59 protein-coding genes, 8 tRNA genes and 1 pseudogene (2 of these 68 cut by a window edge) are annotated in these 57,671 nt (G+C 37.3%); 10 read left to right on the plus strand and 58 right to left on the minus strand.

What is annotated here, in order from left to right:
• From recB to ubiD, 12 genes are all read right to left on the minus strand, one after another.
• Positions 1-1,090, minus strand: the 5' portion of a protein-coding gene (gene recB / locus EV693_RS05130; protein ID WP_132501305.1) for an exodeoxyribonuclease V subunit beta. The gene continues 2,579 nt to the left of window position 1, outside the view; the window shows 1,090 of its 3,669 coding nt (coding positions 1-1,090); it begins with the start codon at positions 1,088-1,090; its stop codon lies off the left edge, out of view.
• Positions 1,091-1,180: 90 nt separating this feature from the next.
• Complete coding sequence (locus EV693_RS05135) at positions 1,181-1,630, minus strand: outer membrane beta-barrel protein (RefSeq protein WP_424991508.1); 450 nt, start codon at positions 1,628-1,630, stop codon at positions 1,181-1,183.
• A 147-nt stretch (positions 1,631-1,777) separates the two neighbouring features.
• Positions 1,778-2,734 (minus strand): cytochrome c nitrite reductase subunit NrfD, encoded by a 957-nt coding sequence (gene nrfD, locus EV693_RS05140; protein ID WP_132501306.1) that lies wholly within the window; start codon positions 2,732-2,734, stop codon positions 1,778-1,780.
• The gene (gene nrfC, locus EV693_RS05145; protein ID WP_132501307.1) at positions 2,735-3,415 is read right to left on the minus strand and encodes a cytochrome c nitrite reductase Fe-S protein; all 681 of its coding nucleotides are present in this window, start codon (positions 3,413-3,415) and stop codon (positions 2,735-2,737) included.
• Positions 3,412-4,095 (minus strand): cytochrome c nitrite reductase pentaheme subunit, encoded by a 684-nt coding sequence (nrfB, locus tag EV693_RS05150; protein ID WP_132501308.1) that lies wholly within the window; start codon positions 4,093-4,095, stop codon positions 3,412-3,414. Before nrfB ends, nrfC begins: the two co-directional genes overlap by 4 nt.
• Positions 4,096-4,115: 20 nt before the next feature.
• On the minus strand, positions 4,116-5,510 hold the full coding sequence (nrfA, locus tag EV693_RS05155; protein ID WP_243694583.1) for an ammonia-forming nitrite reductase cytochrome c552 subunit: 1,395 nt from the start codon (positions 5,508-5,510) through the stop codon (positions 4,116-4,118).
• Positions 5,511-5,886: 376 nt separating this feature from the next.
• Positions 5,887-5,973 (minus strand) — tRNA-Leu (locus tag EV693_RS05160).
• Between the two features lie 5 nt (positions 5,974-5,978).
• Positions 5,979-6,054 (minus strand) — tRNA-Gly (locus EV693_RS05165).
• Between the two features lie 131 nt (positions 6,055-6,185).
• Positions 6,186-6,503: a DUF2322 family protein gene (locus EV693_RS05170; RefSeq protein WP_132501309.1), complete on the minus strand. Its 318-nt coding sequence runs from the start codon at positions 6,501-6,503 to the stop codon at positions 6,186-6,188.
• 21 nt (positions 6,504-6,524) lie between these two features.
• The gene (ftsN, locus tag EV693_RS05175; protein WP_132501310.1) at positions 6,525-7,307 is read right to left on the minus strand and encodes a cell division protein FtsN; all 783 of its coding nucleotides are present in this window, start codon (positions 7,305-7,307) and stop codon (positions 6,525-6,527) included.
• A 178-nt stretch (positions 7,308-7,485) separates the two neighbouring features.
• Positions 7,486-8,055, minus strand: a complete 570-nt coding sequence (locus EV693_RS05180; RefSeq protein WP_132501311.1) for an acetate uptake transporter — start codon at positions 8,053-8,055, stop codon at positions 7,486-7,488.
• A gap of 186 nt (positions 8,056-8,241) precedes the next feature.
• Complete coding sequence (gene ubiD / locus EV693_RS05185) at positions 8,242-9,708, minus strand: 4-hydroxy-3-polyprenylbenzoate decarboxylase (protein ID WP_132501312.1); 1,467 nt, start codon at positions 9,706-9,708, stop codon at positions 8,242-8,244.
• Between the two features lie 308 nt (positions 9,709-10,016).
• Between ubiD and lpxK the strand changes: the two genes are divergently transcribed.
• Genes lpxK through kdsB form a run of 3 tightly spaced genes read left to right on the plus strand, consistent with a single transcriptional unit; the run spans position 10,017 to position 11,927 of the window.
• Positions 10,017-11,000 (plus strand): tetraacyldisaccharide 4'-kinase, encoded by a 984-nt coding sequence (lpxK, locus tag EV693_RS05190; RefSeq protein ID WP_132501313.1) that lies wholly within the window; start codon positions 10,017-10,019, stop codon positions 10,998-11,000.
• Positions 10,993-11,166 (plus strand): Trm112 family protein, encoded by a 174-nt coding sequence (locus EV693_RS05195; RefSeq protein ID WP_132501314.1) that lies wholly within the window; start codon positions 10,993-10,995, stop codon positions 11,164-11,166. Before lpxK ends, EV693_RS05195 begins: the two co-directional genes overlap by 8 nt.
• Complete coding sequence (gene kdsB, locus EV693_RS05200) at positions 11,166-11,927, plus strand: 3-deoxy-manno-octulosonate cytidylyltransferase (protein ID WP_132501315.1); 762 nt, start codon at positions 11,166-11,168, stop codon at positions 11,925-11,927. Before EV693_RS05195 ends, kdsB begins: the two co-directional genes overlap by 1 nt.
• Before the next feature lie 409 nt (positions 11,928-12,336).
• Here kdsB and EV693_RS05205 read toward each other — a convergent pair whose 3' ends face one another.
• The 8 genes and pseudogenes from EV693_RS05205 to plsY form a co-directional block, all read right to left on the minus strand.
• Entirely contained in the window at positions 12,337-12,534 is a 198-nt protein-coding gene (locus tag EV693_RS05205) for a DnaB-like helicase N-terminal domain-containing protein (protein ID WP_243694580.1), read from the minus strand.
• 12 nt (positions 12,535-12,546) lie between these two features.
• A pseudogene (locus tag EV693_RS09645) lies at positions 12,547-13,283 on the minus strand (ParA family protein).
• Positions 13,283-13,368, minus strand: a tRNA-Leu gene (locus EV693_RS05215). Before EV693_RS05215 ends, EV693_RS09645 begins: the two are co-directional and overlap by 1 nt.
• Positions 13,369-13,465: 97 nt before the next feature.
• Positions 13,466-13,541 (minus strand) — tRNA-Gly (locus EV693_RS05220).
• Positions 13,542-13,697: 156 nt separating this feature from the next.
• Complete coding sequence (tatC, locus tag EV693_RS05225) at positions 13,698-14,441, minus strand: twin-arginine translocase subunit TatC (RefSeq protein ID WP_132501316.1); 744 nt, start codon at positions 14,439-14,441, stop codon at positions 13,698-13,700.
• Entirely contained in the window at positions 14,431-14,994 is a 564-nt protein-coding gene (gene tatB / locus EV693_RS05230; protein ID WP_132501317.1) for a Sec-independent protein translocase protein TatB, read from the minus strand. Before tatB ends, tatC begins: the two co-directional genes overlap by 11 nt.
• A 3-nt stretch (positions 14,995-14,997) precedes the next feature.
• Positions 14,998-15,225 (minus strand): Sec-independent protein translocase subunit TatA, encoded by a 228-nt coding sequence (gene tatA / locus EV693_RS05235; protein WP_132501318.1) that lies wholly within the window; start codon positions 15,223-15,225, stop codon positions 14,998-15,000.
• 145 nt (positions 15,226-15,370) lie between these two features.
• Positions 15,371-15,964 carry a glycerol-3-phosphate 1-O-acyltransferase PlsY gene (plsY, locus tag EV693_RS05240; protein ID WP_132501319.1) on the minus strand — a complete coding sequence of 198 codons (594 nt, stop codon included), beginning with the start codon at positions 15,962-15,964 and terminating at the stop codon, positions 15,371-15,373.
• 76 nt (positions 15,965-16,040) lie between these two features.
• Here plsY and folB point away from each other — a divergent pair, with 76 nt between their 5' ends.
• Positions 16,041-16,400: a dihydroneopterin aldolase gene (gene folB / locus EV693_RS05245; RefSeq protein ID WP_132501320.1), complete on the plus strand. Its 360-nt coding sequence runs from the start codon at positions 16,041-16,043 to the stop codon at positions 16,398-16,400.
• 50 nt (positions 16,401-16,450) lie between these two features.
• On the opposite strand, the gene pgi is transcribed toward folB, so the two are convergent.
• From pgi to EV693_RS05315, 14 genes are all read right to left on the minus strand, one after another.
• Positions 16,451-18,091 carry a glucose-6-phosphate isomerase gene (gene pgi / locus EV693_RS05250; protein WP_132501321.1) on the minus strand — a complete coding sequence of 547 codons (1,641 nt, stop codon included), beginning with the start codon at positions 18,089-18,091 and terminating at the stop codon, positions 16,451-16,453.
• Between the two features lie 29 nt (positions 18,092-18,120).
• The gene (gene ubiK, locus EV693_RS05255; protein ID WP_132501322.1) at positions 18,121-18,384 is read right to left on the minus strand and encodes a ubiquinone biosynthesis accessory factor UbiK; all 264 of its coding nucleotides are present in this window, start codon (positions 18,382-18,384) and stop codon (positions 18,121-18,123) included.
• 156 nt (positions 18,385-18,540) lie between these two features.
• Positions 18,541-18,615: transfer RNA gene (locus EV693_RS05260), tRNA-Gln, on the minus strand.
• A gap of 56 nt (positions 18,616-18,671) precedes the next feature.
• Positions 18,672-18,746, minus strand: a tRNA-Gln gene (locus EV693_RS05265).
• Positions 18,747-18,774: 28 nt separating this feature from the next.
• A tRNA-Leu gene (locus tag EV693_RS05270) sits at positions 18,775-18,859 on the minus strand.
• Between the two features lie 3 nt (positions 18,860-18,862).
• A tRNA-Met gene (locus EV693_RS05275) sits at positions 18,863-18,939 on the minus strand.
• A gap of 176 nt (positions 18,940-19,115) precedes the next feature.
• On the minus strand, positions 19,116-19,952 hold the full coding sequence (gene aroE, locus EV693_RS05280; RefSeq protein WP_132501323.1) for a shikimate dehydrogenase: 837 nt from the start codon (positions 19,950-19,952) through the stop codon (positions 19,116-19,118).
• A 9-nt stretch (positions 19,953-19,961) separates the two neighbouring features.
• Positions 19,962-20,516 (minus strand): L-threonylcarbamoyladenylate synthase type 1 TsaC, encoded by a 555-nt coding sequence (tsaC, locus tag EV693_RS05285; RefSeq protein ID WP_132501324.1) that lies wholly within the window; start codon positions 20,514-20,516, stop codon positions 19,962-19,964.
• Positions 20,517-20,640: 124 nt separating this feature from the next.
• A complete protein-coding gene (locus tag EV693_RS05290) occupies positions 20,641-21,090 on the minus strand; it encodes a DNA topoisomerase family protein (protein WP_132501325.1) in 450 nt (149 codons plus the stop codon).
• The gene (yqfB, locus tag EV693_RS05295; RefSeq protein ID WP_132501326.1) at positions 21,077-21,397 is read right to left on the minus strand and encodes a N(4)-acetylcytidine aminohydrolase; all 321 of its coding nucleotides are present in this window, start codon (positions 21,395-21,397) and stop codon (positions 21,077-21,079) included. The genes EV693_RS05290 and yqfB overlap by 14 nt, the downstream gene beginning before the upstream one ends.
• Positions 21,387-21,833: a recombination regulator RecX gene (recX, locus tag EV693_RS05300; protein ID WP_132501362.1), complete on the minus strand. Its 447-nt coding sequence runs from the start codon at positions 21,831-21,833 to the stop codon at positions 21,387-21,389. The genes yqfB and recX overlap by 11 nt, the downstream gene beginning before the upstream one ends.
• A 53-nt stretch (positions 21,834-21,886) precedes the next feature.
• Complete coding sequence (gene recA, locus EV693_RS05305; protein WP_132501327.1) at positions 21,887-22,999, minus strand: recombinase RecA; 1,113 nt, start codon at positions 22,997-22,999, stop codon at positions 21,887-21,889.
• A 162-nt stretch (positions 23,000-23,161) separates the two neighbouring features.
• Complete coding sequence (locus EV693_RS05310) at positions 23,162-23,779, minus strand: aminotransferase class IV family protein (RefSeq protein WP_132501328.1); 618 nt, start codon at positions 23,777-23,779, stop codon at positions 23,162-23,164.
• Positions 23,757-24,725, minus strand: a complete 969-nt coding sequence (locus EV693_RS05315; RefSeq protein WP_132501363.1) for an aminodeoxychorismate synthase component I — start codon at positions 24,723-24,725, stop codon at positions 23,757-23,759. Before EV693_RS05315 ends, EV693_RS05310 begins: the two co-directional genes overlap by 23 nt.
• A 205-nt stretch (positions 24,726-24,930) precedes the next feature.
• Here EV693_RS05315 and fabB point away from each other — a divergent pair, with 205 nt between their 5' ends.
• The 3 genes from fabB (at position 24,931) to EV693_RS05330 (ending at position 28,229) form a co-directional block, all read left to right on the plus strand.
• A complete protein-coding gene (gene fabB, locus EV693_RS05320) occupies positions 24,931-26,148 on the plus strand; it encodes a beta-ketoacyl-ACP synthase I (RefSeq protein ID WP_132501329.1) in 1,218 nt (405 codons plus the stop codon).
• Positions 26,149-26,367: 219 nt separating this feature from the next.
• Entirely contained in the window at positions 26,368-27,393 is a 1,026-nt protein-coding gene (gene murB / locus EV693_RS05325; RefSeq protein ID WP_132501330.1) for a UDP-N-acetylmuramate dehydrogenase, read from the plus strand.
• Positions 27,390-28,229 (plus strand): biotin--[acetyl-CoA-carboxylase] ligase, encoded by an 840-nt coding sequence (locus EV693_RS05330; RefSeq protein WP_132501331.1) that lies wholly within the window; start codon positions 27,390-27,392, stop codon positions 28,227-28,229. The genes murB and EV693_RS05330 overlap by 4 nt, the downstream gene beginning before the upstream one ends.
• 76 nt (positions 28,230-28,305) lie before the next feature.
• Here EV693_RS05330 and EV693_RS05335 read toward each other — a convergent pair whose 3' ends face one another.
• Positions 28,306-29,118 carry a Cof-type HAD-IIB family hydrolase gene (locus EV693_RS05335; protein WP_132501332.1) on the minus strand — a complete coding sequence of 271 codons (813 nt, stop codon included), beginning with the start codon at positions 29,116-29,118 and terminating at the stop codon, positions 28,306-28,308.
• A gap of 556 nt (positions 29,119-29,674) precedes the next feature.
• Here EV693_RS05335 and leuA point away from each other — a divergent pair.
• Positions 29,675-31,219 carry a 2-isopropylmalate synthase gene (gene leuA, locus EV693_RS05340; protein WP_132501333.1) on the plus strand — a complete coding sequence of 515 codons (1,545 nt, stop codon included), beginning with the start codon at positions 29,675-29,677 and terminating at the stop codon, positions 31,217-31,219.
• 80 nt (positions 31,220-31,299) lie between these two features.
• On the opposite strand, the gene EV693_RS05345 is transcribed toward leuA, so the two are convergent.
• From EV693_RS05345 to EV693_RS05380, 8 genes are all read right to left on the minus strand, one after another.
• Positions 31,300-31,902, minus strand: a complete 603-nt coding sequence (locus tag EV693_RS05345; protein ID WP_132501334.1) for a NapC/NirT family cytochrome c — start codon at positions 31,900-31,902, stop codon at positions 31,300-31,302.
• Between the two features lie 10 nt (positions 31,903-31,912).
• Complete coding sequence (locus EV693_RS05350; protein WP_424991509.1) at positions 31,913-32,308, minus strand: nitrate reductase cytochrome c-type subunit; 396 nt, start codon at positions 32,306-32,308, stop codon at positions 31,913-31,915.
• Between the two features lie 59 nt (positions 32,309-32,367).
• Positions 32,368-33,249, minus strand: coding sequence for a quinol dehydrogenase ferredoxin subunit NapH (gene napH, locus EV693_RS05355; protein ID WP_132501336.1), 882 nt, complete (start codon positions 33,247-33,249; stop codon positions 32,368-32,370).
• The gene (gene napG / locus EV693_RS05360) at positions 33,249-33,995 is read right to left on the minus strand and encodes a ferredoxin-type protein NapG (protein WP_132501337.1); all 747 of its coding nucleotides are present in this window, start codon (positions 33,993-33,995) and stop codon (positions 33,249-33,251) included. The genes napH and napG overlap by 1 nt, the downstream gene beginning before the upstream one ends.
• Before the next feature lie 98 nt (positions 33,996-34,093).
• On the minus strand, positions 34,094-36,577 hold the full coding sequence (gene napA, locus EV693_RS05365) for a nitrate reductase catalytic subunit NapA (RefSeq protein ID WP_132501364.1): 2,484 nt from the start codon (positions 36,575-36,577) through the stop codon (positions 34,094-34,096).
• A gap of 29 nt (positions 36,578-36,606) precedes the next feature.
• Complete coding sequence (locus EV693_RS05370) at positions 36,607-36,900, minus strand: chaperone NapD (protein WP_132501338.1); 294 nt, start codon at positions 36,898-36,900, stop codon at positions 36,607-36,609.
• A 275-nt stretch (positions 36,901-37,175) separates the two neighbouring features.
• Entirely contained in the window at positions 37,176-37,301 is a 126-nt protein-coding gene (gene ykgO, locus EV693_RS05375) for a type B 50S ribosomal protein L36 (protein ID WP_132501339.1), read from the minus strand.
• 3 nt (positions 37,302-37,304) lie between these two features.
• The gene (locus EV693_RS05380; protein WP_132501340.1) at positions 37,305-37,577 is read right to left on the minus strand and encodes a type B 50S ribosomal protein L31; all 273 of its coding nucleotides are present in this window, start codon (positions 37,575-37,577) and stop codon (positions 37,305-37,307) included.
• A 170-nt stretch (positions 37,578-37,747) separates the two neighbouring features.
• Here EV693_RS05380 and rpe point away from each other — a divergent pair, with 170 nt between their 5' ends.
• A complete protein-coding gene (gene rpe, locus EV693_RS05385) occupies positions 37,748-38,425 on the plus strand; it encodes a ribulose-phosphate 3-epimerase (RefSeq protein WP_132501341.1) in 678 nt (225 codons plus the stop codon).
• Between the two features lie 132 nt (positions 38,426-38,557).
• On the opposite strand, the gene mutL is transcribed toward rpe, so the two are convergent.
• The 9 genes from mutL to EV693_RS05430 form a co-directional block, all read right to left on the minus strand.
• Positions 38,558-40,369 (minus strand): DNA mismatch repair endonuclease MutL, encoded by a 1,812-nt coding sequence (gene mutL / locus EV693_RS05390; protein WP_132501342.1) that lies wholly within the window; start codon positions 40,367-40,369, stop codon positions 38,558-38,560.
• 139 nt (positions 40,370-40,508) lie between these two features.
• A complete protein-coding gene (ptrA, locus tag EV693_RS05395; protein WP_132501343.1) occupies positions 40,509-43,454 on the minus strand; it encodes a pitrilysin in 2,946 nt (981 codons plus the stop codon).
• A complete protein-coding gene (recC, locus tag EV693_RS05400) occupies positions 43,451-46,708 on the minus strand; it encodes an exodeoxyribonuclease V subunit gamma (RefSeq protein ID WP_132501344.1) in 3,258 nt (1,085 codons plus the stop codon). The genes ptrA and recC overlap by 4 nt, the downstream gene beginning before the upstream one ends.
• 12 nt (positions 46,709-46,720) lie before the next feature.
• Positions 46,721-47,056 (minus strand): DUF5374 domain-containing protein, encoded by a 336-nt coding sequence (locus EV693_RS05405; protein ID WP_132501345.1) that lies wholly within the window; start codon positions 47,054-47,056, stop codon positions 46,721-46,723.
• Positions 47,046-47,705 (minus strand): DUF2572 family protein, encoded by a 660-nt coding sequence (locus EV693_RS05410; RefSeq protein WP_132501346.1) that lies wholly within the window; start codon positions 47,703-47,705, stop codon positions 47,046-47,048. Before EV693_RS05410 ends, EV693_RS05405 begins: the two co-directional genes overlap by 11 nt.
• A gap of 9 nt (positions 47,706-47,714) precedes the next feature.
• On the minus strand, positions 47,715-48,401 hold the full coding sequence (locus EV693_RS05415; protein ID WP_132501347.1) for a hypothetical protein: 687 nt from the start codon (positions 48,399-48,401) through the stop codon (positions 47,715-47,717).
• Positions 48,364-48,882, minus strand: coding sequence for a pilus assembly FimT family protein (locus tag EV693_RS05420; protein WP_243694581.1), 519 nt, complete (start codon positions 48,880-48,882; stop codon positions 48,364-48,366). The genes EV693_RS05415 and EV693_RS05420 overlap by 38 nt, the downstream gene beginning before the upstream one ends.
• A gap of 93 nt (positions 48,883-48,975) precedes the next feature.
• On the minus strand, positions 48,976-49,506 hold the full coding sequence (gene fabA, locus EV693_RS05425) for a bifunctional 3-hydroxydecanoyl-ACP dehydratase/trans-2-decenoyl-ACP isomerase (protein WP_132501348.1): 531 nt from the start codon (positions 49,504-49,506) through the stop codon (positions 48,976-48,978).
• Between the two features lie 110 nt (positions 49,507-49,616).
• On the minus strand, positions 49,617-51,263 hold the full coding sequence (locus EV693_RS05430; RefSeq protein WP_132501349.1) for an AAA family ATPase: 1,647 nt from the start codon (positions 51,261-51,263) through the stop codon (positions 49,617-49,619).
• Between the two features lie 76 nt (positions 51,264-51,339).
• Here EV693_RS05430 and matP point away from each other — a divergent pair, with 76 nt between their 5' ends.
• Complete coding sequence (matP, locus tag EV693_RS05435; protein ID WP_132501350.1) at positions 51,340-51,789, plus strand: macrodomain Ter protein MatP; 450 nt, start codon at positions 51,340-51,342, stop codon at positions 51,787-51,789.
• A gap of 148 nt (positions 51,790-51,937) precedes the next feature.
• Here the strand turns inward: matP and lpxC are convergent, their stop codons facing one another.
• The 6 genes in view from lpxC to argF are tightly spaced (at most 45 nt apart) and all read right to left on the minus strand, a layout consistent with a single transcriptional unit that may run on beyond the window.
• Complete coding sequence (gene lpxC, locus EV693_RS05440; RefSeq protein WP_132501351.1) at positions 51,938-52,858, minus strand: UDP-3-O-acyl-N-acetylglucosamine deacetylase; 921 nt, start codon at positions 52,856-52,858, stop codon at positions 51,938-51,940.
• A gap of 12 nt (positions 52,859-52,870) precedes the next feature.
• Complete coding sequence (ftsZ, locus tag EV693_RS05445; protein WP_132501352.1) at positions 52,871-54,175, minus strand: cell division protein FtsZ; 1,305 nt, start codon at positions 54,173-54,175, stop codon at positions 52,871-52,873.
• 37 nt (positions 54,176-54,212) lie between these two features.
• The gene (gene ftsA / locus EV693_RS05450) at positions 54,213-55,487 is read right to left on the minus strand and encodes a cell division protein FtsA (RefSeq protein WP_132501353.1); all 1,275 of its coding nucleotides are present in this window, start codon (positions 55,485-55,487) and stop codon (positions 54,213-54,215) included.
• A 15-nt stretch (positions 55,488-55,502) separates the two neighbouring features.
• A complete protein-coding gene (locus EV693_RS05455; RefSeq protein ID WP_132501354.1) occupies positions 55,503-56,282 on the minus strand; it encodes a cell division protein FtsQ/DivIB in 780 nt (259 codons plus the stop codon).
• Positions 56,283-57,191, minus strand: coding sequence for a D-alanine--D-alanine ligase (locus tag EV693_RS05460; RefSeq protein WP_132501355.1), 909 nt, complete (start codon positions 57,189-57,191; stop codon positions 56,283-56,285).
• 45 nt (positions 57,192-57,236) lie between these two features.
• Positions 57,237-57,671, minus strand: partial view of an ornithine carbamoyltransferase gene (argF, locus tag EV693_RS05465; RefSeq protein WP_207906482.1) — the final stretch only. The gene runs 570 nt beyond the window's last position; the window shows 435 of its 1,005 coding nt (coding positions 571-1,005); its start codon lies off the right edge, out of view — the gene reads right to left on this strand; the stop codon is at positions 57,237-57,239.

Genomic DNA, 57,671 nt, shown 5'->3' on the forward strand with positions numbered 1-57,671 from the left:
TTTCTTTATGAGTGGCTTTGTAAGTCGATAATGCTTGGCGTAAATGTTGTAAAAATTGATAACGTAATAACGCACTCAATTTTCCCTCAAATTGCTGTTGATAAGCGGTCAGTTGAGCCTCAATTTCTGCAAAATGCAAATGCTCAAGCGGTATCGCTCCCTCTTCCGCTTTTTCATTTAATGTTTGCTGACTAAAGCGAGATAAACTCTCTACAGGAAAATTATCTTGCTTGCCTGTTGCCCACAAATCAATTTCAGCTAACCAGTTAGCTAACCAACGCTGCTGATAAGAGCGGCGACTAAGCGATTTTTTTTCGCCTTTTTTATAGGTTTTAGCCAATTCTTGGTGGATCAGTGTAGAAATTTCGGCACAATGTGTCAGCCAATAAGTACGGCTGGTTTGCTGAAAATGTTGGTATTGGCGAATATAGTCTGAAAAATCTTGCGTAATCCACAACTGTTCAGATGTCAGCGGTGGCAAAATGCCGTAGAGATAGGGCTTTACCAACTTGAGAGCAAATTCAGGATTTTTAAGCTCTTCTGCCACGATTTTTGTGGCATCAAAATCCAGTGGATAATAATACTTTCGCCACGTCTGCTCACTCAACATTCTGAGTAATTCATCTTCATTGGTGTGCAATTCAATATCAAAACGTATGCCAGAATCAAACGCAAATTGAAACAGCATTTTCTGACAAAAGCTGTCAATAGTAAAAATACTGGCTAAATCAATATCACGAGCGGCTAGTTTGAGACGTAATAACGCTTCGGGTAATCGCTGTTCAACTGCATAGTAGAGATCCAGCAAAAATGCATCATTTTCAAGTGCTTGATGGTTGCCCTGCTGGTATGCTGAAAACAAACGAGCAACGACAATGACTTTTTCTCGAATTCTATCTCGTAGCTCTTGGGTTGCCGATTTGGTGAAAGTAACCACTAAAATTTGCTCTACCATTAGGGGATCACAACTTACACCGAGTAATAACCGTAAATATAAATTTACTATCGTATACGTTTTACCTGTGCCAGCAGAGGCCTCAATGAGACAAGGTTGATTAAGCGGTAGCGTAAGCGGATCGAGCGTTTTCATAATGAAATCAGTGTTTAAGAGAATAAATCTAAGCGAAGATAAATGTGAAAAAATAGTTGAATGGTACATACACATTCGGCTAAAAAGCAATTAGAAACGATAGGAGGCATTTGCCCCAAACGCATTACCTGCCACTTTGCTTTTCCCATATTTTAAGTTACTTCTGGTATATTCTGTTCCAAGCTCAATATCGTTAGATACTGCATATTTCACGCCCACACCGTAACCGATACCTTTAACGCTCCCAATGTTGCTAACTTTGCTGATGTGATAATCCAGTTTGGCATCATTAAAAATTTTACTGCTGCCTAATTTGATTTTTCCTTCAATAAGACCGACAAAATCGTGACCATAATCAATCCCATAATTCACAATTAAGTGAAGTCCAGTGGACTGTTTGCCTTGTAAATGGCTGTTTTTATATTTGATAGTGGTTAAATCAAGCCCTGTTCCAATACTTGAGAAGGTTTGTCCCACAGGTGCAGCAAAGAGAGAACTTGACATAAACCCCATAAAAAGTGCGATAGTTAATCTTTTCACAGAAAATTCCTTTGAATAAACAAAGACGATCCACTTTAACATTTCTAGCTATTGAATAAAAGCAAGCAGTCAGATCTTGCAAAAATTTTGCAAAATCACACCGCTTGTTTGGTCTTTTTTAACCTTTGTTTTCTAATCAAGCTAAAGTCAGGCTATTGTGAGTTGTCCTGCATATAAAATAAAGTAACGTAAACAGACCACGCCAATCAATGACGCAACCGCCATCACCACGATAAAGGCTTTATGGTGGTGATAGCGTGATCCGACAACAAGACTAGCAATTTGTGGTGAGCATAGTCCCACACCGACAACACCAACCCAAAAGATCATTCCCCAAAAGCCCGATAGAGCGTTATTGGCTGCAACCTCACTTTGTCCTCCAGCCATATACAACACCGCAAAGAAAATCACTAGCAAGATTATTTCTGCAGCTACCGTTGGACGTTCTATTTTATGCAAAAAATGTGCCTCATCGCTATGAGGGGTCAATCTTCCAACTGTTAAAATAGTAATCAATAACGTTGCAATACCTGACGATGTGCCTGAAGCGAGAAACAACCACGGCAATACCCGATTATTCAGCATTGGATAGCTGATTAAATCGGACAGTAAAAACCCTGTGTAAACGCCAAGTACGACACCAAGAAATAGCAAAAACCACTCAATTGGCTGAATGAACTTTGTAACGAATTGAATCCAACGGTTAATAAAACTGAGCCTTGGTAAAAAACGGTTCAGTCGGTTGGCGATCAGATCTCGGAAAATAATCACAATCCACAAAAACATCACTGTCATATAGACCTGAAACATCAGCACGCCCATCGACATCACGGAATTAAATTGATAATTAAACATCAAAAACCAAAATGTCCAAGGACGAGTCAGGTGGAAAATCAATAACGTTAAACCAATAATCACTGCACTGGGGGCAATGATTGCTGTGCTGCGAATAATCCAATTTTCACTCGGATTAATTAGTTTTCGGCTTCGCTTGTAAAGCAACGCCAATATCGTTGTTCCTGAAGCCACGCCGAGTAAAAATAGGTAAATAGCAATAGTTGAATCCCACACAAGGTTAGGCGTTTGAAATGGTACTTGATTCATCTAAGCCTCCTTCAATTTGAATGGGATATGATACAAGTTAGGCTCTGTACCTAGCGGCACTTTAGTGCGGTAAGTTTCGTTTTCTCGAATCTTTACCGACAGCGCACTGTTTGGATCATTTAAATCACCAAAGGTAAGTGCTTTCGTTGGACAAATCTCCACGCAGGCAGGCTGTTTACCCTCTGCTAAATTTGTATCACGACAGAAATTACATTTATCCGCAGTTTTTCTCTCTGGGTGGATAAAACGTATTCGATAAGGGCAAACCGCAATACAATATTGACAGCCTACGCATAGATCAGGATTGACATCAACGATACCTGTTGCTTTATCAATAAATGACGCTCCTGTTGGGCAAACACTCACGCAAGGTGCATTTGTACAATGTTGGCACGATTGGCGGAAAAATTCATATTGCACATTAGGAAACTCACCGTAAGGCTGACTACGGATAATTTCAAGGCGAGAAACCCCTTCAGGGACGTGGTTCGTTTCACGGCAAGCGTCCATACAAGCAGTACAGCCAATACACGCTTGTTCGTCGTGCAACATGGCGTAACGAATTGGTTTTTTTTCATTCTCAGGATCTAAGGCTATTGAGTGGGTAGCAAGCCCTGTGGTACCTGCTAGGGCAATAAATGCACTCGCTCCAGAGACGAAATCTCGGCGGGAGCAACTCATTGTTTATCCTTATTTATCTGAATAGTTGAAGATTTTTTTTGATGAATTTTACTATGGCATTCCACACAAAGTTTCACTCTCTGTTTAGAATCCAAGGCTTTCATCGGTTCTTGTTCTGGGTGAAGTTGATGACAATTCACACAAGACATTTTATTTGCATGAGTATCGTGAGCCCAAAAGACTTCACGCAGTTTTTCAGGGTTATGGCAAGCAAAACAGACTTGATTTTGCTCTTGTGCTGTCCGCTCTAATGCTGGATTATGTGCTTTACCAAATGCATTAAAACGCATCACATCTTTCACGCCTTTACGGTGATCTTCTGAAATATTGCCGTGGCAACTTACACAATTGAGTGGTTGCCCATTATTCGGACTGGCTGTCTCTTTCTGAAAATGTTTACCGAAGTGGGTAAAAGGTTTGCCTGTATGAGCAATGTGGGTTGCAGACGAATGGCAATCTACACAATATTTGTTTGGATCACGTCTTGCATCTTTAACAACCGTTGCATCATCAACTTGTTTATTTGATTCCGCCCAAAGCGATTTTGGTTGAGCAGGCATTTGTGCATTAGCAGTGCTGATCGTACCCACTGCACTGATCACACTAATTGCAAAAAAAACAGCAAAAGCCACCGCTTGTAAGGCGAATATTCGCCCTAATTTCACAATGATATGTTTCATAGTTACCTCAACTTAGCGGCTTATTTCGCATCTATGGGTAATAAGCCTTTTTCTCTAGCTTGTTTTTCCCATTGTGGTACTACGGTGCGTAAGAACTCATCTTTAGCTGCTTGCTCTTTAGCAATGTCTAAGCCAATAGCTTTCTGTGCTTTCTCTTTGGTTGAAATATCAGGAATTTGTACAGGCGTTTGAACACCGTGTTTTGTTAAGATAACAGCCAGTTTGGTACGGGCATCAGCTGCACGATCTAAACCTGTGCCAATGACGTGGAGAATCACATCAGGTGCGTGCATATGACCACCGTGTCCAGCCGCAGAATAATCCCAGCGCCATTGAGCGTGGCGGATTGCAGTCAAAGCCTCTTTCATTTCAGCTTCTGTAGCCCCTGCTTCCCAAGCTGCTTTTGCCTCAAAATGTGCTTTCACAATTTGATCTTCTAAGCGAATCATTACGTCTTTAATCTGTTTTTTATGCTCTTTTACACGAGTTTGCAATGTTTCCTTGCTCTGCTCGTGGCAGGTTTTACAAGTATGCTCAAAGTTGTCAAACGGATTGCCAATTTTGTGATCAGTGTAAACTTTACCGTCTTTACTTTGCACTTTTGGCATATGGCAATCTATACAGGTTACCCCATTTTTACCGTGAACACCTAAAGACCAAGTTTCAAAATCTGGGTGTTGTGCTTTTAGCATCGGAGCTTTGGAAAGTGCGTGTGTCCAGTCAGTAAACTTATGCTCATCATAATATTTTTCCATACTATCAACATCAATACCTTTATCCCACGGAAAAGTAACTGCTTTTTCTTTACCCGAAAAATAGTATTCAACGTGGCAATTTGCACATATTGCAGCACGCCTACCGTGTTTTTCTAGAGTATCAAATTTCCAACCAACCACTTCTAAAGCACGCAAAACGTGAGGACGAGCGACACGCAAAGCGGCTTTTCCATCTTTAAAGTCTTGTGAAGTGGTATCGTGACAGTCCGCACAACCAATAGAATTGACTTGCTCTGCACCATACTTCGCCCATTTTGCGTCAAAGTAACCCACTTCACCCAATTCTGCAATTTGGCGAGGCACATCAGGACCTTTACACGTCCAACAAGCCATTGGCTGTGGACCTGAATTTTCGTCTACAGGTGCCCCTGTTCGTAAAATACTACGCACATCGGTAACGGCATAAAAATGCCCACGAGGCTTGTTATAATCTTTAGAGAAAGCATAGCCACTCCATAGGATCACTAAGCGAGGATCTTCTTCTAATGCAGAGATGACTTCTACTGAATCTGACGTTGCCACCCAAGATTGATATTGTAATGGATATTTTTCCGCAAATTTATGGTTTGCAGATTCAATTTTTAAATCAGGTTTTGGACCTTCAAACTCTTTTGGCTCACCAGCTAGAGCGGATTGCATACCTGCAATCCCCATCAATGCTATACCAATAAATAATTGAGCTAGGTTATTTTTTATAATTTCGCTGACTCGTTTCACGAGAGCCTCCCACATAATCAATGATAAAAACGACACTTTTTCTTGTTAAAAAAGAAATAAGATAAACTTAAATTCATTATGAGGGTATTTTAAAATAAGGCAGTACGCCACAGCGATTAACCTATTATTTGAACTAGGTCAAATTTATATAAAAAATATAAAAATAAACATTCAAAATCAGGAATGAACCTCTGTAATAATCAAAAAACAGTAATAAGAGGCATTATTTTAGGTATGAATTCAGAGTAATGATAGATAATAAAAAACTGTATAAGGTACTATCTATATAATAACTAAGTGGTGCCCGAGGCCAGACTTGAACTGGCACGCCTCGAAAGGCGAGGGATTTTAAATCCCTTGCGTCTACCGATTCCGCCACTCGGGCAAATATGGAGCGGGAAACGAGGCTCGAACTCGCGACCCCGACCTTGGCAAGGTCGTGCTCTACCAACTGAGCTATTCCCGCATTAAAAAACGTTACAAGTAGTAACGTTTCTATGTCCGCTATTCTAGTGATTTTTAAATTGATGTCAAATAGAAATTTAAATATTTAATTCACTCGCCTAAAAATCATTCTTTTTGTATTAAAAATTACCACTACTTTACAATTGGCTTTAATGCTAACGTTAAATCTTGCTCAACAACACGCAGTAATAAATCAATATTTGGGTGTTTTCCAACAGTTCTTTTCGCATCTGTAACGTGTTCGGCAAACCATTCCAAACCCTGTTTTGCAGATTGAGTATTCAAGGTTGCACAAAATTTTTCTGCTAAGCTATTATACACTCGTAAAGAACCCAATTTCCCCTCAATCGCAGGAATATGTTGAACGAGATTGCCAGCAGAATCAAGCACATCTAAACCCAACAAGTGATCAACATTTGGTAGGGTTAAAAGATAGTCTTGGAATTGCATTGTTTGCTCCTTATTTAATAATTACATACTCACAATAACGCATTCAGCGACACTTTTCGCATTTGATTGTGCTTTTATCGCTGCAGCTCTGTCGCCAATTGGACCAATAAAAACACGATTCCAATCCGCATTGGTTGCAATCTGAGCATTATAGCCCGCCATTGTCAGCCTTGCCTGCATATTTTCAGCTTGTGCTTTATTTTTAAATGCACCGCACTGTAATCCAAATTTTCCTGATGGTTTTTGCACTTGTGATGAAGATTGAGAAACAACCTTAGTACTTTTTGTCTGCTCAACGTTTTTACTTTCAGCGTCCCGTTTTTTAGCCTCTGTTTCCTGCTTTCTAATTTCAGCTGCTTGTTTCTGTCGTTCAGCCTGTTTATACCTCTCCGTTGGGTCTTGCTCGGAAAGTGCTTGCTCTGATTGTGTTTTTTCTTCTTGCTTATCAAGCTGTTCTTGCTGTAGCAATCGGCGACGCTCTTCTTCTTTTTCCTTCTGCTTAAGCATTTTCTGCTCCTGTTCTTGCGTCAATTGCGAGAATTGGCTACCACTATCAATCGGCACTTCACGAGTTTCAAGATCACGGATATAGCTATACACTTCTTCTGGAGGACTTGGTAGCGTACTTTTTTGCTGCGTTCTTGGACGAGCTTGTTGAGGGATTGGATTACTTGGCGAAGCACTTTCTTTTAAAAACCAAAGCCCTACACCACTGGCGATTAACAATACAACGATGAGAGCAAGAATGAGTGATTTATTTAGCCCACTTTTCTTACTTTTGCGAGCATAATCTCGATTTGACACAGCAACCTCTTATGAAAAAGTGAGGAATATAATTCTTCAATTGAATGGATAATTCCAACAGTTAAAATTAGCAGACAAAGAAACAGGTAAGTAAAAATAAACGTATATACGAAAAAACAAGCGGCGAGTTTACGAAAAAGAGCTATAATTTCGTTCTCAACCGCTTGTTTTACTGTAATTATGCTTTCGGTGTACCAATTGGTAACACCACACGCCCATAGCTTTCATTAATCATTTCCGCCGCGGCAAGGTAAAACGCCAATAATGCGGTCAATAAACCGAAATATCCACCAATATGGGTGATGGAATGATTCCCTGTGAAATCACCTGCTGCAAGTAGGTAAAATGTAATTGTTAATGCGAAGAAAATAGCCTGTAAAGCATGTGCTTTCGCTAATGATGCAAAGAACATCATTAGAGTAAAGGTTCCCCAAACTACTAAATACCAGCCGACGAATTCCGCTGAAACTGCCTGTGGGAAAAACACCTTAAATAGAGCAAATGACCACCAAAATGCCCCATAACTGATAAATGCAGTAAAACCAAAAGTATTGCCTTTATAGAATTCACAAATGCCAGCAATTATTTGTGCTGTACCACCAAAGGCGAACGCCATAGCCAGCACTAGGCCAACATTATCTCCGCTAAATGTACCATTATTGATTAAACTTAATAACCACGTTGTTAAAGCAAATCCGCACAGACCCAGTGGACCTGGATTTGCCGTTGTACTGTGTTGAACAGACATAAAAAAACCTCAAATTAAAAATAGAAAAAATATCCCCTTCGGATAAAGGCGTGAAGTATAACGATTTTAGCCTAAAATTGCTATCTACTTGCCTAGTAAGCGGTTAATTTTATAAAAATTTTTGCAAATTTTAGCTGAAAACTCACCGCTTCTTAATACATTGTTTATTTTACACATCGTTTATTTTCACAGAATACCTAAGCTATCCCAAATATTATCAACTCTTTTTACAATATCAGGATCTTTTTTTATTGGCACTCCCCATTCCCGCTGAGTTTCACCTTGCCACTTGTTGGTTGCATCAATCCCCATTTTTGAACCTAGCCCAGCAATAGGTGAGGCAAAGTCAAGATAATCTATCGGCGTATGTTCAATCATCGTGGTATCACGAACAGGATCACAACGAGTTGTGATAGCCCAGATGACATCTTTCCAGTCTCGAGCATTGATATCATCATCACACACAATCACAAACTTAGTGTACATAAATTGACGTAAAAAAGACCATATGCCCATCATCACTCGCTTAGCGTGTCCTGCATACTGTTTCTTTATTGTTACCACCGCCAACCGATAAGAACAGCCTTCGGGTGGCAAATAAAAATCCACAATTTCTGGAAATTGTTTTTGTAAAATCGGAATAAATACTTCATTTAATGCCTCCCCAAGTACTGCAGGTTCATCAGGCGGACGACCTGTATAGGTGGAGTGATAAATTGGATTTTTCCGCATCGTAACGTGCGTAACCGTCAATACAGGAAAAAATTCCTGCTCATTGTAGTAGCCTGTATGATCGCCATAAGGTCCTTCTAAAGCGGTCTCCTTCAGATCGATATAACCCTCAAGCACAATTTCAGCACTGGCAGGCACTTCAAGATCATTACTTATTGATTTCACAACTTCCGTTTTATTCCCTCGTAACAATCCCGCAAACGCATATTCAGACAGCGTATCTGGAATAGGTGTTACTGCAGCTAAAATTGTCGCAGGATCTGCCCCTAATGCAACTGAAACAGGGAATGGTTTATCTGGATTTTCTGCCTGCCATTCTTGGAAATCCAACGCACCTCCTCGATGTGAAAGCCAACGCATAATCAACTTATTTTTCGCAATCAACTGCTGACGATAAATCCCCAAATTGAGTCGCTTTTTGTACGGACCTTGGGTAATCGTTAATCCCCAAGTGATAAGTGGAGCTGCATCTCCTGACCAACAATGCATAATTGGCAACTGATAAAGATCAACCTCTTCCCCAGACCACACAATTTGCTGACATTCTGCTTTGCCTAGCACCTTACTCGGCATATTTAACACTTGCTTCCATTGCGGTAATTGTCCAATTAACTCTTTCACCCCCTTAGGTGGCTCAGGTTCTTTTAAAAAAGCAAGCAGTTTACCCAACTCACGCAAAGCTGTTACGCTTTCTTGTCCCATACCCATCGCCACTCGTTTTGGCGTACCAAACAAATTACACAGCACAGGCATTGTATATCCCTTAGGGTTCTCAAACAGCAAAGCAGGTCCTCCCATTCGCAAAGTTCGATCTGCAATTTCAGTCATCTCCAAATGGGGATCAACCTCCACACTAATGCGCCTTAGCTCTCCCTGCTGCTCCAATAAATCAATAAATTCCCGTAAATTTTTATACTGCATTTTGTGTCCTGTAGAATGTATGTAGCCCTAGAAGCTAAAGATGTCCCCTAGAAAAGTTTTAACTCTTAAGTTTAAATAATTCTAAATTATACGCAAAGAACCGACAGTCAGGCATTTTATGTAATATTATCCGTGCATAATTTATTTTTTATTACCTCTATTAAACTTCTATCAGTGAAATGTAAAAGTTTTTATCTAATTATATTTCATATAAAATAAACTACGGAGAATTAAATGTGTAAGATCTTGTAGCTAAAAGCATTCTCCAGAGCAGCAAGTATAAATCACCGCACTTTATGGTATATAGTATGAAAATTTGGCAATCCATATCTCTCATCACTTGGCTACTCGCCCCTTTTTCACTGTTATTTTGGCTAGTGAGCAAAGTGCGTGTTTGGCTCTACCGCAAAAATTTACTGAAATCCTACCGCTCACCTGTGCCAGTAGTGATTGTTGGAAATATTTCCGTTGGGGGAAATGGTAAAACACCTGTAGTGGTTTGGTTAGTCGAACAGCTACAACAACGGGGGGTTAAGGTTGGCGTAATTTCTCGTGGCTATGGGGCAAAAGCATCGAATTTCCCTCAACTTGTCAGCCTAGACAGCTTTGCAGAACAGATAGGCGATGAACCTTTACTTATTCACCAACGCACCTCCGCCCCTGTGGCGATTTCACCGAATCGCCAGCAAAGCATTGAGTTACTTTTGAATCAATACCCACTTGATATCATCATTGCGGATGACGGTTTACAACATTATGCCTTGCAACGAGATATAGAGTGGGTGGTAGTGGACGGAAAACGGCGTTTTGGTAACGGTTTTGTGTTGCCTGCAGGCGGATTGCGTGAGTTACCAAGTCGGTTAGAACAAGTGCAAGCGGTGATTTGCAATGGTGGTATTGCAAAATCAGGAGAGCATTTAATGACGCTCTCGCCTGATATGGCTGTGAACCTCAAAACAGGCGAACGCAAGTCGCTGTCAACTTTTCCGCAAGCCGTAGCAATGGCAGGAATTGGCTATCCCCCCCGTTTTTTCACTATGCTTACAAATTTAGGCATAAATTTGACCGCTTGTTATAGCTTTGCTGATCATCAGCCTTATTCATTCGCACAACTTGCCCCCTTAGCAACGGATTTGCCTTTGTTGATGACCGAAAAAGATGCAGTGAAATGTCGTGCCTTTGCTCAGGAGAACTGGTGGTTTGCGCCTGTTTCTGCACATTTTTCCGAAAAAAGTACCGCTTGTTTACTTGCCCCCATTTTAGCTTTAGTTGAGAAAAAACAGTATGAATGAAAAAATCATTGAACACCTCGCCTGCCCGATTTCTAACGAAAGATTAGAGTTTGATCGAATAAACAATCGCTTAATTAGCCCTAAAACAAAACTGGCTTTCCCTATTCAAAACGGCATTCCTGTATTGTTACCAGAGGCTGGTGTCCCTATTGAGGAGAATAATTAATGCAATTCACTGTTATTATTCCCGCACGCTACGCCTCCAGCCGTTTACCCCGTAAACCTTTGCTGGATATCGCAGGCAAACCAATGATTCAGCACGTTTGGCAACAAGCTCAACTTGCTGGAGCAACTCGAGTGATTATTGCAACTGATCACCCAGAAATTGAAGCTGTATCAAGATCATTCGGTGCCGAAGTATGTATGACATCGGATCAGCATAATTCAGGAACAGAACGCCTTGCGGAAGTGATTGTTCAAATGGCAATTCCTGACGAGGAAATTATTGTGAATGTGCAAGGAGATGAGCCGTTAATTCCACCAATTATTGTTTCTCAGGTTGCAAAAAACTTAGCTCAACAACGAGTAAATATGGCAACTCTCGGTGTGAAATTAATGACGAGTGAAGAGTTATTTAATCCTAATGTTGTCAAAGTCGTTACTGATCATCAAGGTATGGCACTCTATTTTTCACGAGCATCTATTCCATTTGCTCGTGATAGATTTCCTGATTGCCAAGACAGCTTTGTTGCAAACCATCACTATCTACGCCATATTGGTATCTATGCCTATCGTGCTGCTTTTGTTAAACGTTATGTGATGTGGCAGCCAAGCCAGTTAGAACAATTGGAATCATTAGAACAGCTTAGAGCCTTATGGTATGGCGAAAAGATCCATATTGCACCTGCTATTGAATCACCAGAAGTAGGAGTGGATACAATTGAAGATTTAGAGCGAGTGAGAAAAGTCTTAGTTCATAGTTTCTGAGTGTAATTTGGCAACCGACGATTTATCGAGACAATACATCTGTTAGGATTTTCTATCCGAGTCTAGGACTATTTTTTATCTCATACATTCTTTCCAGTTTGTAAAGCCTGAAAATTATTTTTTGTGCTTGCTTTTTCTGAAAAATTATTTAGAACAACTAGAGGAATCAGTTTTCTTGTTTAACGGTATTTTATGAGATTTTCATTAATGGTTCTCCTTAATACAAATTGACAGAAGAGCTGTTTGGTAGACTAACATACAGACAGATAGCTCTTTTTTATCCAATGAAAAGGCTGTATGTATCTCATATATGTGATGAGTTTGGTTATCTAGAAAGAGTAAATGGAGGGATATTCCAATGAATGAGTCTACCAGCACTATTTTCTTCAATCATCATTGCCCAAGCGGTCTAAGAAGGTTTTCCAGCCTCAATTAAATCAGTAATCCCTTTGAATAAAACTTGATGAATGCCAAAATGAAAATCTGCCGAATTAATTTTTCTAATGACTTGATCAAATAGGCTGTTATCTAATAGTAATCCTCCTATAACAGCAGATTCAGCTTTAACAGAATAGAGATGAGGAGAGAGTTTATTTTGGTTAGACATAAATAACTCCAACTAGGCAGAAAAATGTGATTGTGTAAATTGTGGCATCAATAATGAACAAAGCTGGCGGACAGTTTCATATTCAGTTTGGCTCTGACGATACACTGGTTTAGAAAAAGTCGCTGCTTCAGGGTATGCCACACGATCAGGGACTGAAAATTCCAGTAATGTTTTACTTTCATCAAACTCATTTTGGAAAAGCGTATGCAGATATTCGGAGACTAATTTGACATCATTGGTTGATCAACACAGTTAATCATAGCTTTTAGAGGTGGAAGAGTAAAACCAAATGCAGTAAAGGTTTCTAAATCTTGATACATTCCAATCGTACTCAGAGTGTCAATAATGATGACGTCGTATCCTTCAATTTTTTACAGCAATAAACTAAAACGCAATGTGCCGTCAGGTGAATCTTTCAGCATTGGACTGATTTTGTTAGATGGGTCATTGGACTGAATCAAATTGAGATAAGGGATCGTTGTTTTCGAAATGATGCGAGAGGGGTCAAGCTCTTTAAAATGAAGAACTTCATAAGTTCCACCGAGAGTTTGGTGTTCCAGCTCATAGTAGGAGCTTAATGGCGGTTGCTTATCGGTATTGATGAGAAGCATTTTTAGATCGTGTTTTGCACAGAATGCACCAATATTAGCCGCATTAGCACTCTTGGCAGAACCACCTTTGGTTGAAGTAATAGTAATGGTAAAGGGATTATTTGAAAGGTGGGATGTGTTACAAGGTACTATTGAAATGGTGCCTGAGGTCGGACTCGAACCGACACGGTTATTCACCAACGGATTTTGAATCCGTCATGTCTACCAATTTCATCACTCAGGCTAAGAGTACTTTTTATTCAATTGCTTGTAAGCCTTATCAGTTTACGCAAAATATTTAAAATTCCTTGCGTCTGCTGATTCCGCCACTCGTGTAAATATGGAGCGGGAAACGAGGCTCGAACTCGCGACCCCGACCTTGGCAAGGTCGTGCTCTACCAACTGAGCTATTCCCGCATTAAAAAACGTTACAGAGAAGTAACGTTTGGATGTGCGTATTTTAGTGATTTATATTGAGTCTTGTCAAATAAAAATAGTGAGATATGTTTTATTAGCCTAATTTATCAGCTTTTTCAGATTTTTTAAGCAACAATAATGTCTTTTACAACAGATCTATGTAGTGGGCTCCCCTATATTCTCTTTGGGAGTATAAAAACGTGCAATAATAACGCCTATTTCAAATAATAAACACATTGGTATCGCAAGAAGTGTTTGGGAGAAGATATCAGGTGGAGTTAAGAGCATTCCGATAATAAATGCGGCAACAATAATATAAGGACGCTTCTGCTTTAAGTCTTCAGGCGTTGTGATTCCTGACCAACATAGCAGGATAATTGCAACAGGGACTTCAAAGCATACTCCAAAAGCAAGGAAAATAGTGAGTACAAAATCTAGATAACTGCTAATATCCGTTGCCATTGTTACTCCCTCTGGTGTTGTACTAGTAAGAAATGCAAAGATTAACGGAAAAACAACGTAATAGGCAAACGCTACGCCTGTGTAAAATAATAGTGTGCTTGAGATTAAGAGCGGATAGACTAGTCTTTTTTCCTGTTTATAGAGTGCAGGAGCAACAAATGCCCATATTTGGTAAAGTATGTAAGGGACAGAGATAAAAACGGCAACAATGGCAGTCAGTTTTATCGGAGTGAAAAACGGCGTTGCTACGCTGGTAGCAATCATAGTTGCCCCTGCTGGAAGGCGTTCTGTCAACGGACTTGCCAGTAGGCTGTAAATATCATTTGCCCAATAAACGATGATTGCGAATACGACCAAAATACAGATTATTGCCTTTAATAAGCGGTTACGCAATTCAATCAAGTGAGAGATAAGTGGCTGAGATTCTTCAACTGACATTTTGTTTATCCTGTTGATGTGTAGTGTTTGCTAATTCATCATCTGGTGGACAGTGAATACTGCTCATTTCTTCATTTTCTTCAGCTAGTTCTGCTGATTCATCTGGAGAAATCTCTTTTTGCTCTACAAGCGGTATATTTTGTTCAGTATTTTGCAATGTTTGTTGGGGCTTGAGTACTTCAGCGTTTTCGCCCTTTTCAAGGCGTTGTTGAATGTTTTTAATTTCTTCATCACTTAAACGTTGAATTTCATTAGCTGTGCCATTCACACCCTCTTGTGCTTTTTGAGCTGACTGCTTAAGCTCTTCCACCGCTTTACTTAATTCAGGGGAAAGTTTAGCTAAATTCAACGATTCCGCTTTCTTAATACTCTCTTGCAACTCTTGTAACTTAAGTTCCTGCGTTAGTTCATTTTGAACATTCGCAGCCAATCCTCTAATGGTGCTTATCCACCCCATCACCGTTCTGATTGCAACGGGTAATCGCTTTGGTCCAAGGACAATCAAGCCAATAATGAATACAAGGAGTAACTCGGAAAAACTAATATCAAACACAAATTATGCCTGCTCTTTTTCTTTTACGACCTGTTCTGTCGTTGTAGTTTCTTTCACTTCTACTTTTTGAGTAAATTCTGCATCGGCAGGCTTATCATCATTCATTGCTTTCTTAAAGCCTTTGACGGACTCTCCTAAATCTGATCCTAAATTACGCAATTTTTTTGTACCAAATAATAAAACAATAATTGCCACAACGATTAAAAGTTGCCAAATACTAATGCCACCCATAGTGTTACCTCTTGTTTAGGAGAACTAAAAATTGTTAATTTCACATTAATTTTTATGATTATATGTGCTGAATATACACATATTCCAATAAAACCAAATAAGCTTCGGTAATATATAGCATAGAACGCATATAAATCAACCCATTTTACTTGAATTTTTTCCAGACTTTATCTTCTTGTCCTCTCCATAAACGCTGAAGATTTTCGTGATGGCGATAAATGAGTAAACAGCAGACTAATACCACTGGCAATGTTAATTCGGGTTTACACCACCAAACATACAATGGCGCGACCAATGCTGTGATAATTGCACTTAACGAAGAATAGCCAGACAAAAGAAAAATTAATAGCCACGTTGCAGCAGTTAAACCAGAGATTATATGTCCCATTGGTATAATAACACCTAGTGCTGTTGCAACGCCCTTTCCACCTTTAAATGAAAAAAACAGTGGAAAAATATGTCCTAAGCACGCACTTAAGCCAATCAATCCAATCTGAGTTGGTGAAAGTGCTAAATAAAAGCCGAGTGAAACGGGGAGCATTCCTTTTAATATATCTGCAAAGAGAACACCTAAAGCTTCTAATTTTCCACCTAGGCGGAATACGTTGGTAGCACCTGGATTATGCGATCCATGTTGGCGAGGATCAGGTAGACCAGCTAGGCGACAAAATATGACAGCACTGGAAATTGATCCAAGCAAATATGCTCCAATGACGAATAAATAAGCTATCATGCTCATTTTTATTCCTTATCTAGCGGTATGATTGTGATATATTCTACCTGAAGTTTTAAAAAGAGACATAAGGAAAAACGCAATGACTGATAAAGTTTTTATTCGTGGGCTGACAGCTTTTGCTTCCATTGGTGTATATGATTGGGAGCATACTATTAAGCAACAGCTTATTTTTAATATTGAGATGGCATGGGATTTTCAACAAGCCGCAGCTTATGATGAGGTAAGTTATTGCTTAAATTACGCTGATGTGTCGCAAAAAATTCTTAATTTTGTAGAGCGTACTCCTTTTAAACTAATTGAAACAGTAGCTTATCAGGTTGCAGATTTACTTCAAGATGAATTTGGCATTCATTGGCTGCGTATTGAATTACATAAACCAAAAGCTGTAGCACAAGCTAGTAGTGTGGGTGTCATTGTGGAGAGAGGAAAACTCAAGTAAAAAATCGGCAGTGAATATATCTAACTGCCGATAGAACGTTTATATTTTAATTAACGCCAAGATTTAAATTGGTTAATTAATCCGTTGGTTGAGCTGTCGTGACTGGTAATGGTTTCATCATTTTCCAATTCGGGTAAAATGCGATTGGCTAGCTGTTTACCTAATTCTACTCCCCATTGATCAAAACTGTAGATATTAAAAATAACGCCTTGTACAAAAATCTTATGCTCATACATTGCAATTAAAGCACCGAGTGTGAATGGTGTGATTTTTTGTACTAAAATAGAATTTGTCGGCTTATTCCCTGTAAATACTTTAAAAGGCACTATACCTGCAACTTTCTCAAGAGATTTACCCGCTTGCACAAACTCTTGCTCAATAGTTTCTTTAGATTTACCAAAAGCCAATGCCTCTGTTTGAGCGAAAAAATTTGATAATAATTTGCTATGATGGTCGCCAATTGGATTATGAGTCTGTGCAGGTGCAATGAAATCACACGGAATGAGTTTTGTACCTTGATGAATGAGTTGGTAGAATGCGTGCTGACCATTTGTACCTGGTTCTCCCCAAATGATTGGACCCGTTTGATAATCAACAGGCTTCCCATCACGACCGACATATTTTCCATTTGATTCCATATTACCTTGTTGGAAATAAGCAGCAAAACGGTGCATATATTGATCGTAAGGTAAAATGGCTTCGGATTCTGCTCCAAGGAAATTGTTATTCCAAATGCCAATTAATGCCAATGTTGCTGGGATATTTTTTTCAATTGGTGTACTTTGGAAGTGTTTATCCATAGCGTGTGCACCTTCTAAAAGCTGCTCAAAATTTTCTGCTCCAACAGACAACATAATAGACAAACCAATTGCTGACCATAGAGAATAACGTCCTCCAACCCAATCCCAAAATTCAAACATATTTTCTGTGTCAATACCAAATTTGGCGACTTCTTTTGCATTAGTTGAAAGTGCAACAAAATGTTTTGCGACAGCAGATTCTTCTTTTGCATTGGCAAGCAACCATTCACGAGCAGAAAGTGCATTTGTCATCGTTTCTTGCGTAGTAAAAGTTTTGGAGGCTACCAGCACTAAAGTTGTTTCAGGATTTAACTTGCGTAAGGTTTCAGCAATATGTGTTCCATCAACATTAGACACAAAATGCAACGAGAGATGATTTTTATAGGGGCGTAATGCTTCAGTTACCATATAAGGCCCTAAATCTGAACCACCAATACCGATGTTTACCACATCAGTAATGGCTTTGCCTGTATAACCTTGCCATTTACCCGAAATCACACGCTCACAAAACGATTTCATTTTGGCGAGCACTGCATTTACTTCAGGCATTACATCTTTTCCATCAACTTCAACAGGAGTATTACTGCGGTTGCGTAAGGCTGTGTGCAATACTGCACGATCTTCGGTACGATTGATTTTTTTTCCACTGAACATTGCTGATATTGCAGACTGCAATTGGCATTCATTTGCTAGCTGGCGAAGTAGAGTTAATGTATTTTGATTAATGGCGTTTTTAGAAAAATCGACTAAAATTTGGTTGTCAAAATACAATGAATATTTTTCAAAACGTTGTGTATCTTCAGCAAAAAGTTCAGGAATGGAAAGCTGCTCTGATTTGTGTTGTAAAAGTGCATTCCAAGCCCGAGTAAGGGTGGGATTAATTTGTTGCATAATTAAGTCCTTTTATGAAGTGAATAAATTTACGGAGTTGATGGCTGCTCTACTGGTTGCTCTGCAAGCTGATCCAAACGTGCTTCCAAGACAATTAATTTTTCACGAGTGCGAAGTAAAACCTGAGATTGCACCTCAAATTCTTCTCGAGTAACAATGTCCAATTTAGCTAGTTGAGCTTGCAGTATTTGTTTAAATTTTTCTTCCAAATCGCTTCCTACATTTTTTAGGCTTTGTGGTAACGCATTTTGTAGCTGGCGAGCAAGCGATTCTAAATTTTGGGGGTCAAGCATCGTATTTCTCCTAGATAACCTTCTTCAAATTAAAACTGGACTTGATTCTAAAGAATTTTAGCCAAGATCTAAAGTAAGAAATGAAGAAATTACCTCATGTAGCAAAAATACAATAAAAAGATCTAAATCACAAATAAAAGTAATATAGAAAATAGGTGGCTGGAGTACTAGGATTCGAACCTAGGAATGCTGAGATCAAAACCCAGTGCCTTACCGCTTGGCGATACTCCAAAAAAGAAAAACTAACTTACGTTAGCTATATGGAAGTTTAATCTAGTTTATAACTATGGCTGGAGTACTAGGATTCGAACCTAGGAATGCTGAGATCAAAACCCAGTGCCTTTCCACTTGGCGATACTCCAGTTGTTTTACTATTTTGCAAGCTTCAAATGGTGCGGGAAGAGGGACTTGAACCCACACACCTCTCGGCGCCAGAACCTAAATCTGGTGCGTCTACCAATTTCGCCATTCCCGCAAATGGTGGCTACAGCGAGATTCGAACTTGCGACCCCAACATTATGAGTGTTGTGCTCTAACCAGCTGAGCTATGTAGCCCTTGCGATAACCACATCGGCTTTGCGTGGCGTATTATGCTGATTTAGAAATAGTTCGTCAAATATTTTTTGTTAAAAAAATAACTTTTTTCTCTGTTTGAATAGAGTTTCAACAAATTGCTAGAAAAAACAACGAATTTACTGATTTCTCAGTATCTCTTTGTATTTCCTAGTACATCATTGTTTGATGCATTGTTGCCCAGTCATTTTTAAATGTGAAATGATAGGCATAATATTAGGCAGAACGCCTTCCCATAATTCAAATGAAAATGCGGCCTGCCCAACCAACATTCCAATGCCATCTTGAAGCATATTTGCTCCTTGAGAATGTGCATAATTGAGAAAAGGCGTGTTGCTTTCTAAGGAATATTGCATATCATAAACTTTAGTGTCCTTGAATAAGGACGATGGTAAATCAACGGATTTGCCTTGTAAACCTAGAGAGGTTGCATTGATAATAACATCAAAATCCCTATCCCTATCATTTAATTCTTCCCAACAAGCGGTTTGAATTACACCAAATTTTGCAAATTTCTTCACCAAACTAACCGCTTTCTCGTGCGTTCGATTAAATAGAGTAATGCGTTGTTCAGCTTGTAAGAGTGGATACAGAACCCCTTTGGCTGCCCCACCAGCTCCCAAAATCAAAATGTTCTGTCGAGGTAAAAGCCAGCCTAGCCTCGCTAAATCAGCGGCTAATCCTACGCCATCAGTATTGTCTGCATACAATCGTCCGTCCTCTAATTTAACGAGTGTATTGCAGGCTTCTGCAAGTAAGCAACGTTCGCTATAACAATCTGCTAGTTTAAATGCTCGTTCCTTGAAAGGGGCGGTGATATTTGCTCCTTTTGCTCCCTTGACAAAAAATTGTTCAAGCTGTTGCTCAAACAGCTTTTCATCGCCTAGCATTGCTTGATACATCACTGCTCTTTCTGTTTGTTGAGCAAAAAGCTGATGAATATGCGGAGACTTGCTCTGAATAATTGGGTTGCCCCATACGGCATACTGATTCATTATTTAAATTTAACCTTGTCTAAAAATATGTTGCGTAAAAATATCACGGATTTCTGAAGGCTTATCTTTTTTGCCTGTTTCTTCATCTAATACAGGAAAGTCTTTGCCAAACATAGCTCTTACTTCTGCTGCCGTGCGGCAGGGTGGGTATGTTGCTAAATTTGCACTTGTTGAAGTTAAAGCTGTGCCAGTTGCTTGACATAATTTTACAACACTAGGAAGCCGACAAATTCGTACTGCAATTGTATCAAATTGCCCTGTGAGATAACGAGAGACGTTTGATTTAGCAGGAACAACCCAAGTGATAGCCTGCTCACTGACTTTTTCAAGAGAATCCCACTCCTTTTGCGTGAACAAATGGGTGTTTATGTAAGGCAGTAAAAATTCACTGCTTGATGCAACCAGAATCAGTCCTTTTTCAACAGGACGTTTTTTTAACCAAAGTAGCGTTTCAATTGCTAGCTCACTTTTTGGGTTACAGCCTAGTCCAAAAACTGCTTCTGTTGGGTATGCTATTACTTGATTTTGATTTATTTTTTCAACAATTTGATTAAACGAAAACATTTGTATCCTAGAATTTCATATACCTTAAATTTTATTCTTCAAAATATAATGAATGTTAGAAAGTTGCTCTATTTTGCCAATTTGGGGCTGAGTCATACTTGGTGTACTATTCGTGCTTGATGTATTATTCGTGCTTAATGTACTTAGCCAATACACTTTCCGTTGGTTTAGTAGAAAGGGTGAACCTGCACTCTGGATACCCTTCGCACCCCCAAAAAACTTTACCTGACCGCCCAACTCTTTCAACTAGTTGGTGTTTATTACACGCAGGACAGGAGAATGTTTCTTTCTGTTCTGACTCATGAGTAACAATGAAATGACAATTAGGGTAATCACTACAACCAATAAATAGACCAAAATGTCCACTTTTTAATTGCAGCAATTTGCCGCACTGAGGGCAAATCTCATCTAACGTTTTTACAATATGGCTTATTTGCTGTAGCGGTTTTAGATAGCTACATTCAGGGTAAGCAGAGCAACCCAAAAACAACCCTTGTTTACCACGTCGAATATGCAATGGTGCTTGGCATTCAGGACAAAATTCAGTCTTTTTAGTCGATTTAAATAGGCTCATTAATTAATTCAAATTCAATTAATACAAATTCATTTTCAAATGGATAAATCTCTCTAACCACCTGTTTTAATGCGTGCAAACTCATATTTTCTTGCTGGGCGTGTTGCTCATTTAACTGCTCAAAACGAATAGGCGAGATGGAGATAATACGAATATGAGCAAACAAGCGGCCTGTTTCGTGAGTAAAAACGCAAAGCTGTTGCCCTGCTAAGAAGTAAGCTTCGGATTTATCTCTAATTGTGATTGTTTTTTTACCGCTTAGGATATCTGCTTCAAAACGACTAAAAAAAGTAATTTTATTCTTCATTGTTAATCTCCATCAGATGACTAAAATGATCACGATGAAAACCGTGGTTTAACATATACCGCCACATTTTTTGCTTTGCTTTAATATCCCAATTTGCGGGGCGTTTACGATTAAACAAACGCTCAGCCTGTTCAAACCAATCTATTTCACTTTCATCTAATTGCTGATTAATCAACCAATCCGCAACACCTTTTTGGCGTAGCTCTTGTTTAAGTCTGAGCGGTCCATAACCTTGCTGCCCTCTATAATGGATAAAATGCAAACAGAAACGTTCATCACTTTGCCATTTATGTTCTTGAGCTTTCTCAATAGCATTTTCCACTTCTTCCTGTGAATACTCTTTCGCTTTGAGTTTTTGTCTTAATTCAAATTCACTATAATCACGCCGAGCGAGAAGATAGACGAGATATTGGATAGCACTTGATTTATGTTTCATCATTGAGAAAGAAAATGCGACATTATGGATAATAGCCGCATTTTATAAATTAATTAAAGTTCTTCATCAAATTGCTCTTCGAGTATATCCACCTCATCTTTAGCGGTTTCCTCAATTAAGAGCGTTTTATCTGGATTTTCTAAGAATAATTCTCGGATATTTTTCTCTATAATGTCAGCTTGCTCTGGATTATCTAATAACCATTTCACTGCATTATTTTTACCTTGCCCAATTTTGTTTCCTTCATAAGAAAACCACGCCCCTGATTTCTTAATCAAGCCGTGCACAACACCGAGATTAAGTAGCTCGCCTGTTTTAGAAATGCCTTGCCCATACATAATATCAAATTCAACCGTGCGAAATGGCGGTGCAACCTTGTTCTTAACCACTTTTACCTTTGTTTCACTGCCAATAATTTCATCACCATTTTTTACAGAACCAGTGCGACGAATATCCAAACGTACAGATGCATAAAATTTAAGTGCATTTCCGCCTGTTGTGGTTTCAGGGTTACCAAACATCACCCCAATTTTCATTCGAATTTGGTTGATAAACACGACCAAGCAGTTCGTTGTTTTTATGTTTCCTGTTAATTTACGTAGTGCTTGGGACATTAAACGAGCTTGTAGCCCCATATGAGAATCGCCCATTTCACCTTCAATTTCAGCTTTAGGAGTTAATGCTGCTACGGAATCAACAATAATCACATCAACAGCACCTGAACGAACCAAAGCATCACAAATTTCAAGTGCTTGCTCACCATTATCTGGCTGAGAAATCAATAAGTCTTTTGTTTTTACGCCTAACTTTTGAGCATATACAGGATCAAGTGCGTGTTCGGCATCAATAAAGGCACAGGTTTTACCTACTTTTTGGGCCTGTGCAATCAGAGACAATGTCAGAGTTGTTTTTCCTGACGATTCTGGACCAAAAATTTCTACAATTCGCCCCATAGGTAAACCGCCAATACCTAAAGCTAAATCCAAGCCGATTGACCCCGTAGAAACAGCTTCAATATCTAATTGCTGGGTTTCTCCCAATTTCATAATTGAGCCTTTACCAAACTGTTTCTCAATTTGTGCAAGGGCGGCTTGTAGTGCTTTTTCTTTACTTTCTGGTTCGGTATGCTTTACCACATTCGGTGTAGCTGCTTTTTTTTCTGCCATTGATATGTCCTTTTCCTATTCTGTCTTGAAAATGTAGCCTTAAAATGTTGCTTCTGAGCAAGCATCTTTTCCGTCATTATACTGTTTGGATATACAGTTTCAAGTGTTTTTTTATTTTTTCGATCTTCATTGCAAAATTAGCCTTCCTTGTAATGAAGTTTGCTATGACACTACCAACTCAGACAAAATTGTTGTGCGGTCAATGCAAATTGCACGCATAGGATCAAAGGGATTTAATGCATTGATCATCATAATTTGTTCATAATTATAAATATCATCAACCGATATGGAGCATAACTCAATTTGGTTCTTCGCCAATAAATAGCTTAATTGTGTTCCTTTTAGTAAGTAATGTGCTGGACTATACCACTTTTTTTTTTGTTTAAAGAGTAAATTTCCAATTGTGCAATCGCTGATAAAACCATTATTTACAATAATAAATTCATCAGTTTGAAAATTATTCATAAAATCAAATCGCTTGCGATCACTATATTTAAATCTATAATCTAGATTACTACATTTGACTAATTGAAAATTACGTATTGACCTAGGTCTATATGGATAAAAATTAACTTGAAAATCTTCGCTATTATAATCTACACGGCAACGAAAAAAACCAACCTGATACATATTAGGAATTAAGATTTTATTTAAATCTAGATGGCATTTCTTATGGAAATAATGAGTAAATGAATACTCTACTCTTTGTTGATGAAAATAGATATTTTTAAATTTACCATTATTGACTGCTAATGTTTCAAAAAGAGGATATTGGCACATAGACTTTCTCTAAAATTTCATTATATTCTTCATTTATGTTACTAAGTATAGTAATTCCTCCACCACTGCGAAATAAATATTGATCTTGTTTTTTTTCAATATACCGAATAGCTACCGCACTCTCAACATTTTCACCATCAAAATAACCAAAAATCCCAGTATAATATCCCCTCTCTTCTTGCTCGCTCTGCTTAATAATTTCAACTGTTTTAAGCTTCGGAGCACCGCTAATTGATCCAGCAGGTAATAATTTCACGAGTATTGTTCCTATGTTATCTTGCCAATGTTCAGCTAGCTCACCACAAATTTCAGAACTTGTTTGATAAATAGATCCCTTATGTGTTTCTATCTTTTCAAGATAGCGGTATTTTGTAACTTGTATATTAGAAGAGACTAATGCTAAATCATTTCTAATTAAATCAACAATAGTGTTATGTTCTGTTAATTCCTTTTCTGAATTCATTAGTTTTTGCTTTGCATCATCTTCATTTGCATTAATAGTTCCCTTCATTGGGTAAGCGTAGATCTTATTCTTTTTTATTCTAATAAAACACTCTGGTGAAAAACAGACAAATTGATCTTTCAAATAACATTTATATTTTGCAGTCGTATTCTTAAAAATATCCTCAAGAGAATAATTCATCTGAATTTTTGTGGCACAAGTTAAATTCAATAAATAACTATTTCCATTTTGAATATGATTTTTAACATAGTTAAATTTTTGTTGATATTTTTCAAAGGGTAACGGCTGGATAGCAAATTCAAACGGCTTATTTACTCTTTCTGCTACAATATCTGGCTTGCAAAAAAAGTCAAAAAATAGACCGCTTGTCTGTGCCTCGTCCATCTTTAAGATAAGTGGCTTTTGTTGCTCAAAGTCAATCAAAAAAAAGAAAGGCGTTCGAGTTTTCCCCCATTCATTGGCCTGTGGAATAAAATTGCCCATCATCATTGTATTATATCTCACGCTAATTAATAGTTTTCGCCTATTGATTCTTGGTTATTGATTACGAAGTGCATATTCTATCGCTTTTTGAACTTTTTGCAAAAACTACTCCGATCTGAAGCATAATCTTGATTAAATGTTTCTGCCTCAAGCCAAAATTGTGTAGAATAGCGATGTTTTTTATCTTACATTTGAAGGAAAGAGAATGAAAAGAGTTGTTATCACTGGCTTAGGCCTTATTTCCAGTATTGGTAATAATAAAGAAGAAGTACTTGATTCGTTGCGTCAAGGAAAATCAGGGATTGAGTTTGTCCCAAGTTTTGCTGAAGTTGGTATGCGTAGTCAAGTTGCAGGTACAATTAAATTGAACCCTGCGGAACTTATTGATCGTAAAATCTATCGCTTTATGGGCGATGCCGCAGCTTATGCTTATCTTTCAATGCAAGAAGCAATCAAAGACTCAGGTTTGACAGAAGATCAAGTTTCAAACGATCGTACGGGATTAATTATTGGAGCTGGCACGGGATCTGCACATAGTCAACTTGTTGCTTGCGATGCTGTTCGTGGACCAAGAGGCGTTAAGGCCGCAGGTCCCTATGCGGTTACCAAAACAATGGCATCAAGTGTTTCAGCTTGTCTTGCAACACCTTTCAAAATTCGTGGTACTAACTACAGCATTAGTTCAGCTTGTGCAACTTCAGCTCACTGTATTGGACACGCAATGGAATTAATCCAACTAGGTAAACAAGATGTTGTTTTTGCAGGCGGTGCTGAAGAATTATCGTGGGAATGTGCGGCACAATTTGACGCAATGGGGGCTGTTTCAACTAAATACAATGAGACACCAACAAAAGCCTCTCGTGCTTACGATGCAAATCGTGATGGATTTGTTATTGCTGGTGGTGGAGCAATTGTTGTTGTAGAAGAATTGCAGCACGCACTCGATCGTGGTGCTAAAATTTACGCAGAAATTGTTGGTTATGCGGCAACATCAGATGGTTATGATATGGTTGCCCCAAGTGGTGAAGGTGCGGTTCGCTGTATGAAACAAGCTATTGCAACGGTTAAAGGTGAAATCGAATATATTAATGTACACGGTACTTCTACCCCTGTCGGTGATGTGAAAGAGCTTGGTGCAATCCGTGAAACTTTCGGTGACAAATCGCCTGCAATTTCCTCAACCAAATCAATGACAGGACACTCTTTGGGTGCTGCAGGAGCTCACGAAGCAATTTATTCACTGTTGATGCTAGATAATGATTTCATTGCACCAAGTATCAATATTGATGAGCTCGACGAACAGGCAAAAGGCTTAAATATTGTGACTGAGCGTCAAGATAAATCTCTGACCACTGTAATGTCAAATAGCTTCGGCTTCGGTGGTACAAACGCTTGCCTTGTCTTCCAAAAATATCAAGGTTAATTGGTTAGACTGAATAAATCTTGTTCATATTAATTTGCTCTTGAAAAATTAAGCTACTCTGTCTAATTTTCAGGAGCAGATTTTCTGGTAAGAAGCTTGGTTGAGTAAAACTCGACCTATTTAATATCTAAGAATAATGATTAAGCAATTCTCTTTTTATTGTTTTTTTACCAAATGTCTATGGTAAACTAAACGAATATCTAGTTAATTATTCTCATTATGCAAACTCTCCTCCCTTTCCATACTTTCCATTTACCTGCCTTTGCTCAGGCAGTTGTCCCCGTTCAAAATGTCGAGCAATTATTGACTGAATTCCGTCATACGCAAGAGGCACAACAGCCTTTATTATTTCTCGGACAAGGAAGTAATCTATTGTTTATCGAAGACTTTGCGGGTACTGTCTTAATTAATCAGATGAAAGGAGTTGCTTACCGACAAGATGACCACTATCACTATTTACATATTTCAGGTGGTGAAAGCTGGCACGAATTAGTGAAATGGACTCTTACGCAGGATATAGCTGGATTAGAAAACCTTGCACTAATCCCTGGTTGTGTAGGATCAGCCCCTATCCAAAATATAGGTGCTTACGGTATGGAATTTGAGCAGGCTTGTGAGTTCGTTGAAGTGCTATCATTAAACTCAGGTGAAATCTTTCGCTTAAGCCGAGATGAGTGTCAATTTGGCTATCGAGAGAGCATTTTTAAACACCAATATAAAAATGGCTATGTCATTATTTCTGTTGGGCTTAAACTCCCTAAGCAATGGGAGCCTATCCTTAGTTACGGCTCTTTAATCAATCTTGATCCAAAAACCGTTACGCCACGGCAAATTTTTGAAGAAGTTTGTGCAATACGTTCACAAAAATTACCCAATCCAGATGAATGGGGGAATGCAGGTAGCTTCTTTAAAAATCCTGTGATTGACTCTGCAAAATTTTTACAATTACAGACCGCTTATCCACAATTGCCATATTATTTGCAATCTAATGGATCTGTGAAAATCCCTGCTGGTTGGTTAATTGATCAGTGCCAGCTTAAAGGATTTCAGGTGGGCGGAGCAGCGGTACATACCCAGCAAGCTCTAGTGTTGATCAACAAAGGCAATGCAACAGGGGAAGACGTTGTTGCACTAGCGAAAAAGGTTCGCCATAGCGTGCGTGAGAAATTTGATATTGATATCCACCCAGAAGTGCGTTTCATTGGGAAATTTGGCGAAATAGACAGTGAGGTAGCCACACGATGAACCAACTTAGTTCTAAGGATCTTCAACAAGGTTTGCTCTGCGGGCAAGTATTCGTATTTCAAGAGATTGATTCAACCAATGAATATCTACTCAATCATTGCCACGCTCTCCCTTGTGGCTCAATCTGTTTAGCTGAAATGCAGACCGCAGGTCGAGGGCGTAGGGGAAGGCAATGGTACTCACCAAAAGGAAAAAACCTTTATCTTTCAATGCTTTGGAAATATGATCAAACGACCATATCTTATATTTCCGCATTGAGTTTGGTTGTTGCAATAATTATTGCAGAGACTTTTCAGCAGCTGAATGTACCTGATATTCAAATTAAATGGCCAAATGATATTTACTATCAAGGCAAGAAAATGGGCGGAATTCTGCTTGAAACGAAGTCTGATAAGTCGAATATTTATCTTGTCATTGGCATCGGTTTGAATCTTTCCCTGCCAACAGTTAACACAGAAATTGTAACTCAAGCTTGGACAGATCTATCCGATTATGAAATTGATCGCAATTTACTCGCTTCAATACTTGCTAAGCAGCTACAAAAAGCCTTATCTGAATTTCCATCGCAAGGTTTTATTCCTTACCTCACAAGTTGGCAAAAGTTTGATTATTTCTATCAATCCCCTGTTACACTTTTTACAGATAACCAAGAAATTGATGGAATTGCACAAGGCGTAAATGAGGTAGGTCAATTATTGCTCAAACGGAAAAATGCGTTAGATGCATTCTCTATTGGTGAGATTTCTTTAAGGCAGCATGAAGACAATTATATAGTTGCTGAAGATGGAGCTTGGATCTGTAATTTACCTTGTACAACAAAAATACGATGCAAATGATCATCTTCGATAGCATTATCACCGATTTGGTTGGTATTCAGAGGTAACACACGCTTTTTATATGGTACAACATTCGCTACAGTTCAAACTCTTTACACAAATAATATGCGACAGCTTCGTCTTTATGGTTGCCAATAATTTCATTTGAAGGTAGTGCCTGTTTTAGGCGGGGATCTGCATTTTCCATAATGCAGCCTCTGCCTGCTTGGGTAAGCATTTCAATGTCGTTTAGACCGTCTCCAAAAGCAATACAATGAGCTAAATTGTAACCTTTATTATTCATCAATGTTGAAAGAGTGTTGGCTTTACATACGCCATAATTCATTATTTCTAAACATTGAGGAGAGGAGTAAGTGAGTTGAAGCTGATTGGCAAATAATTGTTTAATTTTTTGTTCAATGGGTAATAAGTCATCTATTGTTTGAGCAATGAAAAATAATTTCTCTGCTTGGTTTGTATGATGCCGTTCGAAATTTACAACGTTATACATAAATCCTGAATGTTCGTAATATTGGCGTAATGCTGCGACATCAACATTAATAAACCACTCGTCACCTTGGTAGCTATTAAGGCATACACGAGTACGCTCAAATGGCAATCGAAAAAGTTCATTGACAATGTCTTCAGGTATATAATTTGAGTATAGTAATTGACCTGTCAAGGTGCTTGCTCTTGCTCCATTTGATGTAACAAGAATAGCCTCTTCTAGAGAACAGTTCTTCATCAGTTGTTTCACATCGACAAAACTTCTACCTGTCGCAATAAAAATGTCCAATCCTTTCTTTGCTAACCTTTCTACAGTTTTGACCGTAAAATCGCCAATATGCTGTTTATGATTAAGTAGTGTGCCATCTAAGTCTGATATTACTGCACGAAATTGATTTGCCATAACGCCTCCAATAGGATATCAAGTCTATGAGACTAGCAAATTTATACACAAAGAGCAAAAAAATAGCGAAATACTGTTTCGCCCATAAGAATTTCAACTTAATCAAGTTAAAAACTAATTCAGCATTATTGGTTATTTTTTCATTTAAACGATATATTTTATTAAATCTCTATGAGGTTTAATAAAATATATCACTAAAAAATAATGAATAATCAGAATTATTGTTTGAGTTTAGAAGATAATTTGAGAGTTAAATAGCGGTATTTAAGCATAAAATACTATTGACTTGATTTAATTTAAAGCTAACATTGTTTCTAATTTTAGATAATAATGCAAACACAACATAATATGGAATTTTTCTCTCTAGACCTCTGTTTATTATGCAGGCATGTAAATGTGGCAAGAAATATATCCATACCTTTTGCCCGCAAAATTCTGCGGGCTTTTCTATAACTGTAGAATGAAAATGAGATAAATACTATTTTCTCCGTAAATAGTGAGAGAATGAGATCTATTACGGTAATCAAGCGACTATCAGTACACTTAGGGAATTTTTATGTCAAACAACCAAATTATTATTTTCGATACGACTTTACGAGATGGCGAGCAATCATTGAAAGCGAGCTTAACAGTCAAAGAAAAATTGCAAATTGCACTTGCACTAGAACGCTTAGGTGTAGATGTGATGGAAGTTGGCTTTCCTGTTTCATCAGCTGGAGATTTTGAATCGGTCAAAACAATTGCTCAACATATTAAAAATAGTCGAGTATGTGCTTTATCCCGTGCTGTAGATAACGATATTGATGTGGCTGCAGAAGCATTGAAAGTGGCACAGGCGTTTCGTATTCATACTTTCATCGCAAGCTCTGCGATTCACGTTGAATCAAAATTACGCAAAACCTTTGATGATGTCATTCATATGGCGGTAAATGCAGTTAAACGAGCCAGAAATTATACAGATGATGTGGAATTCTCGTGTGAAGATGCAGGACGTACTGGAGTAGATAATATCTGTCGTATTGTGGAAGCCGCTATTAATGCAGGAGCAACCACGGTAAATATTCCTGATACTGTTGGTTATTGCTTACCCTATCAATATGGCGAGATTATTTCTAATGTAATGAACCGTGTTCCCAATATTGATAAAGCGGTTGTTTCTGTGCATTGCCATAATGATTTAGGTATGGCAACGGCAAACTCATTAACAGCCATTTTAAACGGTGCAAGGCAGATTGAATGTACTATCAATGGTATTGGAGAGCGAGCAGGCAATACTGCATTGGAAGAGGTCGTTATGGCGATTAAGATTCGTCAAGATATGTTTAATATAGACACTCGCATTAATACTCAAGAAATTCACCGAGTTAGCCAAATGGTTAGCCAGCTTTGTAATATGCCAATTCAACCAAATAAAGCCATTGTGGGATCTAATGCTTTCGCACATTCATCAGGTATTCACCAAGATGGTATGGTTAAAAATAAAAATACTTACGAAATTATGTCGCCTGAAACTATCGGTTTGAAAAAAGAGAAGCTAAATTTAACTGCTCGCTCTGGGCGAGCCGCAGTAAAAAATCATATGGAAGAAATGGGCTATCAAGAAAGTGATTACGATCTAGATAAACTTTATGAAGAATTTCTTAAATTGGCAGACAAAAAGGGGCAAGTATTTGACTACGATCTAGAAGCACTTGCCTTTATTGATATGCAACAAGGTGATGAAGATAGGCTAAGCCTTGATGTTATTACAACCCAACTAATTAGCGGACTTCCAGCTTCAGCATTTGTACAAGTAGAATTAGATGGAGAGCGTCGGAGTGCCACCTCACAAGGTGGAAGTGGACCTGTTGATGCCGCTTTTAATGCAATTCTTAACATTACAGGCATAGAACTAACCATGTTGCATTATAACCTTACAGCCAAAGGAGAGGGAGCAGAAGCACTTGGGCAAGTCGACATTGTCGTCGAACTCCAAGGTAGACGTTTCCACGGCGTAGGTCTAGCGACAGATATCGTAGAGGCGTCAGTAAGAGCATTAATTCACGCACTTAATGCTATCTACCGCTCTCAAAAAGTAGCAAGCTTAAAGAATAAGAAATAATCTGGTTATTAAGATAGTAAGCGGTCAGTTTTACTTAATATTTTGAAAAAATATTGCAATAAATGACCGCTCCATTTTGGTTACTCTTCCTTCTCCGATTTTGGAGTAAAGCTAGAAGGTACATTGCCCATATGTGGTAGGCTATGTGCGATTCCTTTGTGGCAATCAATACAAGTTTTACCTTGTTGTTCTGCTAAATTGTGCATTTTCGCTGCAACGGTTTTTTGTTTGGTAAAATCCATATCTTCAAAATTATGGCAATTTCGACATTCTTGGGAATCATTCGCTTTCATTCTCTCCCATTCACGCTGTGCCATTTCTAGGCGATGTGCTTCAAATTTTTCTTTGGTATCTACCTTCCCTGTCAGGTGAGCAAACACCTCTCTTGATGCGACAATTTTTCGTTTCCATTTTGGAAAGAATTCGTGAGGTAAATGACAGTCTGCACAGTTTGCTTTTACACCACTGCGATTAGAGTAGTGTGGCGACATTCTATATTCTGGCACAACATCATTCATATGGCAGCTTGAGCAGAACGCTTCTGTATTAGTATGCTCTAGGCCTGCATTAAAGCCACCCCAAAATAAGATACCGCCAATTGCTGATAGGATAATGACGATACCAATACCTATTTTGCTTGGCGATTTAAACCAATGCCAGAATTTCTTAATGAATTGAATCATCTAAATTCTCCTAATTATTATGATAGCCAGGCATCGGCTTGAACTCATTTGGTACGATAGGCTCTACGTCTGCCATTGGAACGTGGCAAGAAAGGCAAAAATAGCGGCGAGGAGCTGTTTGTCCTGCAACAATATTACCGTCTCTGTCTGTAAAGTGTGTTGGGCTAATGCGTGTTGCACCTGTCATTCTAGAGGATTCTGCACTATGGCAAGTTAAGCACTGGTTTACATTTTTGGTTACTTGATAACCTTCAACACTGTGCGGTACCATTGGCGGCTGATTAACATAACTCAATGCAGCCAATTCTCTTTCTTTTGGTTTTAAATGAAATGCAGGGGCAACATTTTCGACTGAATCTTGGTAATTTCGTCCCAATGCCGATTGTTCTGTTGCCATAGCTGGCATTACAAGTAATGCTGATAACATTACAACTATTTTTTTCATTTGGTTCACTCCCAACAAATTTAATGAATTATTTTTACCGCAATTTGATTGCGATCAAAGCGATGCGTAAAGGTAAATACTTTTTCTGCACAAACATCGACGCAACGTCCACAGCTAATACAATCTTTTGAAAGTACAAGTAAATTTTCGCTATTTTTACCGTGAAGTGGATCACGCAACACTTGAGGTTCAGGGCATACGTTATAGCAATCCATACAATTATCGCATAACGCTCGATCAACTACTTTAATACGGACTAGGCTTTTGGCTCCAATGACACCGTATGTCGCTCCAATCGGACAGAGGTGTCCGCACCAGCCGTGTTCTGCTACTAATAAATCAAAGAAGAAAACCGCTAATACGACCCAAACTGTTGCTCCAAGGCCGTAAATTAATCCTCGTCCCAAAGCGGCAATAGGATTTATCCACTCCCAGAGCAATGTGCCACTCACCGCACTTCCTATTAAAATAACAGCTAAGACGATGTAGCGTAAATGACGAGGTATTTTTGTTGTCTGACGAATACCAAGCTTACGCCTTAACCACGCAGCACAGTCAGTGACTACATTTAGAGGGCAAACCCAGCCACAAAAAACTCTGCTCCCAACTAACGCATAAACGCTCACTACAATAACCGCTCCAATTAGCGTGGTGATTGTTGGTAAATAGCCTGTTGCAAGACTTTGTGCCACAATGAGTGGATCAGACATTGGGATAGTATCAAGCAGCAAGCTGCCTGAGTAATTACCTTTTAAGATCCAGTAATCAAAATAAGGTCCAGACCAAAACATCGCTAAAATGCTTAATTGGCTAAATCGGCGTAAAAACAAAAAACGGTTTGCATACCACATTCCCCATTTTTGTCTTGCTTCCCTACCTGCATATTTGGGTGAATTTGCCATTAAAATCCTCCCTCTGGAAGGCGAGTTGGCAAGGTGATAATCCCTTCAGGTGCAAGTGATTTACCCGCTTTCTCAGCCTCTTGCCAACCAAAACGATAATGTTCGCCAAGTACACCTTTTGCCAAAGTCATCGGTAAGACTTTGATTGCGGCTTCTTCAAGCACACAGGCCTGCTCACATTTTCCGCAGCCAGTACACGCCTCAGAATGCACCGTCGGAATAAAGACAGCGTGCGATTTTGTTCGCTCGTTTTGGTGTTGCTCTAGCGTGATCGCTTTATCAATCAATGGGCAAACTCGATAACACACATCACAACGCAGCCCCTGCCAATTCAAGCAAGTTTCGTGATCCAATAATACCGCCAATCCCATTCTAGAGTCATTGATATTATCTTGTGTTGCGTCTAATGCTCCACTTGGACACGCTTTAGCACAAGGAATGTCTTCACACATTTCACAGGGCTTATCTCGAGCAATAAAATAAGGCGTTCCTGATTCCATTGGCGAAATCAGAGAAGCCAAGTGCAACATCTCGTAAGGACACGCCTGTACACATTGACCACACCGAATACACGCTGAAGCAAAATCGTTCTCATTTGGCATTGCAAAAGGCGGGCGTAATGCTACCCCACCACGAGCAAGACTTTGATTTTGTTGTAGCCCAAGGATCAATCCTGCACCACACACCCCAGCTGTGGTGCGTGTCGCATTTTTTAGAAATTGGCGACGGTTTTGATCGAGTTTCATCGTGATAATTTAAATAGCGACTGATTAAACAAGCGGTCTCTTTTTATCAAAAATTTGCAAAATTTAGTGAGAAAAATACCGCTTGCTCTACTTGCTTGTTAAATTTTTTGTACTTTCACTGCACATTTCTTAAAGTCCGTTTCTTTCGAAATCGGATCAGTTGCATCAAGCGTTAAGAAGTTCGCCATTTGTCCCGCATCAAAGAATGTCGTGAAAATCAATCCTTCAGGGCATTTATTTCGTCCACGAGTGTCAATATGCGAAATCATTTCCCCACGGCGTGAAACCACTTTCACCTTATCACCGTGGCGTAATTTACGTTTTTTCGCATCTGTTGGGTGCATCCAGACCACGTTGTTTGGGAATGAACGGTGTAATTCTGGTACACGTCTTGTCATCGTCCCTGTATGCCAATGTTCTAACACACGTCCTGTGCAGAGCCACAAATCAAACTCTTCATCTGGAGACTCTGCTGGTGGTTCGTATGGTGCGGCTAAAATCACTGCTTTACCGTCTGGATAGCCATAAAAACGTACTCCTTCGCCAGCTTTCACATACGGATCATAGCCTTCACGATAACGCCATAAGGTTTCTTTGCCATCAACCACTGGCCAACGTAAGCCTCGCGCTTTGTGATAAAGATCGAAATCGGCTAGATCGTGTCCGTGTCCACGCCCAAATTCAGCATATTCTTCAAACAATCCCTTGTGTAAATAGAAACCGAAGTGGTGTGATTCGTCATTTAATTGATCAGCTGCTAATTCGCTTAATGGGAATCTATCAACCTTACCGTTTTTATATAACACCTCATACAGCGTTTTCCCCTTGAATTCAGGGTTTTTCTCTAAAATCTCAGCAGGCCACATTTCATCTGTCGTAAAGTATTTTGAAAATTCAACGAGTTGCCAAATATCAGACTTAGATTCACCTGGAGCTTTAACTTGCTGACGCCAAAACTGGGTTCGACGCTCTGCATTACCATAAGCCCCCTCTTTTTCTACCCACATTGCCGTTGGCAAAATCAGATCGGCAGTTAAGGCTGAGACCGTTGGATAGGGATCAGACACAACAATGAAGTTCCCTTCTTTACGCCACCCTGGTAAACGCTCTTGCTTAACGTTTGGTCCTGCTTGGATATTATTGGTACACATTGTCCAAAGCACGTTCATTTTGCCGTCATTTAACGCTCGATCCTGAGCAACCGTGTGATACCCCATCACATCTGACACAATGCCCGCTGGCACTTTCCAGATTTTTTCTGCTATTTCACGATGTTTGGGATTAGTAATCACCATATCGGCAGGTAAACGATGTGGGAAGCACCCCACCTCTCGTGCAGTGCCACAAGCCGAAGGCTGCCCTGTTAATGAGAATGGTCCATTACCTGGGAGAGAGATTTTACCCGTGAGTAAGTGCATATCATAAATAAGCTGGTTTACCCAAACGCCACGAGTATGTTGATTTACCCCCATTGTCCAAAGCGACATCACTTTGCGATCTTTATTGGCAAACTCTTTGGCGATAATTTCTAATTGATGAACAGGTACGCCAGATAATTCGGACACATATTCAGCGGTGTATTCTGATACTAATGCTTTTAGCTCTTCAAACGAAGAATCGTGCATTTTCCCTGCAGTTTTTACATTTTTAGCTGCTTTTTCAAGAGGGTGTTCAGGGCGTAAACCATAACCAATATCTGTTTCAGCACGCTTGAATTTAGTGTGCTTGTTCACAAAATCCCAATCAATTGCATCATGTTGAATTAGATAATTGATGACATAGTTGATGATCGCTATATCCGTATGCGGCTTAAAAATAATCGCAGTATCCGCTAATTCAAATGAACGGTTTTCATATGTTGATAATACAATGACTTTGGCATTTGGGTGAGACAGACGGCGTTCAGAAATACGAGACCACAAAATTGGGTGCATTTCTGCCATATTTGAACCCCACAAAATGAATGTGTCGCCGTGCTCAAAGTCATCATAACAACCCATCGGTTCGTCCATACCAAAAGTACGCATAAAGGCAACAGCTGCAGATGCCATACAATGGCGAGCATTGGGATCGATATTATTAGAACGGAAACCCGCTTTCCATAGTTTCACCTTAGCATAACCTTCAAAAATCGTAGTCTGTCCAGAACTGTACATACCCACAGCATTTTTGCCATTTTTTGCCATTGCAGCTTTAAATTTTTCCGCCATAGTTTGGAATGCCATATCCCAAGAAATACGAGTAAATTCGCCATTTTTGTCGTACTTTCCATCAGTCATTCTTAACATTGGGTATAACAGACGATCTTTACCATACATAATTTTGGGTAAAAAATATCCCTTAATGCAATTTAATCCACGATTAACAGCTGCCTCAGGATCGCCTTGAGAAGCCACCACTCGCCCATCTTTCGTACCGACTAGAACCCCACAGCCTGTTCCACAAAATCGACAAGTTGCCTTATCCCATTTGATCGCATTATCTGCAGCTTCTACATTTTTGACAGGGATTGCCAGCCCTGCAGCCACAGCTGCTGCGGCTGTCGCATTCGCCTTCATAAATTCACGGCGACTTAAATCAATCGTCATAATTTTCCCCACAAAGATTATTGTTAAACTGTTACTTCATCTTGTTCGTGGTAGATCAACGAGAGATCTAACACGCCATCAAAATCACGAGCTTTTTCCATATTATCCAGTAACACTTGTTGATCATCAGATTGCATAATGACAACTAATTTACCTTTTCCAGCCTCTTCAAGTGGAATATCAGTGTGCTCAATGGCTAACAACGCATATTTGACCTGTTCCATTTTGGTAATCTCAGCTTGAACCACTAAACCACAAACGTGCCAGTGGCTGTCTTTTGTATTATCGTATTTTTTTGTTTCTTGATGATTATTCATTTATAGATAGCCTATTTATTTAATGCGTTAAGCGGTCTCAAAAACCGAAAATTTTGCAAAATTGCTCTAAATTACGCTAATTTAATCGCTTTTTAATCATATAGAAAAATTTTAAGTTGTATTATAACAAGTCAAAAATGGAGCTGAACTTAGTTGAGGAAGTAATGTTAGTTTATTTGATTACGATCAAGGAATGGCAACTAATTTATATAAAATATAGTTGCCATTGTAAATGAATACTAGTTTTTAATTAACATCTTTTTAACGTTTTATGACTAACGTTGGCGGGCTTTGAAACGAGGATTGGTTTTGCAAATAACGTATAATTTTCCCTTACGTCTCACAATCTTACAATCGGGGTGGCGTGATTTTGCACTTTTGAGTGAATTGACGATTTTCATTTACTACTCTCCTTTCCTAGTTAAACTAGCAATCCCTTTAAAACGCTGATTAAACTTACTCGCTCGTCCTTCTGTACTTGCCTCTCGACGTTTACCTGTATAGACAGGGTGAGACGCAGAAGACGTATCAAGCGGATAAAATGGATATTCTTTGCCGTCTTCCCATACCATTGTTTTGGTAGTTTTCGCACAAGAACGAATAATCCAGCCTTGCTGGACGCTGCCGTCGTAAAATAACACTTCACGATAATTTTCTGGGTGAATCCCTTTTTTCATTTTGACTCCATTAACCATAATTAAATTGTGGAAAAATATAATGCCTGATAATGTAATTTATTTCTACAATTTTTTTATGGTTTTTGTTGTTTTTATCATCAAAAATATCAAGAATATGGAAATTGTGGTAGGCTATGTACCACTTTTAATTATTCAATTCGGAAATCATAATGTCTAAACAACCCTATTTAATTGCTCCTTCTATTCTTTCTGCTGATTTAGCTCGTTTAGGTGATGATGTTAAAGATGTACTTGCAGCAGGTGCGGATTTAATTCATTTTGATGTGATGGATAATCACTATGTACCAAACCTCACATTTGGACCCGCCTTATGCCAATCATTGCGAGAATATGGTATTCAATGCCCGATTGATGTACATCTGATGGCGAAACCTGTTGATCGCTTAGTCCCTGATTTTGCCAATGCTGGTGCAACCAGTATCACATTTCACCCTGAAGCCAGTGAACATATCGATCGTAGTTTGCAGCTCATTCGAGATCACGGCTGTCAAGCAGGACTCGTATTTAACCCAGCCACACCATTAAGCTATTTAGATTATGTAATGGATAAAGTGGATATTATTTTATTGATGTCAGTCAACCCAGGTTTTGGCGGACAGCAATTTCTGCCTTCAACGTTTGCCAAATTGCAACAAGTTAGACACCGCATTGACGAGAGCGGCTATTCCATTCGCCTTGAAGTTGATGGCGGAGTAAAAGTCAATAACATAGCGGAGATTGCTAAAGCAGGTGCAGATATGTTTGTCGCAGGCTCTGCCATTTTTGACCAGCCAGACTATAAAAAAGTGATTGATGCAATGCGTACAGAGTTAGGGAGAGCTGGATAATAGCGTATCTTATCTTTTTAGATAGAATTGAAATATGCAAACAATATTTTTCCCCAATCCTAAGAACAATGCTCCATTTAGAAATAGAAGAACAAACGAAAATGGAGGGGAATTTTGCTACCCAAAAAATCCCTAAATTTGTGGTAAAAATAGCGAAAAATCGAGAGCTATTTTTAATTGTTCGAGATCCATTTTTGCATTTTGTTCTACTTCGGCTAACCAAGTAACTGTTTCAGACAGGCTGTAAGTGGTTGGTAAATCAATAAAGTTTGCAAAAAATTGGCTTAAATTCACCGCTACCGAACTATCAGTTTCTAAGGTGCTGAGGGCAGAAAGCAGCAGTTGTTGGATATTTTGCTCTCTTAAAACTGCTGGCACTTGATCAAATGAAAGACGAGTCTGACCTTGCCACTGCTTTTCTTGAAACTGAAATCCGATGTTGGAGAATTGTGACTGTAGTGTTTGCCAATTTTTTGTTTGAGATGGATCTAGAGTTAAGTTTAGTGGGATAAGTAATCTTTGGCTGTTATTTTGATTTAGCTGCACTTGCAAGCGTAAACGAGCTAGTTTTTCCAGTAAAATGAGGGAAAAACTTTCGCCTTGTTTTAAAAGTACGGCTTGATTTTGCACTATTGCTAGTGCTTGTAGATATTGGTTATCGCCTTGTGTAGTTGGTAGGTCTTTCAGCATTTTAGGGGAGGCTGGAGTGATAGAATGAGAAATGATATCAATAGAGGCAGGAGTGTGTAATAGTTTGCTTTCTTCTTTGTATCCAAGCAATTCTCCATACAATTTCTGTGTTGTTTGGGCGACTTGAAGCGAAGACGAAAAAATATTTTTGCCAGAAGCAGAGCGATTTTTCGAAGTAAAGCTGTGAGTATCTTTATGATACACTGGCGCTGGCTCATTTAAGTCATCAGTCCATTGAGGAGCAACTTGGTTTTGTAGGGCGTTTAATACTCCTTGGAAAATAAAGTCGTGAACTAGACGAGCTTGATGAAAGCGTACTTCGTGCTTTGCTGGGTGTACATTCACATCAACCATTGTGGGATCAAGTTCTAGAAAAAGCACAAAAGCAGGATAATATTCTTTTGGAAGGCTCTCTCCAAAAGCTTGACGAATGGCGTGGTTAATCGTTTTATCTCGCATCATTCGTCCATTCACATAACTATAGCAAAAGTCATTTTGTCCTCTTGCCAACAAAGGCGAGCCAACCCAGCCGTGCAAGTGTAAATCGCCGTGTTGCCAATCTATATAATTTGCCTTGGCAATAAAATCCTCGCCACAAATGGCTGCTACACGCTTTTGTAATTGAGAAACGGAAAAATCGGTAACTTTACGATATTGGCGAATCATTTTGCCATTATGAGATAAAGTAAAACTGACTGCTGGTTTTACGAGTGCAATACGACGAACAATTTCATCAATATGCATAAACTCAGTTTTATCTGCACGAAGAAATTTTTTGCGTGCTGGGGTGTTAAAAAATAGATTAGCCACTTCAATCGTTGTGCCTACAGGGTGCGAAGCTGGTTGAATCTCAACCTGCATTTCACGCCCTTGTGCGTATGCCTGCCAAGCCTCTGTTTGATCTTCTGGACGAGAGGTTAGCGTTAAACGAGAAACGGAACTAATACTAGCTAACGCTTCGCCACGAAAGCCTAAACTTAAAATTGCCTCTAAATCTTCAAGACAAGAAATTTTACTAGTTGCGTGGCGAGCCAAAGCTAAAGCCAAATCTTGCTTAGCGATACCACAGCCATTATCACGGATTTTTATGAGCTGCGTCCCTCCTTTTTCAATTTCAATCGAAATTTGGTTTGCTCCTGCATCAAGACTATTTTCAAGTAGCTCTTTAACAACAGAAGCAGGGCGTTCGACTACCTCACCTGCAGCAATTTGATTAGCAAGCAATGGCGGCAAAATTTGGATCAAATTTGGCATACTTCTCTGATTCTTCTCCGACTAACCCAATAACAACATAGGAAGATAAAGCATAAACATTTCTCATTGCAAAATTCTAACATAATTTAACCGCTAGTAAGCGGTTAAATGTAGATAAAATTTTACGAATTATTTACTATCAATCATAGTGCTTAATTGAAAATTCTTTTTGTAATGCTTCGATACTATTTATTTGTTCAAATCCTTTTAATTGTGCAGGTTGATTAATTGTTTTATTCGTACCGATAGTTTGGCTGGCGAAAATAAAACTATTTTTATCTATAACTGCATTCTTATAGAATATAATTACCTCATCTTTAGTTAGTTTTTTAATATGTTCAATTAATTTCTGTTTGCGATCAAAAGAATGATTTCCTCGTAAATAATCTAACATAAAATCACTAAATTCTTCTGAAAGAGATTCAGGTTTATATTGTAGTATTTCTAATAAACTTGTGCGATATTGTTCAAATTCTTTTTCTGGTAAATTCACTAGCTTGTGTAGTGTTTCATCAAAAAATCGTTGATTATGCTCCATTATACTTGCTGCTGATACTGTAGGACTTTGTACGGAAAATTGTATCCCTGATGTTTTACCAATTTGAGTATTATTTGCATAAACTACATAGCCTAATTGTTTATCAGTACGTAAATCATCAAAATACCAACGAGAGATAATGCCTCTTAATAATATTGCTCGGCTTAGACCTTCAAATTCTCCATAATAGTTAGGGAAAAAAGAGATAACAAAACCGTTATCTTCGTGTGAAATAGACTTAATGTAATTTATTTTACGCTGACTATTATTAATATCAATATATCGTCCATATCCCTTATTTTTATTACTATTTCTCACTAGTTTTGATAAATTTTCTGTGATACTGATAACTTGTTCATCAGATAAATTACCGACAGAAATTCCCTTCAAGTAAGTTGCATTATTTAACAGGTTTTGACGGGTATTTTTTATATCATCAATAGTGATTTGATTAATGGTTTCTCGCTTTTTATCAATTTCAAAATAAGGATATGTTGAAAAATTTGATATTGCAAAATTTGCTTGTCTTAATGCATTTTCTTTTTCATCTTTATCAAGCTTTTCTAAAAAACGCTGTTTTGCTTGCAATAATATTTCAGGTGTGATTTCAAATTGACTAAACCCAGCGATCATATCTTGTAATAATTTCCCAATATTTTGTGTATAACCGTTTACACTCAATGTAATACCATTATCTTCAGTAGATAAGTCAGCTTTCATACCAGCAACAGAAGTTTGAAACATCAATTTAGCTTGTGATAACTCATTCATATAGCCCAACAGTGCTGCACTTATTTTCGGTTTTAATTCGTTATTCTCTGGTAAATTTATAAAACGAATATCTACTTCTGCTTTGGGTTCGTTAGAGAAATAATAGCTTGGCATCGCATAAATTTCTGTTCCTTTCTCTTGCTTTATAAATGCTGGCTTTTGACGTTTTTCATTTATTGAGATAAGAGAAAAATCCTTTGCAAAATAAGGATTTAATTCAGGTAATTTAATCTCTGGATTACTACTGAAATCTAGCCATTTTTGTTTTTGTTCTTGAGTAATATTTTGTACACTGTAGGGAGCTTCAAAATATTGTGTTTTCTTATCTGTTTTAGCATTTTCATCAATCAGTATCACTCGTAAATTATCTACTGTCATTCCAGATAATTTATCTAAAATAGCTTTTTTATCTATGTTACTAATAGTATAAGGTTGATCAATAATATGCTCAATTGGATATTCCAACATTTGACTTACTAGATAAGCAATATAATTCCCATTTTTTTCAACCTGTAAATGTTCAAAATCCTGCCTAGCATTTTCTTTTAATTCATCAAAATAGCTTTGTTTAATACCTTCTTGACTTATTTTTTTAACTTGTTGGAATACTAGAGAAATAATCTTATCTTTTTCTTTTAGCCCTTTGTCAGTTAATTCTATATAAAATGAGAAATCTCCCCTATCTCGGCTGATATCTGGGGTATAATCTATTTCTACGCCACTGTTTGACAACCCATTTTTAATTAAATAATCAGATAATGTGCCATCAGTGTTGTTGCTAAATAAATAGGATAAATATCTTCCTGTTTTATGTTTAAATGCTTGTTTATCTTCTGGGTAGTCAAAGGATAAAACGAGCATTTTTGTCGGCTTGACAGGTTTATAATTGATCCAAATACCTTTGTCTTCTTTTCTTAAAAAAGGGACATTCACTTTAGGCTCTGAAATCTGTTTATTTTCTATTTTCCCTAATGTATTTGTTGCTAATTTAGCTAGTTCATCAATAGATAAATTAGAATATAAAACAGCTTTCATTAAATTTGCGGAATAATAGTCGTCATAGAATTTCCGCAATTCATCTTGTAATTTACTCTCTGGTTTATCTGATAGGGTAACGTGATTGCCTACCGCAAATTTTGTTCTTGGGTGCTGCGGATTGGAGGTTGCTAAATTTACATCTTGGATTAAAAACCCATCACTTGATTTGGCTCTTACCATTTCTGCATTAACTGCATCTATCTCTTTTTTAGCATTTTTTTCAGATAGGAGCGGTTGAGCAAATGTGTCTGATAAACGATCTACTGCTTCGCTAAATGCTTGATGATTTACCTCAAGATAATATACTGTTTTGTCAGGCGCGGTATAAGCATTATTATATCCTCCATTTTTAGTTAGAAAATTATCTAAACTATTCGTTTGAGGATATTTCTTCGATCCCATTAGGATCATATGCTCAAGATAATGGGCTAGACCTTGCTGTAAAATCGGATCTTCCATAGAGCCAACAGGCAAGCCAACAGACATTAAGGATTTGTTTGCATTTTTATCTGAAATTAATAATACCTCAATACCATTATTTAATTTAATACCTTGATAAACAGCGTGATCTGTAGGACTTTTATTAATTACTTTATTAATTAATTGATAGTCCAATTGATTTGTAGCAGACCGTCTATTTTCTATAGACGGTTTCACCTCTGCCAAAGTAATACTAGGATAGGTTGAAACAAGGTAAATAGTTGTAAATAGTGTGTAAGTTAGAATGTTCTTTTTCATATTTTCTCCCTAATATGATTTATCATTTTTTCAAACCATAACAATGTATGGAGGTGAATATCATTATCATTAATTTCTTCTATTTGTGCAAGTATTCTACAAAAATAAAGATCTTCTGCTAGTATTTCTTTATAAAAATTTTTAGGTGTACTACCTGTAGAAACGTGCTTGATATACTTATGAATATTTTTATAAATCACTAACTGAGGTTTGCTAAAAGAAGATAGATAATCTTGCAGATACAACATAACCTGATCTTTTGCTATAGATTGATCAATGGGATTAAATTGTAACGTCTTCACTTCGCTGTGATTTAAATAGAAAAAACTAAACTCATCTATATTAAAATGAATTACATTTAATATCAAATAATATATCCAAGCTTCGATAATATCTTTATCTCTTAACTTACCCGTTCGCCATAAAATAATTCTATTATTTATATTATTTGGTATATTTCCAAATAATTTTATAATTTTCCCGTAAATTTCTAGTGTAATGTTAATTTCAATATTTTTCGCAGAATTTAGCTCATATTGAGATAATTTAATATTTAATAAATTAATTAATCTACTTAATTCAGTTTCAGAAATTTTTCCAAAGTTACAAGCGGGTAATTCACCTTTAAGTTTGGCATTTTTAAAGAAGTTATGATAAGTATCTTCTTCTGTTTCAGAAAGTGCATGAAGCAAAGAATATTTTTCTAAATTTGATAACTGAAAAGATTCAGATATTTCAAAGTTTGTCTCATAAGTCTCAAATTTAATCCCTAATCTATGATTAAAGAAAAATTTAATTGGATTCTGAATATAGTTAATTAAATCAGTAATATTTATAGTATCAATATTTCCATTTTTATTATCAATTAATATCTCTTTATTTTTTTGATTTAGTGGCTTTTTGGTATTAACCCACTCTTTATTATATGAAATATGTTCAGTAAAGTTCTTTTTACTAAATACAGATATAGGATGTTTAATGATTTTATGTGAAAAGCCATTTTGGCTATTTTCATTGATATAATCAATGAGTTGTGAGACTAAAATAGAAGGTAATTTCTCATTATTATTGATAATAGATTGTCCAATATAGCTCATATAAAATATTTTTTGAGCAGATAATAGTGCCTCAAGAAATAAATAACGATCATCATCACGTTTGGCTCGATCTCCTTTTTGCGGTGCATATTGCATTAAGTCAAAATGATCTTTGAGATATGGACGAGGAAAATCTCCTTCATTCATACCTAATAAGCAAACTACCTTAAATGGAATTGCCCGCATAGGTAAAAATGTACAAAAATTTACTTTACCAACTAAAAAATTAAGTTGATCACGCTGCTCACTCAATTCTCGTTCAAATAATGTTGAAATAATATCAATTTCTATTTCTTCATCAAAATTTGCCTGTTTCATTCTTTCAAAAATATTATCAATTATCTGTTGTAATTGAAATAAAGCGACATTGTTTTCTGTATTTCCTTGATAAAATTGCTCTATTAAAAGCATTAATCTAGACTTCCACTCTGAAATGACGTATGCTTCTTGAATAAAGTGATGCCAAGCGGTTAAATTTTCCATAAATTTTGCAAGAATACCAGATAATTCTGCATTTAAACCATAACTTTCATTAATGGCAATAATCTCTTCCCAATGCATTTCTGATTGCAAGCTTATCCCAAGCAATAAACGATTTATTCCATTTTCCCAAGAATTATAATTTTTCCATTTATTTTCATTAATATTTTCTCCTAAACGAATACCTGCTAATTTTATCCACTCTTTTAATTTTATTAGATCTGTTTCCTTTAATTGATATTTTTCTCTAACTGCGGTGACATCTAATAATGAGTATATTTTCTCTACATTAAAATGACTTTCTTTTAGAGTTAAAAGAGTCAGAAAACTAGCAATGATAGGGTTAGTATTTTTAAGTTTTTGATCTGATAAACTAAATGGAATATAACGTTTATCAAAATTTTTTCCATTATGTTGATAACATTCAAAAACAGCATTGATATAAGGAGTATAACTATCAATATCTGGTGATAAGACAATGATATCATTAGGTGACATATTAGGATATTCTTCAAATAGAGATAATAGATAATTATGTAATACTTCTACCTCTCGCATTTTACTATGACAAGAATGAATTTGGATAGAGCCATCTTTTGGCTTTATCTCAAAACTGGATTGGTATTCATAGTTTAAAATAGCATACTTGACGCTATTTAATAAGTTATCTCTCGCTGCTTCTGTATAAAAAGTTATTTCATTGGGTTCATTATCAATCAATAAATTTAAGAATTCTTTTCCTTGTTTTCCCCAGATAGATAATAAAGGATTACCTTGATCTTTATATAGATTATTCATATCTTGATGATCTAATGACTGTTTAAGCGTGATTTTTTCTATTATTCTATCTTCTTGGCTATCCCCCCAAAATATTTTGCTTGGGTTAGTAAAAAAAAGATGAATATGGCAATATTTTCCTAATTGATTTAAGATATTTAGTTGATTAATTGGCATTGATGATATACCAAATACAAAAATGCGTTTTGGTAATTTTTCAATTTCTTGACTAGATAGCTCAGATAATTTACTTAAATAATGTTGCTGTAAATAAGCTCTATGCGATGTATAAAAAATAAGATCATCTTCATCTTTTTTAACATCTTCAACCAAAGCATTCCATAAAATACTTTGCCACAAAAGTGTTTTAGGAATATTCTCTCTATCTTGATCGTTTAAATATGATGATTGGTTAATCTCATTAAAAACAGCCTGAATATTTCCTTGCTCCCAAAAAATTAACCAATGAGGACGATATACTAAATATTGGTCAAATAAATCTGCGACTTTACTTGCAAGCTGATATAGTTTGAATTGATTTTGTTCTTGTTCTGATAAGTAATAAGCAAGAGGCAGAAACTCTTCACACTCTAAATAGGTTGGTAATAAACGCATTAAACGCCAAACAATAATATCTTTACTAAAGCTGTTTTCTTTTGGAAGTTCAGGAAATAGCAATCTATACTGCTGCCACAAGAAGCTAGTTGGAAATGGGAATTGTAAATTGGCAGCAATGCCAGTTTCTCCAGCGATCTGCATTTGCAACCATTGTGCCATACCTACGCTTTGAACCAAAATTGTTTCAGCTTCAAAAGGATTCGGGTTTGGATCGCTCTTTAGAACATTAACCAATAAGTCTTTATGGTTGTATAATTGGTTAGAATAATAAACAGTAAACATAATAATTCTCCCTCACGGGTAGTTTACCTCTTTCTTTGCTTGTAATCTATCAGGTTTTGTTATTGTTACCTCTCCTGTTGGAAAATTAATGATTATCTTATTAGGCAAGTAGCAGGTGATATGGAATACGACATCATTTTGTTTAACACTCCTTTCACAAGGTAAATTTGCCATTTTTAATGCAATTTGATTTTCAGCAATTTGTAGGGCTTGTTGCTTTTGATAAATTAAATTAAGCTGCCTATTTTGTTGAGATTGCCACTTATTATAACTTAGATATAATATAGCAAATAAATTGACAGCGATAAGTAAAGCTATTCCACTGCTGGCATTTAATTTATTTCTCATTTGCCAATATGTTCCTTGAATTTGGTAAATATTCCCAAGTTGAAAAAATTTTCTCTAGATTATTAATTACTTTCCTATTAGATTTGATATACCTTGTAGGTTTATTTACATAGCTAGAGAAGACGGTTCCATTAACTTGCTTACCTGTGATTTCAAATAAATAGTCTGTAATAATAATGCCATAAAAATTTTTTAATAGTCTTTCTGATATTTCATTTTTTGCAATCACAATCTGAGGATTATTTTCAGAGCTATCAGGTAGATCACTTAATTTCTCAATATAAACAATAGGGGGATTATATTTTTCTAAATTTAACCAGTCTTTAATTTTATCTATTTGTATATACTTTGTTGTTTCTGGTTTCTTCTGTAAAAAAATACTATCAAATTTACAGTGAAAGCTGTAATGAATGTAATTTAGCTTAATTACTATACTTGTTTTCTTTTCTTGATTGCATAAGTTTTTCTCATTATTACGTGATAATATCTCTGATAATAATAATTTATCGTGAAGATAATCTTGTCGATATTTTAGAGAAGTTTTTTCCTGACTAAAAAACTTCTCTTTGTTTATAAAAAGAACAGAAAGTAAACTGCTAATCATTAAAAGTGAAACTAAAACTGTGTTTGAAGATATATATTTTTTCATTGCTTTTTTTTAATTGAATAAATAACTATAAGCGGAACTTTCATAATAAATATTAGGGTGTTTATGTGAAGATATAATTAAGTCTATCTTAATTAGATTATTCTTTATTATCGTAAATTTTAGGTGTTCTACGTTAATATCTGAATATTCTGACAATCCTCGCCATTTTCCTTGATTGCATTGGCGTAATAATTTTTGACACTCAATTAAACTACATTTCTTTATACTGTCATCTTCATAAATATAAATCGCTTTATTTTTTAATTTAAATCCAAAGAATTCCTTACTAACATCGTTAGTAATATTTAAATCTCCTTTTGTACATTGATTTTTATTTCGCCTTTCGCCAATACAGCCATCTCCATTTAAGTCATAATAAAACATTAAACAGTATGAAGAGTTTAGCGAATAACTTTTATTATTTAGGAATAGGTGTATATTGCTTTTTTCTCTAAAACTTCCTTGATAACCAATATGCTGAATATGTTGCTGTAAATGTGCTAGTATATGATATGAATGAGATTGTAAATTAAATAACTCTCTTTGTTTATTCTGCATATAGTAAAAATCACTAAAAAGCCTAGCGGCAAATAGTAAAATAAATGTACTTAATGCGGTTGTTATTAGTACTTCAATAAGAGTAAAGCTGTGTAATGACTTAACGACAGCTTGATTTTTTATTCTTTTGAATAACATTAATTGCTCCATTCTGATTAAATTGTAGAACCTCTTGTTTATTATTTAATACAATGCCCAAACATTTAGCATTTAATCGATCAGAATAACCATCAATATTAGTGAATACTTTGGGATACAGACTATTACTATTTAATTTCAAATCACGATAATACGGTTCATAGAGATAATATTCATTATTTTTACATAATATGTGATTAAAACAATCACAACTTACTTGCTTGTCATCTAATTTTAATACTGCAATAACGCACCAATTCTTTTTAATCTCATCTTGATTAATACTAATTGAGTAGTTTTGTTTTGAATAGCGTGCTTTCGTTCTAATCTGGTAAATAAACGACTTGAGATTATCTATCTCTGACTGAATGATAACGTGATCTTGAATGCGAAAAAATACTGTAGAAAAGGAATAGAGAGAAAGAGCGGTAATAAATAAGACAGTAATTATTTCAATTAACGTAAATGCACGATACATCATATTCTCTCATCAAACTTGTTTCAGAGAGAATAATATCGGCTATTTATTAATGTTCAATTTTAGAATAGTATTTTTGCGATCTTAATCGCAAAACTAAAATGTAGTTGTATCTTGAAAAAGACCCACTTTAAGATCAGTTGCCGTGTAAATAACACGCCCATCAACCTCAACTTCACCATCACCTACGCCCATCACTAATTTACGATTAATCACACGTTTAATGTTAATTCTGTAGAGTACTTTTTTCGCTGTCGGTAAAATTTGCCCTGTGAATTTGACTTCACCAACGCCTAACGCTCTGCCTTTTCCCTTACCGCCAATCCAGCCAAGATAAAAACCAACTAATTGCCACATTGCATCAAGTCCCAAGCAGCCAGGCATTACAGGATCGCCAATAAAATGGCAGGCAAAAAAAGGTAAATCAGGGTGAATGTCTAATTCTGCCTCAATATAGCCCTTACCAAATAAGCCTTGATCATCATTAATTGTACTAATTCTATCAATCATCAACATTGTTGGTGCTGGCAATTGTGGACCTTCTTTTCCAAAAAGTTCTCCTCGTCCAGAAGCTAAAAGATCTTCATAGGAATAATTTGGCTTGATATTGGGTGTACAGTTGTTCATTATTTTTCTCCGAGCTAAAATGGCATAAGCCTTTATATATAAACTTTGAAGATATTATCATACTAATAGACTATTTAAAATAGCGAACAGTTGTAAGCTGACTTATCGGATCAGTTACCACGCAAGAAATTACAAATTTTCTTTAGAAAAAGACCGCTTGTATCATCTCGTTGGTGTTGCTCAATTGCTTGATTTATAAGTGAAAAAATAGATAATTTTTCTCCCTTATCGTCATTTTCTCGATCATAAAAATCGTGGTGAAGCAAAATTTGAATAGCTTCAAATACATCAGAAACTGCCCAAATTTGAAATTTTTTCTGCTGGACTGCCAGCAACACCTCAGCCTTTAAACTTAAATGGGAAATACACACCGATGGAATTATCACGCCCTGTTTCCCTGTCAGTCCTCTTGTTTGACAAAGCTGGAAAAAGCCTTCTATTTTTTGCGTTACTCCCCCCACACTTAATACATTGCCAAATTGATCTATCGCACCTGTAACTGCAATAGATTGAGGAAGTGGTAGCATTGTTAATGCACTGATTATCGTGCAAAAAACAGCCAATGATGAACTATCACCATCGATCTCACCATAAGATTGCTCAAAAGCAACCGTTGCTGAAAAAGGAAGCTGACTAGGAAGTTCTAGCAAATTAGCTAGGCAAGATTGTGCAATCAGAACGCCTTTTGAATGAATATTTCCCCCTAGCTCCGTTTTATGTTCAATATCATTAATTTCCCCTTCCCCATATTGCACATTACAACTAATGCGTAGTGGCTCACCAAACGCATTTGGCACACCTTCAAATTCAACAACAGATAAGCCATTAATTTGCCCTATCTTTTCATTTTCTGTTTGAATATATTTCTGGTATTGTAATATTTCATCAAGGGAATATTGATATAATTTTGAGGATTGGCTTTCTAAATAATCAAAATAGTCCTGTATATCATTTAGCTGTATTGATACTTGGCTAACTGCATAAAACGCTTTAATACCTAATAAATAATTTCTTAACTTAGTTGGAGAAATAGAAATTAACTCTCTACTTTCACTCTCACGAATATAAACTCTCAATAATTGATTTAACATATTCGTGGAAAAACTATCTGTAAAACCATATTTTTTAGCATAAGTTTGGATATACTCTCCCCATTTTTCAATATTGCCATTGAGGTTCAAATAGCTATCTATCTCGGTGTAATGTGCAAACTGATATAAGCTATTATCATAACTTGATAATGCTGCAATATGATCTCGATTCCCCATTAAAATCAGTTTAAATGCGGATTTTATTTTCGGTAATTTTGTGGGGATTGTATTTATTACATTTGGCATATATTCACCAAATAATAATGCCTGTTTTAATTTATCCCATTGCTGAATATCTCGTAATAAACAATCTAAATTTAAGATGAGAATACGGTTATTTGCCTGTTCAATAATCCCCTCAATATGCTCAATTTTACTTTCATTTTCTAAATAAACAGAATAACCAAAAAGAGAATGTAGATTGAAGTCATTTTGGATAATAGGCTCAATGGTACTAATATGCAGATAATTTTCTATTTCCTGGATAAATTCAGGTAATGTTTCTGTTTTTATGATCAATAAACTGCCTAATTCACTGACAGTAAATTGATCCAAGGCTAACTTAGCTTTAGGTTGAAAGTCGATAAAATTGACGTGCGTTTTTGAACTCGAAGAAAAAGGGTATTCAATGATTAATGAATCCCATTGAAGGGGAGAAATATGCACAAAATGACCTCACGATAGAAATTTTCTCCATTATACTCATAATTCCGTTATACTTATACATTATTCGGAGGCAACTATGCGATATCAAAAATTAGAAAGCCAAGAAGCGAATTGGAAATGGCAATATTTGCTCAAGAAATACCGTGAGGGAGAAAACATTACTAAGCACGAAGAGCAAAGTTTGATTGAATTAAAAATACAATTGCTTGCAACTTTGCAAAATTCACCGCAAGAAATAGAACAATGGATAAAAGCTGAAATGACCAGTGAACAGCGGAGAAAAATGCGTCAGTCTATTCGTGCAAGACGAAAACGTTTTTTCAATGCGGAAAAACAAACGACCAAGAAAAAGTCGATTGATTTAGATTATTCAAGCTGGCAGCGTCTAGCGAAGCAATCTGATCTTTTAGGAATGACACTTTCCGAAACTATACATTATTTGATTGATGAATTAGAAAATAAACAGATTTATACCGATCAAATTAATAAAATGAAAGCAAACCTAAAGGCATTACTATCTGAGTAAGTTTAGCGATTGGACAGTTGATACTCAATAAATAGCATTATTTGAATAATTAAGCGGTGAGTTTTGAGGAAAAATTTGTAAATAAGAAACAAGTAAAGGGAGTAATGAAAAAAGATCAATAAGCAAATCCTTATTGATCTTTTTATGATTAAATAAAAATCTGTTCGTGAGTTTGATAGCCTTGCGGAACGTCTTCTTTATTATCAAAGATAACAAATTCCCAAGCATCTTGATTTTCTAATACTGCTCGCAACAACTTATTATTCAAACCGTGTCCCGATTTATACGCACTAAAGTCACCAAGAATATTATAGCCACACATAAATAAATCACCAATTGCATCTAGCATTTTATGACGAACTAATTCATCATTAAAACGCAGTCCTTCTTCATTTAGAATACGATACTCATCTAGTACAATTGCATTATCTAAACTTCCACCTAATGCTAAACCGATAGACTGAAGATATTCAACATCTTTCATAAAAGTGAAAGTTCTAGCACGGCTTAACTTCTGAATAAAATTCTCTGCAGAGAACTCCATCTTATAGTTTCTGACCTTTTTACTGATCATTGGGTGAGCAAAATCAATTGTAAAATCTAATTTAAGTCCTTGATAATAAGGCTTAAATTCTGCCCATTTATCACCTTCTTCAACACGCACGCCCTGTTTAATGCGAATAAATTTTTTCGGTGCATTTTGCTCTTCAATCCCTGCATCAAGTAAAAGATAAATAAAAGGGCTTGAACTACCGTCCATAATTGGGATTTCGGCCGCATCAACTTCTACAATAACATTGTCTAACCCTAACGCTGACATTGCAGCGTTAAGATGTTCCACTGTAGAAATTCTCACCCCATCATCATTAATCATACAAGTACAGAGTGTAGTATCACGAATAGAATCCGCACTGGCAGGAAAATAGACAACAGGATTTAAATCATTTCTCGCATAAATAATACCAGTATTCACTGGTGCTGGTCGTAATACTAGTGTTACCTTCTTGCCGCTATGTAAGCCAATACCTGTTACGTTAACGGATTTTTTAAGGGTTCGCTGGTTAATCATTTTATCCCTCAATTATTGATTATTTCGTATAAAACTTGGCACTCTAAAAAGGCTTGAACGATCAATTTCTTGTGGTTTTGAGCTATTCTGTTGCGATTGGTTTGCTTGTGTATTATACCCACCTGTTCCGTGATTAACTCGAGCATTATTTGCATAAGAACTATGTGTCGAAGGGCTATTACTTGTCGATGAGCTACTATTATTGGTAAAATCACCGTTATTTACAAAGCTATTATGTCCAAAACCCATATTGTTTCCTCTAATAAAACTAGGCTCATTTGGATTTGAATAGCTAGCAGGATCAGTAATCTTAGGTGGTGTCTTAGGAGGCAATTGTAATGCTTCATCTGGTTGTCCAATACCTGTTGCGACGAGTGTCACACGAATTTTACCTTCCATTTCTGGGTAGAATGCTGAACCGAAAATAATTGCAGCATCAGGATCAGCAAAGCTCGTAACATATTCCATAATGGTATTGACTTCGGCAAGTTCAATATCGTAGCCTGAAGAGATATTTACTAAGATACCTTTCGCACCAGATAAATCAACGTCTTCTAATAATGGGCTTGCCACTGCTTCTTTCGCTGCTTCTTCTGCACGGTTTTCGCCTTCTGCAATGCCTGTTCCCATCATTGCACGTCCCATTTCAGACATCACCCTCTTCACATCAGCAAAATCGACATTGACCAATCCTTCAGAGGTAATCATATCGGTAATACCTAACACTGCATTACGTAATACGTCATTTGCTACGCCAAATGCTTCATTAAATTTCACATTTTTAGGTAGCACTTTTAGCAATTTATCGTTTTGAATAATGATAAGCGAGTCAACATGCTTAGCCAGTTCTCGAATGCCTTGTTCAGCATAGCCTGAGCGCTTTCTACCCTCAAATGTAAAAGGCTTAGTAACAATCCCAACGGTTAAAGCCCCCTGACTTTTCGCAATTTCAGCAATGACAGGAGCAGCACCAGTGCCAGTACCACCGCCCATACCGACTGCGACAAACACCATATCCGCACCAGAAATCATATTGGTTAATGCTTCACGATCTTCTTCTGCAGCTTGATGACCGATATTAGGATCTGCACCAGCACCTAGACCTTTTGTTACGCTTGCACCAATTTGAATTGTATTGCGAACGGCACTGCTGCGTAAGACTTGTGCATCAGTATTGACTGAAAAAAATTCTACGCTACCGATATTTTCCGATGAACTGACACCAACCATATGGTTTAGTGCATTACCACCACCGCCACCAACGCCGATAACCTTGATGACCGCATCTTGCGTCGCTTCAAAAATAGGTTCAAACATTATAAATTACTCCTCAACGTGTGAATCATCAGACTCACTAAAAATTTGATTTTGTCCAGTTATATGCGTTTTTCAGGCCTCTACTTAACAGTTCAAAAATGCCACCGACCTTATTACTTAATTCACTGCCACTATGTTCATTACTATTATAATGGCTATATTGGAGCAACCCTAATACTGTGGCATATTGTGGCTTATTTACATAATCAGTTAATCCTGTAATGTTAAGTGGATAACCGACACGGACTTGCGTACCAAAGACAGATTTTGAACATTCTACAATATCTTCTATTTGAGAACCACCACCTGTTAATACAATTCCTGCAATTAATTCTTGTTTTATGCCTTTTTGATACAGTTCACTGCGTAATTGTGTCAGTTCATTCTCGACTACACTAAGCAGTTCGCTATAACATTGTCCTGTGATTCTTGATAATTGTTCTTTGCTAAAAGTTCTCGGGCTTCTTCCGCCAAGTCCTGCGACTTCAATTTTTTTCTCAGGGAAGTGAGCAGGCGGAGAAATAGCACTACCATAATGTGTTTTAATATTTTCTGCATCGTGACGAGAAGTGGTAAAAACGTGAGCAATATAGTCAGTAACATTATTGCCACCAAACGGAATGACTTTACTAAAACGTAATGCACCATCAGTATAAACTAATATGTCCATCGTACCACCGCCAATATCAATCAAACATACCCCTAGTTCTTTTTCATCTTCGGTTAAAACAGAATAGCCTGAAGCAAGTCCAGAAAAAACAATTTGGTCAATTTTTAACTTACTGCGTTCAACCGCATTTTTTAAATTACGCAACCAGTCGTTATGACAAGCGATTAAATGTACTTGAGCTTCTAAACGCATACCTGCTAGCCTCAATGGATTTTTTGTCGCAGGTAAGCGATCGACCCTATATTCTTGAGGGATAATATGTAACGTTTCTAAGCCATCAGGCAATTTTATTGAACGTGCAATATGCACAGCATTATCTATATCATCTGGTTTCACCTCGCCAGATAGCGGTACAGTACCGCTTTCATTAAAAGCGGTAATATGTGCCCCTGACAATGCAAGCGTTACGCCTATAATTTTACATTCTGAAATTGACTCAGCCTCTTCAATCGCTCGCTGGATAGAAGCAATCGCAGCATCTAAATCAATCACGCCGCCACCGTGTACACCTTTTGAAGCACTAACCCCTGATCCAATCACATTAATCACACCATCAGGTAATACCTCACCGACCACAGCCACAACTTTGTGCGTACCAATTTCTAATCCAACAACAATTTTAGATTCTGCTATTTTTGTCATAGTTATCTTATTCTTTTATTTATTGATAAAACCTACGGCTGCACCGTATTCATAACGTAAATCCACATAGGTGAGCATCTTACCTTCTGGTATGTCAATTTCAGGAAAAATAGTAACAAAACGATCAATTTTCGGCAACCAATCTCCCCGTCCTAAACGAAGCTCTACACCATTGTCTAACAAAATAATCCAAGCCCCCCGATTGTCCATTGAAACTGACCGTAGCCCCAACTGCCTTGTTTCAAGATCTCGCTTAATTTTCGTCCAAGCCTCTAGCACCACTTTACCTTGTTCATCAGGACCGAATAAAATTGGCAGTCCTCGACTATTAAAACGATCTTTTGGAAGACTAAACACCACGCCCTGCTCGGAGAGTAATGAGTGACTATTCCAAATAGCAACAGGAGTATGTTCTAATAATGTAATACTTAAACGATCTGGGTACATTTTCCTGGCGGTAACTTCTTTTACCCAAGGGATATTCAATAATTTTTGCTTAACTTCTTGAATATCTTGCCCAAAATAGCCCTTTAATGCAGGCTCTTTTGTTAAAGCACCACGAATATCCGCATCTGTCGTAAAGCGAGTTTGGTGAGTTAAAGCGTAAGCTCGAATGGGATTTTTATCCAATCCTTGTAGAATACTTTGCCAATTTAACAGTAAAAAGATCCCTAAAGCCAAGCATAATAACACAATAATCGGCTTAACGATCAGCATAGCATTCATTGGACTGCTCGGCTTACTGGCGGAGGTATGAATAACCGAAGTCGGTTTTTTATGAAAAACAACCGACATTTAGCTTAACTCCAATACACGCTCAACCAGTCGTTCAAACGAAATCCCAACGCAGGCGGCTGATTTAGGGAAAATACTATGGCTAGTCATACCAGGGTTAGTATTGACCTCCACTAAATTAAATCGCCTCTCAGCATCTTCCATCACATCAATACGGCTCCAGCCACGACAACCCACGATTTCATAAGCCGCTTTGACTAATTTCGCAATTTCAGCCTGTCTCTCGTCATTTAGTGCTGGCACAACATATTGCGTATTATCAGACACATATTTTGCATGATAATCATAAAATTCACCATCAGGAATGATTTCTACCGCAGGTAAGACCTCGCCATCTAACACTGGCACGGAATATTCTTTACCTGCTAAAAAAGCCTCGACTAACACTATGGTATCAAATTTTAACGCTTCTTCGATTGCAGGCAATAATTGCTCAATGGTTTTTACTTTTGTTACTCCAACGCTTGATCCTTCACTTGACGGTTTCACAAATAAAGGCAGCCCCAACTTTGCAATAATCTGCTCGGTATTGACCGCTTCTCCTCGTTTAACGACCACCATTTCAGCTACAGGTAACCCCATCGCTTGCCACAATAATTTGGTGCGAAACTTATCTAAAGTCAATGCCGAAGCCATCACTCCACAGCCTGTGTAAGGAATGCCCATTTGCTCTAATGCACCTTGCAACACGCCATTTTCGCCAATGCCACCGTGTAAAATATTAAAGACCCGTTCAATTCCCTTTTCTTTTAATTTTTCAATTGGAAAATCTTTGGTATCAATCCCTTCAACATTATAACCTAACGATTTCAACGCCTCAGTTACCGCCGCACCAGAACTCAGAGAAACTTCACGCTCTGCCGATACACCACCAAATAGTACCGCTATTTTTTCATTTTTAAGATCCATTTCTTTCCTATAACCTTATTAATCATCTTGAGCTATCAATCATATTTAAGATTCGCCCAATGTTGCAACCATCACAGCTTTAATCGTGTGCATACGGTTTTCCGCTTCATCAAATACCAAGGAAGCGTCTGATTCAAATACCTCATCAGTTACCTCCAGTCCTCTTAAGCCGTATCGCTGAGCAATTTGTTTGCCTAATGTAGTCTGATCATCGTGAAAAGCGGGCAAGCAATGTAAGAATTTCACCTTTGGATTGCCTGTTACTTCCAGCAACTGACGATTGACTTGATAAGGTTTCATCACGCTAATACGTTCAGCCCAAGCAGTTTCAGGCTCACCCATTGACACCCAAACATCGGTATATACAAAATCCACGTCTTTCACGCCCTCTGCAACGTTTTCCGTGCAAGTAATTTTTGCCCCTGATTTGACCGCTTGTGCGGCAACCTCATCAAATAACTGTTGCTCAGGGAAAAAACC

It is taken from the genome of Nicoletella semolina (assembly GCF_004345745.1).
Classification (GTDB): Bacteria; Pseudomonadota; Gammaproteobacteria; order Enterobacterales; family Pasteurellaceae; genus Nicoletella; species Nicoletella semolina.

Bases quoted from the DNA above. Each gene is read 5' to 3' on its own strand.
- nrfD (WP_132501306.1), bottom strand. From the start codon at position 2,734: ATGAATCAAGTACCATTTCAAACGCCTAACCTTGTGTGGGATTCAACT.
- nrfC (WP_132501307.1), bottom strand. From the start codon at position 3,415: ATGAGTTGCTCCCGCCGAGATTTCGTCTCTGGAGCGAGTGCATTTATT.
- nrfB (WP_132501308.1), bottom strand. From the start codon at position 4,095: ATGAAACATATCATTGTGAAATTAGGGCGAATATTCGCCTTACAAGCG.
- nrfA (WP_243694583.1), bottom strand. From the start codon at position 5,510: ATGCAATCCGCTCTAGCTGGTGAGCCAAAAGAGTTTGAAGGTCCAAAA.
- EV693_RS05170 (WP_132501309.1), bottom strand. From the start codon at position 6,503: ATGCAATTCCAAGACTATCTTTTAACCCTACCAAATGTTGATCACTTG.
- EV693_RS05180 (WP_132501311.1), bottom strand. From the start codon at position 8,055: ATGTCTGTTCAACACAGTACAACGGCAAATCCAGGTCCACTGGGTCTG.
- ubiD (WP_132501312.1), bottom strand. From the start codon at position 9,708: ATGCAGTATAAAAATTTACGGGAATTTATTGATTTATTGGAGCAGCAG.
- lpxK (WP_132501313.1), top strand. From the start codon at position 10,017: ATGAAAATTTGGCAATCCATATCTCTCATCACTTGGCTACTCGCCCCT.
- EV693_RS05195 (WP_132501314.1), top strand. From the start codon at position 10,993: ATGAATGAAAAAATCATTGAACACCTCGCCTGCCCGATTTCTAACGAA.
- kdsB (WP_132501315.1), top strand. From the start codon at position 11,166: ATGCAATTCACTGTTATTATTCCCGCACGCTACGCCTCCAGCCGTTTA.
- EV693_RS05205 (WP_243694580.1), bottom strand. From the start codon at position 12,534: ATGTCTAACCAAAATAAACTCTCTCCTCATCTCTATTCTGTTAAAGCT.
- tatC (WP_132501316.1), bottom strand. From the start codon at position 14,441: ATGTCAGTTGAAGAATCTCAGCCACTTATCTCTCACTTGATTGAATTG.
- tatA (WP_132501318.1), bottom strand. From the start codon at position 15,225: ATGGGTGGCATTAGTATTTGGCAACTTTTAATCGTTGTGGCAATTATT.
- plsY (WP_132501319.1), bottom strand. From the start codon at position 15,964: ATGAGCATGATAGCTTATTTATTCGTCATTGGAGCATATTTGCTTGGA.
- folB (WP_132501320.1), top strand. From the start codon at position 16,041: ATGACTGATAAAGTTTTTATTCGTGGGCTGACAGCTTTTGCTTCCATT.
- pgi (WP_132501321.1), bottom strand. From the start codon at position 18,091: ATGCAACAAATTAATCCCACCCTTACTCGGGCTTGGAATGCACTTTTA.
- ubiK (WP_132501322.1), bottom strand. From the start codon at position 18,384: ATGCTTGACCCCCAAAATTTAGAATCGCTTGCTCGCCAGCTACAAAAT.
- aroE (WP_132501323.1), bottom strand. From the start codon at position 19,952: ATGAATCAGTATGCCGTATGGGGCAACCCAATTATTCAGAGCAAGTCT.
- tsaC (WP_132501324.1), bottom strand. From the start codon at position 20,516: ATGTTTTCGTTTAATCAAATTGTTGAAAAAATAAATCAAAATCAAGTA.
- EV693_RS05290 (WP_132501325.1), bottom strand. From the start codon at position 21,090: ATGAGCCTATTTAAATCGACTAAAAAGACTGAATTTTGTCCTGAATGC.
- yqfB (WP_132501326.1), bottom strand. From the start codon at position 21,397: ATGAAGAATAAAATTACTTTTTTTAGTCGTTTTGAAGCAGATATCCTA.
- recX (WP_132501362.1), bottom strand. From the start codon at position 21,833: ATGAAACATAAATCAAGTGCTATCCAATATCTCGTCTATCTTCTCGCT.
- recA (WP_132501327.1), bottom strand. From the start codon at position 22,999: ATGGCAGAAAAAAAAGCAGCTACACCGAATGTGGTAAAGCATACCGAA.
- EV693_RS05310 (WP_132501328.1), bottom strand. From the start codon at position 23,779: ATGTGCCAATATCCTCTTTTTGAAACATTAGCAGTCAATAATGGTAAA.
- EV693_RS05315 (WP_132501363.1), bottom strand. From the start codon at position 24,725: ATGGGCAATTTTATTCCACAGGCCAATGAATGGGGGAAAACTCGAACG.
- fabB (WP_132501329.1), top strand. From the start codon at position 24,931: ATGAAAAGAGTTGTTATCACTGGCTTAGGCCTTATTTCCAGTATTGGT.
- murB (WP_132501330.1), top strand. From the start codon at position 26,368: ATGCAAACTCTCCTCCCTTTCCATACTTTCCATTTACCTGCCTTTGCT.
- EV693_RS05330 (WP_132501331.1), top strand. From the start codon at position 27,390: ATGAACCAACTTAGTTCTAAGGATCTTCAACAAGGTTTGCTCTGCGGG.
- EV693_RS05335 (WP_132501332.1), bottom strand. From the start codon at position 29,118: ATGGCAAATCAATTTCGTGCAGTAATATCAGACTTAGATGGCACACTA.
- leuA (WP_132501333.1), top strand. From the start codon at position 29,675: ATGTCAAACAACCAAATTATTATTTTCGATACGACTTTACGAGATGGC.
- EV693_RS05345 (WP_132501334.1), bottom strand. From the start codon at position 31,902: ATGATTCAATTCATTAAGAAATTCTGGCATTGGTTTAAATCGCCAAGC.
- EV693_RS05350 (WP_424991509.1), bottom strand. From the start codon at position 32,308: ATGCCAGCTATGGCAACAGAACAATCGGCATTGGGACGAAATTACCAA.
- napH (WP_132501336.1), bottom strand. From the start codon at position 33,249: ATGGCAAATTCACCCAAATATGCAGGTAGGGAAGCAAGACAAAAATGG.
- napG (WP_132501337.1), bottom strand. From the start codon at position 33,995: ATGAAACTCGATCAAAACCGTCGCCAATTTCTAAAAAATGCGACACGC.
- EV693_RS05370 (WP_132501338.1), bottom strand. From the start codon at position 36,900: ATGAATAATCATCAAGAAACAAAAAAATACGATAATACAAAAGACAGC.
- ykgO (WP_132501339.1), bottom strand. From the start codon at position 37,301: ATGAAAATCGTCAATTCACTCAAAAGTGCAAAATCACGCCACCCCGAT.
- EV693_RS05380 (WP_132501340.1), bottom strand. From the start codon at position 37,577: ATGAAAAAAGGGATTCACCCAGAAAATTATCGTGAAGTGTTATTTTAC.
- rpe (WP_132501341.1), top strand. From the start codon at position 37,748: ATGTCTAAACAACCCTATTTAATTGCTCCTTCTATTCTTTCTGCTGAT.
- mutL (WP_132501342.1), bottom strand. From the start codon at position 40,369: ATGCCAAATTTGATCCAAATTTTGCCGCCATTGCTTGCTAATCAAATT.
- ptrA (WP_132501343.1), bottom strand. From the start codon at position 43,454: ATGAAAAAGAACATTCTAACTTACACACTATTTACAACTATTTACCTT.
- recC (WP_132501344.1), bottom strand. From the start codon at position 46,708: ATGTTTACTGTTTATTATTCTAACCAATTATACAACCATAAAGACTTA.
- EV693_RS05405 (WP_132501345.1), bottom strand. From the start codon at position 47,056: ATGAGAAATAAATTAAATGCCAGCAGTGGAATAGCTTTACTTATCGCT.
- EV693_RS05410 (WP_132501346.1), bottom strand. From the start codon at position 47,705: ATGAAAAAATATATATCTTCAAACACAGTTTTAGTTTCACTTTTAATG.
- EV693_RS05415 (WP_132501347.1), bottom strand. From the start codon at position 48,401: ATGTTATTCAAAAGAATAAAAAATCAAGCTGTCGTTAAGTCATTACAC.
- EV693_RS05420 (WP_243694581.1), bottom strand. From the start codon at position 48,882: ATGATGTATCGTGCATTTACGTTAATTGAAATAATTACTGTCTTATTT.
- fabA (WP_132501348.1), bottom strand. From the start codon at position 49,506: ATGAACAACTGTACACCCAATATCAAGCCAAATTATTCCTATGAAGAT.
- matP (WP_132501350.1), top strand. From the start codon at position 51,340: ATGCGATATCAAAAATTAGAAAGCCAAGAAGCGAATTGGAAATGGCAA.
- lpxC (WP_132501351.1), bottom strand. From the start codon at position 52,858: ATGATTAACCAGCGAACCCTTAAAAAATCCGTTAACGTAACAGGTATT.
- ftsZ (WP_132501352.1), bottom strand. From the start codon at position 54,175: ATGTTTGAACCTATTTTTGAAGCGACGCAAGATGCGGTCATCAAGGTT.
- ftsA (WP_132501353.1), bottom strand. From the start codon at position 55,487: ATGACAAAAATAGCAGAATCTAAAATTGTTGTTGGATTAGAAATTGGT.
- EV693_RS05455 (WP_132501354.1), bottom strand. From the start codon at position 56,282: ATGTCGGTTGTTTTTCATAAAAAACCGACTTCGGTTATTCATACCTCC.
- EV693_RS05460 (WP_132501355.1), bottom strand. From the start codon at position 57,191: ATGGATCTTAAAAATGAAAAAATAGCGGTACTATTTGGTGGTGTATCG.